The sequence below is a fragment of the Microlunatus parietis genome (genome assembly GCF_013407955.1).
Classification (GTDB): domain Bacteria; phylum Actinomycetota; class Actinomycetes; order Propionibacteriales; family Propionibacteriaceae; genus Microlunatus; species Microlunatus parietis.
Genome location: NZ_JACCBU010000001.1, coordinates 2,542,012 through 2,595,390, shown reverse-complemented (window position 1 = coordinate 2,595,390; position 53,379 = coordinate 2,542,012). Strand labels below are relative to the sequence as shown.

66 protein-coding genes and 2 pseudogenes (2 of these 68 cut by a window edge) are annotated in these 53,379 nt (G+C 69.1%); 45 read left to right on the top strand and 23 right to left on the bottom strand.

Annotation, left to right across the window (positions count from 1 at the left end):
- The 3 genes in view from BKA15_RS12420 to BKA15_RS12410 are tightly spaced (at most 35 nt apart) and all read right to left on the bottom strand, a layout consistent with a single transcriptional unit that may run on beyond the window.
- Positions 1–422: the 5' end (the start) of an ABC transporter substrate-binding protein gene (locus BKA15_RS12420; RefSeq protein ID WP_179751181.1), read on the bottom strand. Its footprint begins 568 nt before the window's first position; 422 of the gene's 990 nt are visible here — the first part of the coding sequence; it begins with the start codon at positions 420–422; its stop codon lies off the left edge, out of view.
- A 35-nt stretch (positions 423–457) separates the two neighbouring features.
- A complete protein-coding gene (locus tag BKA15_RS12415) occupies positions 458–1,477 on the bottom strand; it encodes an ABC transporter permease (RefSeq protein WP_218871254.1) in 1,020 nt (339 codons plus the stop codon).
- Complete coding sequence (locus tag BKA15_RS12410) at positions 1,474–3,039, bottom strand: sugar ABC transporter ATP-binding protein (protein ID WP_179751179.1); 1,566 nt, start codon at positions 3,037–3,039, stop codon at positions 1,474–1,476. The genes BKA15_RS12415 and BKA15_RS12410 overlap by 4 nt, the downstream gene beginning before the upstream one ends.
- Before the next feature lie 84 nt (positions 3,040–3,123).
- On the opposite strand from BKA15_RS12410, the gene BKA15_RS12405 reads away from it, so the two are divergent.
- The 3 genes from BKA15_RS12405 to BKA15_RS12395 all read left to right on the top strand — a co-directional run bounded on the left by BKA15_RS12405 (position 3,124) and on the right by BKA15_RS12395 (position 5,415).
- The gene (locus BKA15_RS12405) at positions 3,124–3,549 is read left to right on the top strand and encodes an RbsD/FucU family protein (protein WP_179751177.1); all 426 of its coding nucleotides are present in this window, start codon (positions 3,124–3,126) and stop codon (positions 3,547–3,549) included.
- A gap of 122 nt (positions 3,550–3,671) precedes the next feature.
- Positions 3,672–4,841: an ROK family transcriptional regulator gene (locus BKA15_RS12400; protein WP_218871253.1), complete on the top strand. Its 1,170-nt coding sequence runs from the start codon at positions 3,672–3,674 to the stop codon at positions 4,839–4,841.
- 124 nt (positions 4,842–4,965) lie between these two features.
- Positions 4,966–5,415 (top strand): carbohydrate-binding protein, encoded by a 450-nt coding sequence (locus BKA15_RS12395; RefSeq protein WP_179751175.1) that lies wholly within the window; start codon positions 4,966–4,968, stop codon positions 5,413–5,415.
- Here BKA15_RS12395 and BKA15_RS12390 read toward each other — a convergent pair.
- Positions 5,412–6,341 carry an SDR family oxidoreductase gene (locus BKA15_RS12390; RefSeq protein WP_179751173.1) on the bottom strand — a complete coding sequence of 310 codons (930 nt, stop codon included), beginning with the start codon at positions 6,339–6,341 and terminating at the stop codon, positions 5,412–5,414. The genes BKA15_RS12395 and BKA15_RS12390 overlap by 4 nt on opposite strands.
- The gene (locus BKA15_RS12385; protein ID WP_179751171.1) at positions 6,338–6,955 is read right to left on the bottom strand and encodes a GNAT family N-acetyltransferase; all 618 of its coding nucleotides are present in this window, start codon (positions 6,953–6,955) and stop codon (positions 6,338–6,340) included. The genes BKA15_RS12390 and BKA15_RS12385 overlap by 4 nt, the downstream gene beginning before the upstream one ends.
- Positions 6,956–6,974: 19 nt before the next feature.
- Between BKA15_RS12385 and BKA15_RS12380 the strand changes: the two genes are divergently transcribed.
- A complete protein-coding gene (locus tag BKA15_RS12380; RefSeq protein ID WP_179751168.1) occupies positions 6,975–7,169 on the top strand; it encodes a hypothetical protein in 195 nt (64 codons plus the stop codon).
- Here BKA15_RS12380 and BKA15_RS12375 read toward each other — a convergent pair.
- Positions 7,154–7,681 carry an alpha-amylase family protein gene (locus BKA15_RS12375; protein ID WP_179751166.1) on the bottom strand — a complete coding sequence of 176 codons (528 nt, stop codon included), beginning with the start codon at positions 7,679–7,681 and terminating at the stop codon, positions 7,154–7,156. The genes BKA15_RS12380 and BKA15_RS12375 overlap by 16 nt on opposite strands.
- 523 nt (positions 7,682–8,204) lie before the next feature.
- On the opposite strand from BKA15_RS12375, the gene BKA15_RS12370 reads away from it, so the two are divergent.
- Entirely contained in the window at positions 8,205–8,549 is a 345-nt protein-coding gene (locus tag BKA15_RS12370) for a cupin domain-containing protein (protein WP_218871251.1), read from the top strand.
- Positions 8,550–8,582: 33 nt separating this feature from the next.
- Here the strand turns inward: BKA15_RS12370 and BKA15_RS12365 are convergent, their stop codons facing one another.
- Complete coding sequence (locus tag BKA15_RS12365) at positions 8,583–9,011, bottom strand: DUF3592 domain-containing protein (protein WP_179751164.1); 429 nt, start codon at positions 9,009–9,011, stop codon at positions 8,583–8,585.
- A 318-nt stretch (positions 9,012–9,329) separates the two neighbouring features.
- Here BKA15_RS12365 and rpsJ point away from each other — a divergent pair, with 318 nt between their 5' ends.
- The 23 genes from rpsJ (at position 9,330) to BKA15_RS12250 (ending at position 21,272) form a co-directional block, all read left to right on the top strand.
- Complete coding sequence (gene rpsJ / locus BKA15_RS12360; protein ID WP_012923688.1) at positions 9,330–9,638, top strand: 30S ribosomal protein S10; 309 nt, start codon at positions 9,330–9,332, stop codon at positions 9,636–9,638.
- A gap of 21 nt (positions 9,639–9,659) precedes the next feature.
- The gene (rplC, locus tag BKA15_RS12355) at positions 9,660–10,331 is read left to right on the top strand and encodes a 50S ribosomal protein L3 (protein ID WP_179758417.1); all 672 of its coding nucleotides are present in this window, start codon (positions 9,660–9,662) and stop codon (positions 10,329–10,331) included.
- Positions 10,328–11,209, top strand: a complete 882-nt coding sequence (gene rplD, locus BKA15_RS12350; protein WP_179751162.1) for a 50S ribosomal protein L4, sunset domain variant — start codon at positions 10,328–10,330, stop codon at positions 11,207–11,209. Before rplC ends, rplD begins: the two co-directional genes overlap by 4 nt.
- Positions 11,206–11,514 carry a 50S ribosomal protein L23 gene (rplW, locus tag BKA15_RS12345; RefSeq protein ID WP_218871249.1) on the top strand — a complete coding sequence of 103 codons (309 nt, stop codon included), beginning with the start codon at positions 11,206–11,208 and terminating at the stop codon, positions 11,512–11,514. The genes rplD and rplW overlap by 4 nt, the downstream gene beginning before the upstream one ends.
- Positions 11,515–11,534: 20 nt before the next feature.
- Entirely contained in the window at positions 11,535–12,371 is an 837-nt protein-coding gene (rplB, locus tag BKA15_RS12340) for a 50S ribosomal protein L2 (RefSeq protein ID WP_179751160.1), read from the top strand.
- Between the two features lie 17 nt (positions 12,372–12,388).
- Positions 12,389–12,670: a 30S ribosomal protein S19 gene (gene rpsS, locus BKA15_RS12335; RefSeq protein WP_179751158.1), complete on the top strand. Its 282-nt coding sequence runs from the start codon at positions 12,389–12,391 to the stop codon at positions 12,668–12,670.
- A gap of 15 nt (positions 12,671–12,685) precedes the next feature.
- Positions 12,686–13,090 carry a 50S ribosomal protein L22 gene (gene rplV, locus BKA15_RS12330; protein ID WP_179751156.1) on the top strand — a complete coding sequence of 135 codons (405 nt, stop codon included), beginning with the start codon at positions 12,686–12,688 and terminating at the stop codon, positions 13,088–13,090.
- A gap of 4 nt (positions 13,091–13,094) precedes the next feature.
- Complete coding sequence (gene rpsC, locus BKA15_RS12325) at positions 13,095–13,937, top strand: 30S ribosomal protein S3 (protein WP_179751154.1); 843 nt, start codon at positions 13,095–13,097, stop codon at positions 13,935–13,937.
- 3 nt (positions 13,938–13,940) lie between these two features.
- Complete coding sequence (gene rplP, locus BKA15_RS12320) at positions 13,941–14,360, top strand: 50S ribosomal protein L16 (RefSeq protein ID WP_179751152.1); 420 nt, start codon at positions 13,941–13,943, stop codon at positions 14,358–14,360.
- On the top strand, positions 14,360–14,629 hold the full coding sequence (gene rpmC, locus BKA15_RS12315; RefSeq protein ID WP_179751149.1) for a 50S ribosomal protein L29: 270 nt from the start codon (positions 14,360–14,362) through the stop codon (positions 14,627–14,629). Before rplP ends, rpmC begins: the two co-directional genes overlap by 1 nt.
- A 1-nt stretch (position 14,630) precedes the next feature.
- On the top strand, positions 14,631–14,924 hold the full coding sequence (gene rpsQ, locus BKA15_RS12310; RefSeq protein ID WP_179751147.1) for a 30S ribosomal protein S17: 294 nt from the start codon (positions 14,631–14,633) through the stop codon (positions 14,922–14,924).
- A gap of 36 nt (positions 14,925–14,960) precedes the next feature.
- Positions 14,961–15,329, top strand: coding sequence for a 50S ribosomal protein L14 (gene rplN / locus BKA15_RS12305; protein WP_152361902.1), 369 nt, complete (start codon positions 14,961–14,963; stop codon positions 15,327–15,329).
- A gap of 2 nt (positions 15,330–15,331) precedes the next feature.
- On the top strand, positions 15,332–15,742 hold the full coding sequence (rplX, locus tag BKA15_RS12300; protein WP_179751145.1) for a 50S ribosomal protein L24: 411 nt from the start codon (positions 15,332–15,334) through the stop codon (positions 15,740–15,742).
- Positions 15,742–16,311, top strand: coding sequence for a 50S ribosomal protein L5 (gene rplE / locus BKA15_RS12295; protein ID WP_179751143.1), 570 nt, complete (start codon positions 15,742–15,744; stop codon positions 16,309–16,311). Before rplX ends, rplE begins: the two co-directional genes overlap by 1 nt.
- A gap of 12 nt (positions 16,312–16,323) precedes the next feature.
- The gene (locus tag BKA15_RS12290) at positions 16,324–16,509 is read left to right on the top strand and encodes a type Z 30S ribosomal protein S14 (RefSeq protein ID WP_179751141.1); all 186 of its coding nucleotides are present in this window, start codon (positions 16,324–16,326) and stop codon (positions 16,507–16,509) included.
- An 81-nt stretch (positions 16,510–16,590) separates the two neighbouring features.
- Complete coding sequence (rpsH, locus tag BKA15_RS12285; RefSeq protein ID WP_179751139.1) at positions 16,591–16,998, top strand: 30S ribosomal protein S8; 408 nt, start codon at positions 16,591–16,593, stop codon at positions 16,996–16,998.
- A gap of 25 nt (positions 16,999–17,023) precedes the next feature.
- On the top strand, positions 17,024–17,566 hold the full coding sequence (gene rplF, locus BKA15_RS12280; protein WP_179751137.1) for a 50S ribosomal protein L6: 543 nt from the start codon (positions 17,024–17,026) through the stop codon (positions 17,564–17,566).
- Between the two features lie 2 nt (positions 17,567–17,568).
- Complete coding sequence (gene rplR, locus BKA15_RS12275; protein ID WP_179751135.1) at positions 17,569–17,952, top strand: 50S ribosomal protein L18; 384 nt, start codon at positions 17,569–17,571, stop codon at positions 17,950–17,952.
- Positions 17,953–17,977: 25 nt separating this feature from the next.
- Positions 17,978–18,571: a 30S ribosomal protein S5 gene (rpsE, locus tag BKA15_RS12270; protein WP_179751133.1), complete on the top strand. Its 594-nt coding sequence runs from the start codon at positions 17,978–17,980 to the stop codon at positions 18,569–18,571.
- Positions 18,571–18,753 carry a 50S ribosomal protein L30 gene (gene rpmD / locus BKA15_RS12265; protein WP_179758415.1) on the top strand — a complete coding sequence of 61 codons (183 nt, stop codon included), beginning with the start codon at positions 18,571–18,573 and terminating at the stop codon, positions 18,751–18,753. Before rpsE ends, rpmD begins: the two co-directional genes overlap by 1 nt.
- 2 nt (positions 18,754–18,755) lie before the next feature.
- Positions 18,756–19,256: a 50S ribosomal protein L15 gene (gene rplO, locus BKA15_RS12260; protein ID WP_179751131.1), complete on the top strand. Its 501-nt coding sequence runs from the start codon at positions 18,756–18,758 to the stop codon at positions 19,254–19,256.
- Between the two features lie 130 nt (positions 19,257–19,386).
- Complete coding sequence (gene secY / locus BKA15_RS12255) at positions 19,387–20,703, top strand: preprotein translocase subunit SecY (RefSeq protein ID WP_179751129.1); 1,317 nt, start codon at positions 19,387–19,389, stop codon at positions 20,701–20,703.
- Positions 20,703–21,272, top strand: a complete 570-nt coding sequence (locus BKA15_RS12250) for an adenylate kinase (protein WP_218871245.1) — start codon at positions 20,703–20,705, stop codon at positions 21,270–21,272. Before secY ends, BKA15_RS12250 begins: the two co-directional genes overlap by 1 nt.
- Positions 21,273–21,579: 307 nt before the next feature.
- Here BKA15_RS12250 and BKA15_RS37260 read toward each other — a convergent pair.
- From BKA15_RS37260 to BKA15_RS12230, 4 genes and pseudogenes are all read right to left on the bottom strand, one after another.
- Positions 21,580–21,873 (bottom strand): annotated as a pseudogene (locus tag BKA15_RS37260) (FAD-dependent oxidoreductase); the annotation flags it as partial.
- Between the two features lie 518 nt (positions 21,874–22,391).
- The gene (locus BKA15_RS12240; protein ID WP_179751127.1) at positions 22,392–23,303 is read right to left on the bottom strand and encodes a carbohydrate ABC transporter permease; all 912 of its coding nucleotides are present in this window, start codon (positions 23,301–23,303) and stop codon (positions 22,392–22,394) included.
- Between the two features lie 2 nt (positions 23,304–23,305).
- On the bottom strand, positions 23,306–24,187 hold the full coding sequence (locus tag BKA15_RS12235) for a carbohydrate ABC transporter permease (RefSeq protein WP_179751125.1): 882 nt from the start codon (positions 24,185–24,187) through the stop codon (positions 23,306–23,308).
- 5 nt (positions 24,188–24,192) lie between these two features.
- Positions 24,193–25,515, bottom strand: a complete 1,323-nt coding sequence (locus tag BKA15_RS12230) for an ABC transporter substrate-binding protein (protein ID WP_179751123.1) — start codon at positions 25,513–25,515, stop codon at positions 24,193–24,195.
- Between the two features lie 210 nt (positions 25,516–25,725).
- Between BKA15_RS12230 and BKA15_RS12225 the strand changes: the two genes are divergently transcribed.
- On the top strand, positions 25,726–26,151 hold the full coding sequence (locus BKA15_RS12225; protein WP_179751121.1) for a MarR family winged helix-turn-helix transcriptional regulator: 426 nt from the start codon (positions 25,726–25,728) through the stop codon (positions 26,149–26,151).
- 25 nt (positions 26,152–26,176) lie between these two features.
- Here the strand turns inward: BKA15_RS12225 and BKA15_RS12220 are convergent, their stop codons facing one another.
- The 4 genes from BKA15_RS12220 to BKA15_RS12205 all read right to left on the bottom strand — a co-directional run bounded on the left by BKA15_RS12220 (position 26,177) and on the right by BKA15_RS12205 (position 30,748).
- The gene (locus tag BKA15_RS12220) at positions 26,177–27,913 is read right to left on the bottom strand and encodes a glycoside hydrolase family 140 protein (RefSeq protein ID WP_179751119.1); all 1,737 of its coding nucleotides are present in this window, start codon (positions 27,911–27,913) and stop codon (positions 26,177–26,179) included.
- Positions 27,914–27,990: 77 nt separating this feature from the next.
- Positions 27,991–29,265 carry an RNA polymerase sigma factor gene (locus tag BKA15_RS12215; RefSeq protein WP_179751117.1) on the bottom strand — a complete coding sequence of 425 codons (1,275 nt, stop codon included), beginning with the start codon at positions 29,263–29,265 and terminating at the stop codon, positions 27,991–27,993.
- 2 nt (positions 29,266–29,267) lie between these two features.
- Positions 29,268–29,657, bottom strand: coding sequence for a YciI family protein (locus BKA15_RS12210; protein ID WP_179751115.1), 390 nt, complete (start codon positions 29,655–29,657; stop codon positions 29,268–29,270).
- Positions 29,654–30,748, bottom strand: coding sequence for an aminoglycoside phosphotransferase family protein (locus BKA15_RS12205; RefSeq protein ID WP_179751113.1), 1,095 nt, complete (start codon positions 30,746–30,748; stop codon positions 29,654–29,656). The genes BKA15_RS12210 and BKA15_RS12205 overlap by 4 nt, the downstream gene beginning before the upstream one ends.
- A 132-nt stretch (positions 30,749–30,880) precedes the next feature.
- On the opposite strand from BKA15_RS12205, the gene BKA15_RS12200 reads away from it, so the two are divergent.
- The 5 genes from BKA15_RS12200 to BKA15_RS12180 all read left to right on the top strand — a co-directional run bounded on the left by BKA15_RS12200 (position 30,881) and on the right by BKA15_RS12180 (position 35,579).
- Positions 30,881–31,537 (top strand): cysteine hydrolase family protein, encoded by a 657-nt coding sequence (locus BKA15_RS12200; RefSeq protein ID WP_179751111.1) that lies wholly within the window; start codon positions 30,881–30,883, stop codon positions 31,535–31,537.
- A 57-nt stretch (positions 31,538–31,594) separates the two neighbouring features.
- Entirely contained in the window at positions 31,595–32,197 is a 603-nt protein-coding gene (locus BKA15_RS12195) for a mycothiol transferase (RefSeq protein WP_179751110.1), read from the top strand.
- A 437-nt stretch (positions 32,198–32,634) separates the two neighbouring features.
- On the top strand, positions 32,635–33,150 hold the full coding sequence (locus tag BKA15_RS12190; RefSeq protein WP_179751108.1) for a GNAT family N-acetyltransferase: 516 nt from the start codon (positions 32,635–32,637) through the stop codon (positions 33,148–33,150).
- A gap of 135 nt (positions 33,151–33,285) precedes the next feature.
- Positions 33,286–34,200, top strand: coding sequence for a hypothetical protein (locus tag BKA15_RS12185; protein WP_179751106.1), 915 nt, complete (start codon positions 33,286–33,288; stop codon positions 34,198–34,200).
- 2 nt (positions 34,201–34,202) lie between these two features.
- Entirely contained in the window at positions 34,203–35,579 is a 1,377-nt protein-coding gene (locus BKA15_RS12180; RefSeq protein WP_179751104.1) for a hypothetical protein, read from the top strand.
- Positions 35,580–35,585: 6 nt separating this feature from the next.
- On the opposite strand, the gene BKA15_RS12175 is transcribed toward BKA15_RS12180, so the two are convergent.
- On the bottom strand, positions 35,586–36,857 hold the full coding sequence (locus BKA15_RS12175) for a YeeE/YedE family protein (RefSeq protein WP_179751102.1): 1,272 nt from the start codon (positions 36,855–36,857) through the stop codon (positions 35,586–35,588).
- A 177-nt stretch (positions 36,858–37,034) separates the two neighbouring features.
- On the opposite strand from BKA15_RS12175, the gene BKA15_RS12170 reads away from it, so the two are divergent.
- Entirely contained in the window at positions 37,035–37,760 is a 726-nt protein-coding gene (locus BKA15_RS12170; RefSeq protein ID WP_179751100.1) for an NYN domain-containing protein, read from the top strand.
- Positions 37,761–37,949: 189 nt separating this feature from the next.
- The gene (locus BKA15_RS36840; protein ID WP_179751098.1) at positions 37,950–40,040 is read left to right on the top strand and encodes a prolyl oligopeptidase family serine peptidase; all 2,091 of its coding nucleotides are present in this window, start codon (positions 37,950–37,952) and stop codon (positions 40,038–40,040) included.
- Here the strand turns inward: BKA15_RS36840 and BKA15_RS12160 are convergent.
- Positions 40,021–40,464: a VOC family protein gene (locus BKA15_RS12160; RefSeq protein ID WP_179751096.1), complete on the bottom strand. Its 444-nt coding sequence runs from the start codon at positions 40,462–40,464 to the stop codon at positions 40,021–40,023. The two genes, BKA15_RS36840 and BKA15_RS12160, sit on opposite strands and share 20 nt — an antisense overlap.
- A gap of 67 nt (positions 40,465–40,531) precedes the next feature.
- On the opposite strand from BKA15_RS12160, the gene BKA15_RS12155 reads away from it, so the two are divergent.
- Positions 40,532–41,389, top strand: a complete 858-nt coding sequence (locus tag BKA15_RS12155) for an aldose epimerase family protein (protein ID WP_179751094.1) — start codon at positions 40,532–40,534, stop codon at positions 41,387–41,389.
- A gap of 6 nt (positions 41,390–41,395) precedes the next feature.
- Here the strand turns inward: BKA15_RS12155 and BKA15_RS12150 are convergent, their stop codons facing one another.
- Positions 41,396–41,815: a VOC family protein gene (locus BKA15_RS12150; protein ID WP_179751092.1), complete on the bottom strand. Its 420-nt coding sequence runs from the start codon at positions 41,813–41,815 to the stop codon at positions 41,396–41,398.
- A gap of 60 nt (positions 41,816–41,875) precedes the next feature.
- Between BKA15_RS12150 and BKA15_RS12145 the strand changes: the two genes are divergently transcribed.
- Both BKA15_RS12145 and BKA15_RS12140 read left to right on the top strand, forming a co-directional pair.
- Positions 41,876–42,883: a sigma-70 family RNA polymerase sigma factor gene (locus BKA15_RS12145; protein ID WP_179751091.1), complete on the top strand. Its 1,008-nt coding sequence runs from the start codon at positions 41,876–41,878 to the stop codon at positions 42,881–42,883.
- A 73-nt stretch (positions 42,884–42,956) separates the two neighbouring features.
- Positions 42,957–43,691, top strand: a complete 735-nt coding sequence (locus tag BKA15_RS12140) for a hypothetical protein (RefSeq protein ID WP_179751089.1) — start codon at positions 42,957–42,959, stop codon at positions 43,689–43,691.
- A 422-nt stretch (positions 43,692–44,113) separates the two neighbouring features.
- On the opposite strand, the gene BKA15_RS12135 is transcribed toward BKA15_RS12140, so the two are convergent.
- Positions 44,114–44,710, bottom strand: a complete 597-nt coding sequence (locus BKA15_RS12135; protein ID WP_312878974.1) for a TetR/AcrR family transcriptional regulator — start codon at positions 44,708–44,710, stop codon at positions 44,114–44,116.
- 175 nt (positions 44,711–44,885) lie between these two features.
- Here BKA15_RS12135 and BKA15_RS12130 point away from each other — a divergent pair, with 175 nt between their 5' ends.
- Positions 44,886–46,367, top strand: coding sequence for an MFS transporter (locus BKA15_RS12130; RefSeq protein WP_179751087.1), 1,482 nt, complete (start codon positions 44,886–44,888; stop codon positions 46,365–46,367).
- Here BKA15_RS12130 and BKA15_RS12125 read toward each other — a convergent pair whose 3' ends face one another.
- Complete coding sequence (locus BKA15_RS12125) at positions 46,368–47,420, bottom strand: LacI family DNA-binding transcriptional regulator (protein ID WP_179751085.1); 1,053 nt, start codon at positions 47,418–47,420, stop codon at positions 46,368–46,370. It lies immediately after the preceding gene.
- Positions 47,421–47,473: 53 nt separating this feature from the next.
- Between BKA15_RS12125 and BKA15_RS12120 the strand changes: the two genes are divergently transcribed.
- On the top strand, positions 47,474–47,845 hold the full coding sequence (locus BKA15_RS12120; protein ID WP_179751083.1) for a DUF1707 SHOCT-like domain-containing protein: 372 nt from the start codon (positions 47,474–47,476) through the stop codon (positions 47,843–47,845).
- A gap of 64 nt (positions 47,846–47,909) precedes the next feature.
- Positions 47,910–48,794: a GTP-binding protein LepA gene (locus tag BKA15_RS12115; RefSeq protein WP_179751081.1), complete on the top strand. Its 885-nt coding sequence runs from the start codon at positions 47,910–47,912 to the stop codon at positions 48,792–48,794.
- On the opposite strand, the gene BKA15_RS12110 is transcribed toward BKA15_RS12115, so the two are convergent.
- Complete coding sequence (locus tag BKA15_RS12110) at positions 48,752–49,414, bottom strand: MFS transporter (RefSeq protein ID WP_179751080.1); 663 nt, start codon at positions 49,412–49,414, stop codon at positions 48,752–48,754. The genes BKA15_RS12115 and BKA15_RS12110 overlap by 43 nt on opposite strands.
- Before the next feature lie 25 nt (positions 49,415–49,439).
- Positions 49,440–49,859 (bottom strand): annotated as a pseudogene (locus BKA15_RS37255) (MFS transporter); the annotation flags it as partial.
- Between the two features lie 110 nt (positions 49,860–49,969).
- Between BKA15_RS37255 and BKA15_RS12100 the strand changes: the two are divergent.
- Positions 49,970–50,953 (top strand): ArsR/SmtB family transcription factor, encoded by a 984-nt coding sequence (locus BKA15_RS12100; protein WP_179751078.1) that lies wholly within the window; start codon positions 49,970–49,972, stop codon positions 50,951–50,953.
- A 96-nt stretch (positions 50,954–51,049) separates the two neighbouring features.
- Here BKA15_RS12100 and BKA15_RS12095 read toward each other — a convergent pair whose 3' ends face one another.
- Positions 51,050–51,910 carry a sugar phosphate isomerase/epimerase family protein gene (locus tag BKA15_RS12095; protein ID WP_179751076.1) on the bottom strand — a complete coding sequence of 287 codons (861 nt, stop codon included), beginning with the start codon at positions 51,908–51,910 and terminating at the stop codon, positions 51,050–51,052.
- Between the two features lie 137 nt (positions 51,911–52,047).
- Here BKA15_RS12095 and BKA15_RS12090 point away from each other — a divergent pair, with 137 nt between their 5' ends.
- A complete protein-coding gene (locus BKA15_RS12090) occupies positions 52,048–52,398 on the top strand; it encodes a YciI family protein (RefSeq protein ID WP_179751074.1) in 351 nt (116 codons plus the stop codon).
- Between the two features lie 139 nt (positions 52,399–52,537).
- A protein-coding gene (locus tag BKA15_RS12085; protein ID WP_246322327.1) for an RNA polymerase sigma factor crosses the window boundary here: on the top strand, positions 52,538–53,379 show its 5' portion. 262 nt of this gene lie beyond the right edge of the window; 842 of the gene's 1,104 nt are visible here — the first part of the coding sequence; it begins with the start codon at positions 52,538–52,540; its stop codon lies off the right edge, out of view.

Below are 53,379 nucleotides of genomic sequence, written 5' to 3'. Positions count from 1 at the left end.
ATGTTCAGCGGCACGTCGGAGTCGCAGCCGGCGTCGAACTCGACGACCGGGATGCCCGCTTGCTTGGCCGCGTCCATCAACGGGATGCACGCCTTCGGGTCCAGCGCGGCGAACCCGATCGCGCCGGGCTTGCGGTCGATCGCCGCCTGGAACATCTGCAGCTGCGCGTCCACCTCGGTCTCGGACGCCGGGCCCTCGAACGTCAACTGGTAGCCGAGCTCGTCCGCCTTCTCCTGGGCGCCCTGCTTCACCGCCTGCCAGAACTGGTGCTGGAAGCCCTTGGAGATCAGGGCGATCGACTTCTTGTCGCCGCCGCCGGCGCCGGGGTCGGCACCCTCGGTCACGGTCGTGCCGCTGGTGCAGCCGGCCACCGACGCCAGCAGTACGGTCAGCCCCGCCACGATGGTTCGTTGCAGATTCATCGCTCAAACTCCTTTGTTTCGTACGTTCTCGTCCGTCACCCCGTGCTGCTGCGCCGGTGCCGGAGCGAGTCGGTGAACACGGCGACCAGGATCACCAGCCCGACCACGACGTTCTGCCACTCCGGCTGGATGGCGAGGATCCGCAGTCCGTTGATCAGCACCGACATGATCAGTGCTCCGATCAGCGTACCGACGATCGACCCGCGGCCGCCGAGCAGTGAGGTCCCACCGATGATCACCGCGGCGATCGCCTGCAGCTCGTAACCCACGCCCAACTGCGGCTGGGCCGAGTTGAGCCGCGCCGCGATCACCACGCCGGCGACGCCGGTGAACAGCCCGGCCAGGCTGTAGATCATGATCTTCCAGGCCCGGGTGTTGATGCCGGACAACCGGGTGGCCTCCTCGTTGCTCCCGATCGCGTACGTGTAGCGGCCGAGGATCGTCTGGCTCAGGATCACCCAGGCCACTGCGGCCATCGCGAACAGGATCACCACCGCCATCGGCAGCGCGACCCCCGGGATAGCCACCGCCAGTGCGATCTCGCGGAAGCCCGGTACGCCGCTGAAGTAGATCGGCCGGACGCCCGACACGACCAGCGCGAGCCCCTGCGCCACCAGCATCATGGCCAGCGTGGCGATGAACGGCGGCAGGCCGAGGATGGTGATGTTGACGCCGTTCAGGAAGCCCATCAGGGCTCCGGTCAGGATGCCGCCGATGACGCCGAGCGGCAGCGGCAGCCCGGCGTTGACGATCAGGATCCCGGTCACCACGGAGCACAGCGTCATCCCGGTGCCGATGGACAGGTCGATCCCGCCGGTGATGATCACGAAGGTGGTGCCGAGGGCGAGGATCCCGATCACGGCGGTGGAGAGCAGGATGCCGACGATGTTGCTGACCGTGAAGAAGTTGCCGCTGGCGACCGAGAAGAAGATCACCAGCACGATCAGCGTGCCGAAGGCCAGCAGTTGCTGCAGGCCGCGCCGCACCAGGGCGGGGAACGTGGCTCGGCGGCCGGCGTCCAGGGCGGCGGCGTCGGCGTCCAGCGGGGTGCTCACCGGTGGTCCTCCTTCTGCTGGGCGGGTTCCGCGGGTTCGGGCTCGACGGCCTCGATGGTCGTCGGCCCGTGGAACTTGGTGGCCAGGGCCATGATCGACTCCGAGTCGGCGTCGGCATTGTCCAGGATTCCGGTGATCCGGCCGCCGGCCATCACCACGATCCGGTGCGAGAGGCGTAGCACCTCGGGCAGTTCGGAGGAGATCACGATGATCGACTTGCCCTGGTCGGCGAGCTCGTTGAGCAGGCCGTAGATCTCCTCCTTGGCGCCGACATCGATGCCTCGGGTCGGCTCGTCGAAGATCAACACGTCGCAGTCGCGGGCCAGCCACTTGGCGATCACGATCTTCTGCTGGTTGCCGCCGGACAGGTTGAGGGCTGCCGTGTCGATCGACGGCGTCTTGATCCGGAGCAGGTCGACGTAACGGCGCGAGGTGCGCCGGCCGCGTCCGGCGGCGACGAAGCCGAGGGCGTTGGTGTAGTCGCGCAGCGAGGCGAGCAGCACGTTGGAGTTCACGGTCCGCTCCAGCATCAGGCCGTAGCGCTTGCGGTCCTCGGACAGGTAGCCGATGCCGTGCCGGACCGCGTCGGCCGGGTGGTTGATCCGGACCGGCCGCCCGCCGACCAGGACCCGGCCGCCGCTGTGCCGGTCGGCGCCGATGATCGCCCGCGCGGTCTCGGTCCGGCCCGCCCCGACCAGCCCGGCGAAGCCGAGGATCTCGCCGCGGCGTACCGCGAAGGACACGTCGCGAAGGAGCCGCGGCGTGGACAGCCCGATCACCTCGAGGCCGTACTCCTCGGCTGCCGGTGCCGAAGCCGGCCGGACGGCCGTCGTGATCGTCCGGCCGACCATCTCCGAGATGATCATGGAATCGTCGACCTCGTCCATCCGGTGGTCGGCGACGTGCCGGCCGTCGCGGAGGATGGTCACCCGGTCGGCGATCCGGCGCAGTTCCTCCATCCGGTGCGAGATGTAGATGATCCCGACGCCGCTGTCGGCCAGGGTCCGGATCAGGCCGAACAGGACGTCGGTCTCCGCCTCGGACAGCGCCGACGTCGGCTCGTCCATGATCAGCACCCGGGTGGCCGGGAACGACATCGCCTTGGCGATCTCCACCATCTGCTGCTGGGCGACGGTGAGCGAGCCGACCGGCGCCCGCGGATCGAGCATGATCCCGGTCCGGTGCAGCAACCGGTCGGTCTCGGTGATCAACCGCCGCTCGCTGGTGAAGATGCCGGCGGTGCGCGGTTCCCGGCCGATGTAGAGGTTCTGCGCCACCGTGAGGTGCGGCATCAGGTTCATCTCCTGATGGATGATGCTGATCCCCAGGTGCTGCGCGGCCCGGGGACTGTTGATCATGACCGGACGGCCGTCGAGCAAGATCGCCCCGGCGTCGGCGGTGTAGCCGCCGGACAGGATCTTCATCAGGGTCGACTTGCCGGCGCCGTTCTCGCCGACCAGGGCCAGCACCTCGCCGGCGTCGAGCCGGAACGACACGTCGGCCAGCGCCTGCACACCGGGGAAACTCTTCGAGATCGACGTGACCTCGAGCAGTCGACTCACGGAATCACTCCCACCTGCGTCCCCGGGGCGGTCTGACGTATGTCAACGTATCAACGAACGTCGGAATCTCGTAGAGGAGTGGACATGCTGAAGAACATCGATCCGTTGCTGACCGGGCGGCTGTTGAAGCACCTCGACCAGTTGGGGCACGGGGACGTGTTCGGCCTGGTGGACCGCAACTTCCCGGCCTATCGGTACGACCGCCCGGTGATCGATCTGCGCGCCGCGACGACCGAGACCGCCGCTGCGGCGCTGCTCAGCGTGTTTCCCCTGGACTCCTACGTCGATCACCCGATCCGCCGGATGGAGATCGATGATCAACCGGACGTGATCAACGAGGCCGCCGCCGCCTTGCAGCGGGCCGCCGACGCAGCCGAGGGGACCACCGTCTCGATCCAGGGCGTGGAGCGGTTCGAGTTCTATCGCCAGGCCGCCGAGGCGCGCTTCCTGGTCCAGACCGGCGAGACGATCCCGTACGCCTGCTATCTGCTCAAGAAGGGCGTCGTCTGAGCGCGGAGCTGCCCGCCGGTCGGTGATCACGGCCCGGAAGCGGCCGAGCAGCCGGTCCATGATCAACACCTCGACCCCCGGGCTGACCGGACTCCTGCTGCGCGGACCGTAGAGTCGGCCGGGTGAGCGCAGCGAGCAGCCCCGAGCCGGTGAGCATCCCGGCCTCGGAACGGGTGTTCTCGCTGATCCTTGCCGAGGGCCCGATCTCCCGGGTCGCCATCGCGCGCCGGACCGGCCTGTCCCAGGCCGCGGTGACGAAGCTGGCCAAGCCGCTGCTGGCGGCCGGCTACCTGGAGGAGACGGCCGACCGGGAGCGAACCGGCCCGGGTGCCGGGCGGCCGGCCAGCCCGCTGCAGATCCGGGCCGAGCGCGAGTTCTTCGTCGGGATCAAGCTGACCGAGTACCACCTGATCGGCGTGCTCGCCGATCTCCGGGCCGATGTCCGGGCTCGGCTGACCCGGGACCTGAGCCGGCGCGACCCGGCCGGCACGGTCACTCAGCTGGCGGCGATGGTGGATTGGCTCCGTCGGGCCGAACCGAGGTTCCACGAACGCAGCAGCAGCCTCGGCGTCGCGGTGTCCGGCGACGTCGACCGGCGCCGCGGCCTGGTCGGCTACTCGCCGTTCCTCGACTGGCACGACGTACCCCTGGCCGCCATGATCGGCGAGGCGACCGGGATGACGGTCACGATCGAGAACGACGTGAAGGCGCTGACGGTCGGCGAGCAGTGGTACGGCGCCGGGGCCGGGGTCGCCGACTTCGCGGTCGTCACGCTCGGCCAGGGGATCGGCAGCGGCCTCGTGCTCGGGAACCGCCTGCACAGCGGTGCGTACGGCGTCGCGGGCGAACTCGGCCATACCCCGGTCGGCGGCGACGAACCGCCCTGCCGCTGCGGCGGGCGCGGCTGCGTCGAGGCGATCGCGTCCTCGGAAGTGATCACCGCCGAGGTGCGGCGAGCGACCGGCAGCACCAGCCTCGGCTTCCCGAACGCGGTCCGGCTGGCCGAGTCCGACGACCCGGTCGTCAAGCCGATCTTCGACCGGGCTGCGGCCGCCGTCGGCCGGGCGATCGCGACGCTGGCCAACCTGACCGGGCCGGAGCGGATCGTCGTCGCCGCCGACAACCGCGACCTGGCCGGCTACCGCGGCTTCCACGATGAGGTACGGCGTTCGTACACCCAGCAGGCGTTCGGCTCCGCCGGCCACAGCGACCTCGTCTTCGTCCACCGCCCCCTCGACGCCTGGGCCCGAGCCGCCGCCGTCATCGCCCTCCAGGCCCGCCTCGCCCGCTGACCCTTCGAGGCCAGAGCTCGTGAGAGCCACAACGCCCCCTGAGCTTGTCGAAGGGCAAGGGCCCCTGTGCCTTGGGTCCTTCGACAGGCTCATCAAGAGCGCCGGCCTGAAGGACACCTATCTGTTGATCAAGGACCTGAAGGCCTGGCAGCACGGACCGGCGACGCCGCCGGTGCAACTGCCGCCGCCGGACACCTCACCCGGGGCCTACGAGGCGGAGCGGGTCGGCAACGTCTACGAGGGCGCCGCCGAGCCGGTCTACTGCAAGCTCTGCTCCGGCGGCAAGAAGATGATCAACATCGGTGGCAATGTCTACGACTTCGCCACCGTCAAGGGGATCCTCTCGACCGAGGCGGCGACCAAGCAGCTGACCGTGCACGCGATCGTCGACGGTACGCAGACGTACCGCATCAGTGTCAACGGCGCCGACTCGATCGAGTTGATCATGACCGGTACCCCGGACCGGGTCAGCACCGCGACCCTGCCGGTGCCGTTGATCAACGGCATCAACACGATCCGGTTCTACCACCACCAGGCCCGGGCGCCGGAGCTGGACAAGATCGTGATCAGCTAGCGAAACGCCTCGACATCGCGTCCGCTCTGCTCCTCGATGCCGTACTTCGCGATGTAGCCCCAGCAGTCCGGCCGGGAGCCGTCGACGTCGGTGACGCCGTATTCGTCGGCCAACTGGCGGGCGGTGAGCACCCGGCCGGCGAACCGCGTCGTGCCGGGGTCGGCGGCCAGGGCCGCGAGGCCCCGCGCGACGTAGCTCGGCGACTCCGAGATCGCGAAGCCGGGGGTCTCCCGGCAGGCGTCCCGCCAGGTCTGCTCGGTGACGCCGAAACCCTCCAGCATCGCCTCGGAGCGCAGCCAGCCCGGCGTCACGCCGAGCGCGGTGACCGGGTGGCCGGCGAGTTCGGCGGTGAGGTTCCTGATGATGCGGTCGACGCCGGCCTTGACGAAGTCGTAGTAGAAGCCGACCCCGGCCCGATAGTTCGCGTTGAACTCCGAAGTGCCGTCGGTCATCTCGATCAGCACCCCGCCGTCGTCGCGGAGCAGCAGCGGCAGCGCGAACCGGCAGGTGATCACGTGGGTGTCCAGGCCCATCCGCAGCATCCGGAGACCGCCGGCGAGATCGTGCTCCCACAACGGCTTGTCCCACTGGGCGTAGCGGTCACCGCCGAACGCGTCGTTGACGAGGACGTCGAGCCGGCCCCGCTCCTGCTCGACCCGCTGCACCAGGGCCGCCACCTGGTCCGGCTCGAGATGGTCGACCCGGGCGCCTTCGCCGGACCCGCCGGCGGCCCGGATCAGGTCGCCGGTCTCCTCGATCGTCTCCGGACGGCCGATCTCCGACGGACCGTGGACCCGACTGCTGCGGCCGGTGGCGTAGACGTAGGCACCGGCGCGGGCCAGTTCGACCGCGATCGCGCGGCCGGCGCCGCGAGTGGCGCCGGCCACCAGCGCGACCCGGCCGGCGAGCGGCTGATCCTGGTTCACGACGTTTCCTTTCCTTTCCTGGTTCTCGGCACGGGGTCGGCCGGGCTGGCGGCGACCTCGCGCACCATGACGCAGTTGCCCAGGCCCTTGGGCCGGTCGTAACTGAATCCCTCGCGCTCGTACATCGTCCGGGTGCCGTTGTAGAGGAACGACGAGTTCTTCTTCCGGACCCCGCGGGTGTCGTGCGGGTAGCCCTCGACGATCCCGCCGCCGGCCCGGGCGATCAGGTCCACCGCTCCGCGGAGGGCGAGCGCGGCCAGGCCCCGTCCGCGCAGGCCCCGCTCGACCAGGATGCAGGTGATCCGGTAGTCGGGGAGCCGGTCGGCGGTGGCGAGATACTCCTTGCGGTGATGGATGCCGGGCAGTTCCTCGGGGGTGCCGTACTCCGCCCAGGCGACGGCCCGATCGCCGTCGTAGACCAGCGCCGCGTGGGCGATCCCGTCGGCCACCAGCCGCTCCTTCCGCGCCCGGGCGTCCACCCCGGAGTCCTCCGCGCAGACGGGATGGAACTTCGTGCACCAGCAACCGGCGAACATCCCCCCGTTCCGCTCGACCAGCGCGGCGAAGTCGCCGAACGTCTCCGGCCCGAGCGCCTTGATCGTGAAGTCGGCCATACCGGCACGGTAGAGCGGATTGCGGACGTTCGGCGTCCGGTTCGAGAAGCCGAGAGGACTTCTATTCCATGGTGAGCAGCCCGCCGAGTGGGACGTCGACGAAGCGGGCGCCGGGGACCAACCGAAGTTGATCTTGGCTCAGCCGCCGGCCCTGGCAGTCCTGGACGGTCGCGACGACGTCGCGCTGGTCCGGGCTGATCAGCGCGACGGATAGACGAGGTCCGGGCGGGACGGCATGAAGCGGCCGTGCTGCGGCACGTCGGCGTGCTCGGTGACGAAGCCCAGCCAGAACCGCACCGCGGCCAGCTGCTCCGGGCTCTGCTCGGTGAGGTCGACCGAGATCTGCGGTACGGCGAACAGCGAGTTGATCAACTGCACCGCGACCTGCTCCGGCCGCTCGGACGGAGGCCACATCATCATGTCGGCGTGGACGGCCAGCGGGCCGGCGATCAGCCGAAGATCGACGGTGCGCTGCCGGTTGTGCGCCGGGCTGAGCGGGCAGTCGCCGGACCTGATCATGGTCGCGTGGCGCCACAGCCCGGGGCTCACGTACGGCTGCCGCAGTTCGATGATCGGCGCCTTGCCGCTGGCCTGCAGTCGATCATGGAGTTCGGCGAGCAGCCGGTCGACGCCCTCGGTGACGGTGGCGCAGTCGGCCTCCGGCCCGGCCGGCGGCGGGTCCTCGACGGCGAACTGGTCGATGAAGTCGATCTTGAGCCCGTCCATGCCTCACTCGGTCACCGCCCGGCCCAGCCGCTCCGTGATCATGGTCCGGATGGCCGGATAGCGGGGATCGACCACGCCGGCGTCCAGGTGCTCCCGGGTGTCGCGGTGTGCTCCACCCAGAACCCGAACTCGCCGGTCTCCTCGATCGCCCCGGACCGGAGCCGGACCGGGGCGACGACCTCGGCGACCGCGACCGTGCAGAGGGCCCGGTCGCCGGTTCCGATCAGTGCCGACCGGCGCGCCCTTCGCCAGCGCCGAGGTCCGCGGACTGCGCCAGTACGGCGGCAGGCCGCGATCGCTACCGTCCGGGCTCCAGTAGGCGACCACGTCGGTGGCCGGCAGCTGCCAGGCCGCCCGGATCGCGGTCTCGTCGTGCGGTTACCAAGGCTGGGCGTCGGTCATCGCCGTCCTCGTGGCCGAATTAGTTTCCAAGGTTACGAAATTCGCTCGCCGTTCGGAAGGCTTAAGGTCGGGGGGAGAGCTCACCGGTAGCGCCCACTCCGACCACGCGAGGTGGATTTCCGTGAACGATCATGCCGCTCAGCACCAGCCCGCCGATCTGGCCGGGCTGGCCACCGACCTGCTGGCCCAGGCCGGTTCGGCTACGGCCCGCCGGGCGTCCCGGACGTTGATCTCCGGCGCGGCCCAGCGGGCGACGCTGACCGTCCTGCTCAAGGACGCCGAACTGGGCGAGCATTTCGCGCCGCCCGCCGCGTCGCTGCAGGTGATCAGCGGCGAGGTGGAACTGTGCGTCGGCGAGCGGCGCCAGCCGATCCGGGCCGGTGAACTGGTCGCCGTACCGCGGCAGCGGCACGGCCTGCGGGCGCTCACCGACGCGGCGATTCTGCTCACCGTCGCCGTCGACTGAGGCCGTGTCGCACGCGTCGGAACCCGGCGCGGCTCAACCGGCGGCGGAGACGGCGATCAGGACGGCTGCGACGACGGCGAACGGTACGGTCACGCAGCCGAGGATGATCGTCCGGGCCCAGCGCGACGAGAACGTGTCGATCCTGGCCCGGCCGGGATCGGCCGGGGGCACCAGCACCGTCACGTCGCCCAGGGCCGGCGGCGAGCTGGTCCGCCAGGTCGAGGTCAGCCGGTGCTCCTGGCCGTCGGGTCCGAGGAAGGTGAAGATCGGGCTGTAGAGTCGCCTCCGGCGGCCCGAGTCGCGGTCGCGGGACAGCCGGGACTCGGCGCCGACGATCCGACCGGGCACCCGGACCGCCACCGACAGGAACTGCCTGGTGCGGACGAACACCACGATCGTCACGACGAGCAGGGCGATGGCGCACAGTGTCATCGCGAGGGTCACGATCATGAGTCCGGGCATGGCTGTCGACACTATCGGCAGGCCGGCGCGGGCGACCCTCCGGTCGTCGTTGCGGCCGGATTTGCCCTCACCGGACGACTCTGCCAAGATTGTCGGGTTGCTCCGACGGGGTCGCCGGGGTGCATTGCGCTGCCAGGGGGAGCGTGAGCACCGAACCGTGAGACCTCAAGGCCCGATCCGATTGGGTCGGCGCGTCGACCATCCCGGCTAGGCAGGGTTTAGCCATGCTGTGCCGGGTGCGGACGACACGCCCGACCTCGGGGGTCGGAGCACGGTGGCAGAACCCAAGCCGGTTAGTACGACAGTAAGGACGATGACGTGGCGGGACAGAAGATCCGCATCAGGCTCAAGGCCTATGACCACGAGGTGATCGACTCCTCGGCGCGCAAGATCGTCGACACGGTGACCCGTACGGGGGCCAAGGTTGCCGGCCCGGTGCCGCTGCCGACCGAGAAGAACGTGTTCTGCGTGATCCGTTCTCCGCACAAGTACAAGGACAGCCGGGAGCACTTCGAGATGCGCACCCACAAGCGGCTGATCGACATCATCGATCCCACCCCGAAGACGGTCGACTCGCTGATGCGGCTCGATCTCCCGGCCGGTGTCGACATCGAGATCAAGCTCTAAGGACTGCAACCGATGACCGCCATGAATGCAGAACGCAAGGTGAAGGGCCTGCTGGGCACCAAGCTCGGCATGACCCAGCTCTGGGACGAGAACAACCGTGTCGTACCGGTGACCGTGATCCAGGCCGGACCCTGTGTCGTCACCCAGGTCCGCACCGCTGAGTCCGACGGCTACTCCGCCGTCCAGCTGGGCTTCGGCGCCGTCAAGGCCAAGCAGGTCACCAAGCCGTCCGCCGGTCACTTCGACCGCGCCGGCGTGACCCCGCGCAAGCACCTGGTCGAGATCCGCACCACCGACGCCGGCGAGTACACCCTCGGTCAAGAACTGACCGCCGAGGTGTTCGCCAGCGGCGAGGTGCTGGACGTGACCGGCGTCAGCAAGGGCAAGGGCACCGCCGGTGTCATGAAGCGGCACGGCTTCGGCGGCCTGCGGGCCAGCCACGGTGTGCACCGCAAGCACCGCGCGCCCGGCTCCATCGGTGGCTGCGCGACCCCCGGTCGCGTGTTCAAGGGCCTGAAGATGGCCGGCCGGATGGGTGCCGAGCGGGTCACCGTGCAGAACCTCACCGTCCATTCGATCGACACCGAGCGCGGCCTGATCCTCATCGAGGGCGCGATTCCGGGCGCGAAGGGCGGCCTCGTCGTCCTGCGCACCGCCACCAAGAAGGCCGGCCAGGAAGGTGGTGCGGCATGACCGCCGTGCAGAACGAGACCAAGACGATCGACGTGCTCGACGCGTCGGGCGCCAAGGCCGGCTCGGCCGAGCTGCCCGCGGAGCTGTTCGACGTCACCGCCAACATCCCGCTGATCCACCAGGTCGTCACCGCGCAGCTGGCGGCGGCCCGGCAGGGCACCCACGCGACCAAGGGTCGCGGCGAGGTTCGCGGCGGCGGTGCGAAGCCGTACCGGCAGAAGGGCACCGGACGCGCCCGGCAGGGTTCGATCCGGGCCCCGCAGTACACGGGTGGCGGCATCGTGCACGGCCCGCAGCCGCGCAACTATGCCCAGCGGACCCCGAAGAAGATGATCGCCGCCGCGCTGCGCGGGGCGCTCTCGGACCGGGCCCGCGGCGGCCGCGTCCACGTGGTCAGCGAGCTGGTCACCGGCGAGACCCCGTCCACCAAGACGGCCCTCGCCGCGCTGGCCAAGGTCGCCGGGGCCGACCGGGTCCTCGTGGTGCTGCACCGCGACGACGACCTGTCCTGGCTGAGCCTGCGCAACGCGCCGGCGGTGCACGCCCTCGCGGTGGATCAGCTGAACGCGTACGACGTGCTGGTCAACGACGCGGTCGTCTTCACCTCGGCCGCGCTGGCCGCCTATGTCGGCCGCACCTCCGGTGCCGCCGAGGCCGCCGACAGCCAGCCGTACGGTGACGGGTCCTACGTCGGCGACAACCCGCCGGCCGGGTACGACATCAAGGGCAACGAGGACTCCAAGAAGTTCCACACGCCCGAGTCGTCGCACTACAAGCGCACGGTCGCCGAGGTGTGGTTCAACAGCGTCGAGGCCGCTGAGGCCGCAGGCTTCGCTCCGACCAAGGGCGACACCGGAGCCAAGGAGGAGTCCGAATGAGCAACCCTGTGAAGTACCGCGATCATCGCGACATCCTGCTCGCTCCTGTGGTGAGCGAGAAGAGCTACGGCCTGCTGGACGAGAACAAATACACGTTCCAGGTCGCGACCGACGCCAACAAGACGGAGATCAAGATCGCCGTCGAGACGGTGTTCAAGGTCAACGTGATCGGCGTGAACACGATCAACCGCAAGGGAAAGCGTCGCCGCACCCGCTTCGGCTGGGGCCGTCGTCCGGACACCAAGCGCGCGATCGTCACCGTCGCCGACGGTGAGCACATCGACATCTTCTCCAGCGCGGTCTGAGCGAGAGGACGAGACGAGACATGGGAATCCGCAAGTACAAGCCGACGACGCCCGGCCGCCGTGGCGGTAGCGTCGCCGACTTCGTCGAACTGACTCGCTCCACCCCGGAGAAGTCGCTGCTCGCGCCGAGCCCGAAGACCGGTGGCCGCAACAACACCGGCCGGATCACCACCCGGCACATCGGCGGCGGCCACAAGCAGTCCTACCGGCTGGTCGACTTCCGGCGGTACGACAAGGACGGTGTCCCGGCCAAGGTCGCTCACATCGAGTACGACCCGAACCGCACCGCCCGGATCGCGCTGCTGCACTATGCCGACGGCGAGAAGCGCTACATCATCGCTCCGCAGGGCCTGAACCAGGGTGCCGCGGTCGAGGCCGGCGAGAGCGCCGACATCAAGCCGGGCAACAACCTGCCGCTGCGCAACATCCCGGTCGGCACCACGGTGCACGCCGTGGAGCTGCGCCCGGGCGGCGGCGCCAAGCTGGGCCGGTCCGCCGGCGCCAGCATCCAGCTGGTCGCCCGCGAGGGCAAGAACGCCACGCTGCGGATGCCGTCCGGCGAGATGCGGATGGTGGACGTCCGCTGCCGCGCCACGGTGGGCGAGGTCGGCAACGCCGAGCAGTCCAACATCAACTGGGGCAAGGCGGGTCGCGCCCGGTGGAAGGGCAAGCGCCCGGTCGTCCGCGGTGTCGCCATGAACCCGGTCGACCACCCGCACGGTGGTGGCGAGGGCAAGACCTCCGGTGGTCGTCACCCGGTGTCCCCCTGGGGCAAGCCGGAAGGCCGGACCCGGAACAAGAACAAGGCGAGCAATCGCCAGATCGTCCGCCGTCGTCGCACCGGCAAGAAGCGCTGATCAGGAGTTTGTGAACAATGCCACGCAGCCTGAAGAAGGGTCCCTTCGTGGACGAGCACTTGGCCAAGAAGGTCGAGGCTCAGAACGCCAAGGGCAGCAAGACCGTGATCAGGACCTGGTCCCGGCGCTCGATGATCGTGCCCGACATGATCGGCCACACCATCGCTGTGCATGACGGACGCAAGCACGTTCCGGTCTTCATCAGCGACTCGATGGTGGGTCACAAGCTGGGCGAGTTCGCGCCGACCCGGACCTTCCGGGGCCACGAGAAGGACGACCGGAAGTCCCGGCGGCGGTAAGAGGAGATTGAATCAATGAGCAACGCAGAGAAGGCCCGGCCGAGCCGCCGCGCCACCCTCCTCGGTGACCGCCCGGGTTCGTACGCGATCGCGAAGCAGGTCCGGATCTCGGCCACCAAGGTGCGCCGGGTCGTCGACCTGGTCCGCGGGCTGCCCGTCGACGAGGCCCTGGCCACGCTGCAGTTCGCGCCGCAGGCCGCGAGCGAGCCGGTGTACAAGGTGGTGGCCAGTGCCGCCGCCAACGCCGAACAGACCGACAACCTGCGCCGCGACGACCTCTACATCTCGCAGGCGTTCGTGGACGAGGGCATGACGATGCGACGCATCCGGGCCCGCGCCAAGGGCAGCGCGAGCAGGATCCTCAAGCGGTCCAGCCACATCACCGTGGTAGTCGAGCCCAAGGAAAGCAAGGAGGCCTGAGGACATGGGTCAGAAGATCAATCCGCACGGCTTCCGGCTGGGCATCTCGACCGACCACAAGAGCCGGTGGTACGCCGACAAGCAGTACGCCGACTACGTGGGCGAGGACGTCAAGATCCGCGAGGCGCTGACCAAGGGCCTGGAGCGGGCCGGCATCTCCTCGGTGGAGATCGAGCGGACCCGTGACCGGGTCCGGGTCGACATCTACACCGCGCGGCCGGGCATCGTCATCGGCCGTAACGGCGCCGAGGCGGAGCGGGTCCGCGGCCAACTGGAGAAGCTGACCGGCAAGCAGGTGCAGCTGAACATCCTCGAGGTGAAGAACACCGAGACCGACGCACAGCTGGTCGCCCAGGGCGTGGCCGAGCAGCTCGCCTCCCGGGTCGCGTTCCGCCGGGCCATGCGCAAGGCGCAGCAGTCCGCGATGCGGGCCGGCGCCAAGGGCATCCGGATCCAGTGCTCGGGTCGTCTCGGCGGCGCCGAGATGAGCCGGTCCGAGTTCTACCGCGAGGGCCAGGTGCCGCTGCACACGCTGCGGGCCGACATCGACTACGGCTTCTTCGAGGCCCGGACGACCTTCGGCCGGATCGGCGTGAAGGTCTGGATCTACAAGGGCGACGTGGCCGGCACCCGTGCCGAGCGCGCCGCGCAGAAGGCCGCCCGTTCCGCCGCCGGTGGCAACCGCCGCCCGGGCCGCGGTCGCGGTGACCGTCCGTCGCGCGCCGATCGCGTGGAGCGGGGCGGCGGCCGTCGCCGCGCCGACGCCGCTACCGAGTCCGCTCCGAGCTCCGCACCGGCCGAGGCTGCCGCGGAGCCCGCGACGACCACCGCAGGACAGGAGGCGTGAGCCATGCTGGTGCCCCGTAAGACGAAGTTCCGCAAGCAGCACCACCCGAAGCGTGGCGGCCAGGCCAAGGGCGGCACGTCCCTGGCCTTCGGCGAGTACGGCATCCAGGCGCTGGAAGGCCACTACGTCACCAACCGGCAGATCGAGTCGGCGCGTATCGCGATGACCCGGCACATCAAGCGTGGCGGCAAGGTGTGGATCAACATCTTCCCGGACCGCCCGCTGACCAAGAAGCCGGCCGAGACCCGGATGGGTTCCGGCAAGGGTTCCCCGGAGTGGTGGATCGCGAACGTCAAGGCCGGCCGGGTCATGTTCGAACTGTCGGGCGTGACCGAGGAAGTGGCCCGCGAGGCCATGCGGCTGGCGATCCACAAGCTGCCGATGAAGGCGCGTTTCATCAAGCGTGAGGGTGGTGACAACTGATGGCGAAGACCACCACCGCAGCGGAGCTGCGCGGCCTGAGCCGCGGTGACCTCGATCAGAAGGTCAAGGAGCTGAAGGAGGAGCTGTTCACGCTCCGCTTCCAGGCCGCGACCGGACAGCTGGAGTCGCACGGCCGGCTGCGTGCGGTCCGCAAGGACATCGCACGGATCTACACCGTGCTGCAGGAGCGGGTGCTCGGCATCGTCGATGACCCGGACCTGGTGAACGAGGACGAGTCGGCCGAGGCCGAGGAGACGGTGAAGGCCTGAGATGAGTGACGTGAACACCGAGAACACCACGGCCGAGGCTCCGACGCGCGGCACGCGCAAGGTCCGCGACGGCTACGTCGTCAGCGACAAGATGGACAAGACCGTCGTCGTCGCCGTCGAGGATCGGGTGAAGCACCGGCTGTACGGCAAGGTGCTCCGCCAGACCGCCCGACTGAAGGCTCATGACGAGGAGAACAGCGCCACCGTCGGCGACCGCGTGCGGATCATGGAGACCCGCCCGCTGTCCGCCACGAAGCGCTGGCGGCTGGTCGCCATCCTCGAAAAGGCCAAGTAACTCCCCGCGTCCGCGGATGTCTGAAAGAAGGAACGGATGATTCAGCAGGAGTCGCGACTGAAGGTCGCCGACAACACCGGTGCCAAGGAGATCTTGTGCATCCGGGTTCTCGGTGGATCCGGTCGCCGCTACGCCGGGATCGGGGACACCATCGTCGCCACGGTGAAGGACGCGATCCCGGGTGGCAACGTGAAGAAGGGCGAGGTCGTCAAGGCGGTCATCGTCCGTACCGTCAAGCAGCGGCGGCGGGCCGACGGCTCCTACATCCGGTTCGACGAGAACGCCGCCGTGATCTTGAAGGCCGACGGAGACCCGCGGGGCACCCGCATCTTCGGTCCGGTCGGCCGCGAACTCCGCGAGAAGCGCTTCATGCGCATCATCTCGCTCGCGCCTGAGGTGATCTGAGAATGGCTGAGAAGAAGACGACGAACCGCGCACAGACCAAGCTGCACGTCATCAAGGGCGACCGGGTGAAGGTCATCGCGGGCAAGGACAAGGGTGCCGTCGGCGAGATCATCGCCGTCGACCCGAACCGGCAGCGGGTGACCGTCTCCGGCGTGAACATCGTCAAGCGGCACCTGCGCGACACGTCCGCGCAGCCGCAGGGCCGGCAGACCACGAAGGGCGGGATCGTCTCCTCGGAGGCTCCGATCCACGCGTCCAACGTGCAGCTGCTGGTCAAGAACGCCGATGGCGACGAGGTCGTCACCCGGGTCGCGTACGAGCGCCAAGAGGTGACCAAGCGTCGCCCGAACGGCGAGGAATACAAGGGCTACCGCAGCGTACGGATCGCGCGGAAGACCGGGGAGGAAATCTGATGAGCGCGACCGCGACCGAGGCCGTCCAGCCGCGGCTGAAGCTGCGCTACCGCGAGGAGATCACCAAGGCGCTGCAGGAGGAGTTCAGCTACGCGAACCCGATGCAGCTGCCCCGGTTGCTCAAGATCGTCGTCAACATGGGCGTCGGCGAGGCGGCCCGGGATTCCAAGCTGATCGACGGCGCGACCCGCGACCTGGCCACGATCACCGGTCAGAAGCCGCAGGTGACCCGGGCCCGGAAGTCGATCGCGCAGTTCAAGCTCCGCGAGGGCATGCCGATCGGCGTCCACGTGACGCTGCGCGGCGACCGGATGTGGGAGTTCGCCGACCGGCTGCTCACCCTGGCGCTGCCGCGGATCCGTGACTTCCGCGGCCTGTCGCCGAAGCAGTTCGACGGCAACGGGAACTACACCTTCGGCCTCACGGAACAGGTCATGTTCCACGAGATCGACCAGGACAAGATCGACCGGGTCCGCGGCATGGACATCACCTTCGTGACCTCGGCCAAGACCGACGACGAGGGGCGGGCGCTGCTGCGGCAGCTCGGGTTCCCGTTCCGGCAGAACTGAAGGAGATAGGCGATGGCGAAGACCGCGCTGCGCGTCAAGCAGGCCCGGAAGCCGAAGTTCGGCGTCCGTGCGTACACCCGCTGCCAGAAGTGCGGCCGGCCCAAGGCCGTGCTCCGCAAGTTCGGGCTGTGCCGGGTGTGCCTGCGTTCGATGGCGCACAAGGGCGAGCTGCCGGGCATCACGAAGTCGTCCTGGTAAGCCGTACCCCTCAACTGACCAACAGCACAGGTCCCCGGCAGTCGCCGCGGGAAACCACGCTGAGAAAGAAAAGATGACGTTATGACGATGACAGATCCGATCGCGGACATGTTGACCCGGTTGCGCAACGCCAACCAGGCCTACTTGGACGCGGCGACGATGCCGCACAGCAAGATCAAGGTGGGGATCGCGGAGATCCTGGTCAGTGAGGGCTACATCGCCTCGTACTCGGTGGAGGACGCCCCGGAGGGCCAGGTCGGCAAGACGCTGACCCTGACCCTGAAGTACGGGCAGAACCGGGAGCGGTCCATCGCCGGCGTGCGGCGGATCTCCAAGCCGGGTCTTCGGGTGTACGCCAAGTCGACCGGGCTGCCCAAGGTGCTCGGCGGTCTGGGCATCGCCATCATCTCGACCTCCGGCGGTCTGATGACCGACCGGCAGGCACACAGCGCGAGCGTGGGTGGGGAAGTCCTCGCCTACGTCTGGTGACGGAACGAGACAGGAAGGAATCGCCATGTCACGCATTGGCAAGCTGCCGATCACCGTTCCGTCCGGCGTCGAGGTGAGCATCGACGGCCAGCAGGTTCAGGTGAAGGGGCCGAAGGGCACCCTGCAGCACAAGGTGGCCGAACCGATCAAGGTCGGCCGGAACGACGAGGGCCAGCTCGAGGTCTCCCGGCCGAACGACGAGCGAGTGAGCAAGTCGCTGCACGGCCTGACCCGGACGCTGGTCAACAACATGGTCACCGGGGTGACCGAAGGCTACGAGAAGAAGCTCGAGATCGTCGGTGTCGGTTACCGGGTGATCTCCAAGGGCCCGGCCGAGCTCGAGTTCGCGCTCGGGTTCAGCCACCCGGTGCACGTGAAGGCGCCGGAGGGCATCACCTTCACCGTCGAGTCGGCGACCAAGTTTGCGGTGCAGGGCATCGACAAGCAGCGGGTCGGCGAGGTCGCAGCCAACATTCGTAAGATCCGCAAGCCGGAGCCCTACAAGGGCAAGGGCGTGCGGTACGCGGGCGAGCACGTCCGCCGCAAGGCTGGAAAGGCTGGTAAGTGATCATGGCTGTTTCGCTGACTCACCGGAAGCACACGGCGAGCAAGACCGCCTCCCGGTTGCGGCGCCAGCTGCGCGTGCGGAAGAAGATCTTCGGCGACCCGGCCCGGCCGCGGCTCGTCGTGACGAAGTCCGCCCGGCACATCTCGGCTCAGGTGATCGACGACACGGTGGGCCGTACGCTCGCGTCGGCGTCGACCATGGAGGCGACCCTGCGGGCCGCCGACGGCGACAAGTCCGAGAAGGCCAAGGAGGTCGGCAAGGCCATCGCCGACCGGGCCAAGGCCGCCGGCGTGACCCAGGTCGTCTTCGACCGGGCCGGCCACAAGTACCACGGTCGCATCGCGGCATTGGCCGACGGTGCCCGCGACGGTGGCCTCGGATTCTGAGACACGACGAGAGTAAGGAAGAGCGATGAGTGCACAGCAGCGCCGCGGTGGCGGCGGCGGTGAGCGTCGCGGTCGGGACGATCGTCGTGGCCAGGCGCAGGACAAGAGCAATTACATCGAGAAGGTCGTAGCGATCAACCGGGTCGCCAAGGTCGTCCAGGGCGGCCGGCGGTTCAGCTTCACCGCGCTGGTCGTCGTCGGTGACGGCGACGGCACCGTCGGTGTCGGCTACGGCAAGGCGAAGGAGGTGCCCGCCGCGATCGCGAAGGGTGTCGAGAACGCCAAGAAGCACTTCTTCAAGGTGCCGCGGATCCAGGGCACCATCCCGCACCCGGTGCAGGGCGAGAAGGCGGCCGGCGTGGTCATGCTGCGCCCGGCGTCGCCCGGTACCGGCGTCATCGCGGGCGGTTCGGCCCGCGCGGTGCTGGAGTGCGCCGGCGTCCACGACGTGCTGGCCAAGTCGCTCGGCTCGGCCAACGCGATCAACGTGGTGCACGCCACCGTCGAGGCCCTCCAGTCGCTGGAGGAGCCGGAGCAGGTGGCGAAGCGGCGCGGCAAGTCGGTCGAGGACGTCACCCCGGCCGCCATCCTGCGGGCCCGGGCGGAGGTGCACGCGTGATGCCGCGCCTCAAGGTGACGCAGGAGAAGTCCGGCATCGGACGTGCCAAGAATCAGCGCGACACGCTCCGTTCGCTGGGGCTGAAGCGCATCGGTGACATCGCCGTCAAGGAAGATCGCCCGGAGATCCGGGGGATGCTCGCCACGGTGACGCATCTGATCAAGGTCGAGGAGGTCGACTGACCATGGCCGAGAAGACTGCAGACAACAAGGCTGCGGCCGAGGAGGCCCAGGTGCAGGGTGGTACGGGTCTGCGGATCCACCACCTGCGCCCAGCCCCCGGGGCCAAGACGCCCAAGACGCGGGTCGGCCGCGGTGAGGGCTCCAAGGGCAAGACCGCGGGGCGCGGCACCAAGGGCACCAAGGCTCGCAACAACATCCGGCCGGGCTTCGAGGGCGGCAACCTGCCGCTGCATCGCAAGATGCCGAAGCTGCGCGGGTTCGTGAACCCGTTCCGGACCGAGTACCAGGTGGTCAACCTGGACCGGCTCAGCGCGCTGTTCCCCGAGGGCGGCACGATCGGCGTCGACGAGCTCGTCGCCGCCGGCGCGGTCCGTCCGGGACGTCCGGTCAAGGTGCTCGGCACCGGCGAGATCTCGGTCGCCGTGCAGGTGAGTGCGCACGCGTTCTCCGGCTCCGCGAAGGACAAGATCGCGGCGGCCGGAGGCTCGGTCACCGAACTGTAGTAGGCGCTCGTACACGTGACTTCGGTGCCGGCCGACCCCTTGATAGGGTCGTCCGGTGCCGTTGTCGGTGTGTTGGCAACGAAGTCGACGCTGAACTGGCGGCGGTGGACAGAGATTGGGAGGGCGAGGGGTGCTCAAAGCGTTCGCGAACGCATTCCGGAGTCCGGATCTGCGGAAGAAGATCCTCTTCACGCTGGGCATCCTGGCGTTGTTCCGGTTGGGTTCGATCATTCCGGTGCCGAACGTCAACGTCGGCCGGGTCGAGTTCTGCAACAACCAGGCGCAGAGCGGTGACCAGGCGGGCATCTACTCGCTGATCAACCTGTTCTCCGGCGGAGCCCTGCTCCAGCTGGCGATCTTCGCCCTCGGCATCATGCCGTACATCACGGCCAGCATCATTCTGCAGCTGCTCACGGTGGTCATTCCCCGGCTCGAGGCGCTGAAGAAGGAAGGCCAGTCGGGCCAGACGAAGATCACCCAGTACACCCGGTACCTGACCCTGGTGCTGGCGCTGCTGAACTCCACCGCCTTCGTCACGCTGGCGGCGAACGACCAACTGTTCCCGGGCTGTAGCGGCATCCTCTACGCGACGCCGACCAGCGACCCGGACGGCTACATCTTCCCGATCGTCGTGATGATCCTGACCATGACGGCGGGCACCTCGATCATCATGTGGATGGGCGAGCTGATCACCGAGCGGGGTGTCGGCAACGGCATGTCGGTGATGATCTTCACCCAGGTCGCCGCCGTGATCCCGACCGCGCTCTGGGGCCTGCGGCTCACCAAGGGCTGGGTCACCTTCCTGGTCGTCATCGCGGTCGGCCTGGTGATCATGGCCGCGGTCGTGTTCGTCGAGCAGTCGCAGCGCCGGATCCCGGTGCAGTACGCCAAGCGGATGGTCGGCACTCGGGTGTTCGGCGGTACGTCGACGTACATCCCGATCAAGGTGAACCAGGCCGGCATCATCCCGGTCATCTTCGCGTCGTCGCTGCTCTACCTGCCGACGCTGTACGCCCAGTTCCGGCCGAACTCGCCGGAGTCGGAGTGGATCACCGCCAACTTCGTCCGCGGCGACCATCCGGTCTACCTGATCACGTTCTTCCTGCTGATCATCTTCTTCGCCTACTTCTACGTGTCGATCACCTTCAATCCCGAAGAAGTGTCGGACAACATGAAGAAGTACGGCGGGTTCATCCCGGGCATCCGGGCCGGCAAGCCGACGGAGAACTATCTCCGGCACGTGTTGTCCCGGCTGATGTTCCCCGGATCCCTCTATCTGGGCCTGATCGCCCTCATCCCTTCTGCGGCGTTTATCCTTTTCGAGGCCAACCAGAACTTCCCGTTCGGTGGAACCTCGCTTCTGATCATCGTCGGCGTTGGACTGGACACGGTGAAGCAGATCGAGAGCCAGCTCCAGCAGCGCAATTATGAAGGGTTCCTACGCTGATGCGTTTGTTGATCATGGGCCCGCCCGGGGCGGGCAAGGGGACTCAGTCGAAGCGGATCGCCGAGCACTACGGGATCCCCGCGATCTCCACCGGCGACGCCTTCCGGGCCGAGGTCCAGGCCGAGACGTCGCTCGGTCGCCAGGTGAAGCCGATCCTGGATGCGGGCGGCTACGTCGACGACGAGCTGACCAACCAGATCGTGGCGCACCGGCTGGAACAGCCCGACGTCGATCCCGGCTTCCTGCTGGACGGCTACCCGCGCACGATGCCGCAGGTGGCGGCGCTGGACCAGATGCTGAACGACCACGGCCGAGCCCTGGACGCCGTCCTGGCGCTCGAGGCCGACCTCGACGAGCTCGTCGCCCGGCTGACCAAGCGGGCCGAGATCGAGGGCCGCTCGGACGATTCCGAGGAAGCCATCCGGATTCGGCAGCAGAAATACATCGACGAGACCGCCCCCCTCCTCGAGGGTTACGCCGAACGGGGCCTGCTGGTCACCGTGAACGGCCTGGGCACCATGGACGAGGTCTCCGAGCGCATCTTCAAGGCCCTCGCCGACCGCGGCTGACACACTCTGCCCCAACCGCACTCGCCTCCCTCCTCATCCGCGACCGTTGTTCGCGTCCGCGACTGTTGCACCGGTCGCGGCTCGGAGGAACGGTCGCGGATCTGGCGGTGCCGGTCAGCGTCCGGACGTCGAAGCCGGCGGGGTCGAGCTGGTGTTTCATGGCATCCGCTCGCCTCGATCCCACGGACACAGCATCGCGGCCGTGGCCCTCGACCCCGACAAATCACCGCCGAGTGGACCATTTGACCGGCAAATCAAGAGCCGAAAACGGGGTCAAGGGGTCCGCTCGATGACCTAACCTCCTGACTCAGGGCCGAGAGCGTTCGGCCAGGGACCAGACTTGGGTGCTGCAACCCCAGGACAGTGTGACGCCGCTGCCACCGTGGCCGTAGTTGTGGATGATCACCGCCCCGTCGCGTCCCTCGGGCCCGAGCCGGAGTTGGGGCCGGGTCGGGCGGAGGCCGACTCGGTGCTCCCGGATCACTGCGCCCCTCAGCCGTGGCTCGACCGCCACGCAACGGTCCAGGATTGCCGTCGCGATACGGTCGTCGGGCTCCCGCGATGCGCTTCCGGGGAGGGCCGTGCCGCCGAGAACGACGTGGTCCCGCTGCGGATGTGCGGCAGGTCGGGCGACGCCCCGGTCTCCTCACTGAAGAACTCCTCGATCCGCGGCGTCGGCTGGACGACGACGAGGTCTCCCCGCATCGCTGTGATCGTCGGATCCTCGGCGAGTCGATCATCGGGGCGGTGAACCGCCAGCCCGTCACGAACCCCGTCGGGCGATTCCGACCCGGCACAAAGCTCGAAGTTCGGCAGCAGGTTGGCCCAATCCGGCGGCTCGAGCAGCTCCCGTCCCGCCTCGACGCCACCGGCCAGGGAGACTCCGGTGCTCGGCGAGAGCGGTGAAGGCGCTGAGCGAGGTCTGGCTGAACCGCCGGATCAGGTCGCGCGGCTCGGTCGGATACGGGGCCCACAGCGCACCGGCCGCGGCCGAGGTGGCGCGGTCGGGCGGTTTGGTGGCCCAGACCGTGACCCGAGGGTGTCGCGAAAGCTCCACAACTCGACCGGTTCAACGCTGTAACGGGCTCCAGCGGTCGAGCTGTGGAGCTTCTGCGACAGTCAGCCCTTGAGCGCTCCGCTGGTCAGGCCCTTCATGATCTGGCGGTTCAGGATCACGAACAGGACGAGCAGGCCGAAGACATTGATGCAGATGCCGGCGAAGAGCGGGCCGTAGTTGACCTGGCCGTACTCGCCGCTGAAGTTGAGCAGGCCGGCCTGGATCGGGCGCAGGTCGGGGTTGGTGGTGAAGGTCAGGGCGATCAGCAGGTCGTTCCAGATCCGGAGGAACTGCACCAGGCCGATGGTGAACAGGGAGTTGCGGACCATCGGCAGGCCGATCGCGAAGAACGAGCGGAGCATGCTGGCGCCGTCGATGGTGGCTGCCTCGAACACCTCGCGCGGGATGGCCCGGAAGTAGGCGGCCATCAGGAACACGGTGAGCGGCATGCCGAGCCCGGTGTAGGTGATGATCATCGGCCAGTAGGTGCCGCTGATGCCGAGTTTGAAGTACGCCATGAAGAGCGGGATCAAGATCATCTGGCCGGGGATCATGATGCCGGAGACGAACAGCAGCAGGGTCAGGTTGCGGCCGCGCCAGCGCATGATCTCGATCGCGAACGCGGCGCCGACGCCGAACAGCAGGGTCAGCGTCAGCGAGGGCGCGGTGACGATCGCCGAGTTGAGGAAGTTGCGGGCGATGTTGCCGGTGGTCCAGGCCTGGACGTAGTTGTCGACGTTGAGCGACTCCGGCAGCGCGAACGTCGACTCCTGGATGAACTCGCGCTGGGTCTTGAACGAGCTGAGGAACAGCCAGAGCACCGGATAGATGCCGATGATCATCAGGACGGCGATGCCGAGCCAGGCCGGGATCGCGGTCTTGAGCCGGCGGGCGGTGATCGTTCGGCGGCGCCGGGCCGGCGGGCGCCGGGCCGCCGCCGGTACGGCCGGCCGGTCGAGATCGAGAGCGGTCATGATCAGGCCTCCGTCCGGTCTTTGCGGGCCGGGCCGAAGATCACCAGCGTGACCACCAGACACATCACCGTGAGCACCACGGCCAGCGTCGATCCGTACCCGTAGTCCTGGAAGGTGAATGTCGTCTTGTACATGTAGAGCGTCAGCGGCTGGGTCGACGTCCCGGGACCGCCGTTGGTCAGGGCGAACACCGAGTCGAACACCTTCAGCGTGCCGTTGAAGCTGAAGATCACCGCCGACAGCAGCACCGGCGCCGACAGCGGCAGGATGATCCGGCGGACCAGCTGCCAGCCGTTCGCGCCGTCGAGCCGGGCCGACTCGAGCAACTCCTCCGGGATGTCCAGCAGGCCGGCGTAGAGCAGCACCGCGAAGAAGCCCATCGAGCCCCAGAGTTCCATGATCACGATCACCAGGAACGAGGTGTCCGGCTGGCTGAGCCAGTCGATCGAGGAGATCCCGAACAAATTGAGGGCGGCGTTGACCGGCCCGGTCTGCGGCGCCACCTCAAACAGCCGGGTGAACAACAGTGCGACCGCGACCGTCGGCAGCACGGTGGGGAAGAAGATGATCGCGCGGACGAAGGCGGATGATCTTCTGAGAACGAAGACATAGAACAGCGCCAGCAGATAGCCGAGCAGCACCTGGCCGACCGTCATCACCACCGAGTACTTCAGACTGAACAAGATCGCATTGCCGAGCTCGACGTCACTGAACAGGGCGACGAAGTTGCCCAGGCCGATGAAGTCGAAGCCGCGCATGTTGCCCTCGAAGAAGGACAACCCGAACGACCAGATCACCGGCACCAGCTTGACCAGGGTGTAGCAGAGCAGCGCCGGTCCGAGCAGGATCAGCACGGTCTTCTTGTCGGCGAGGACGGAGTTCATCTGCCTCAGCGCTTCTTCGCCAGGTCCTCGTCCACGGCAGCCTGTACGGTCTCGGCGAACTGGGCCGCCGTCATCCCGCCGGTCACCAGCGGCACCGCGCTCTCGCCGGCCGCGGCACCGGCGCGCTGCCCGAGCGGCTGCTCGAACCAGGTCAGGGTGTCGGAGGTGCTGTTGATGATCTTCTGGATGTCCGCGGTCAGCGGCGGTACGTCCTCGACCGGCTGGTTGGTCTTGAAACCGGAGATCACGCCCTGGTTGTTCATCGCGCTGGAGCCGAAGTGCTCCGCGATGCAGGTCAGCCAGCCGCCGACCTTCTCGTTGTAGAGCTTGGTCGACAGCGCGGTCGGTGCGCCGGTGTTGGCCGGGTACTGATCGATGCTGCCCGCGCCGCCCTCGACCGCCGGGAACGGCATGAAGCCGATCGCCTCGGGACCGAGCTTGTTCAGCTCCGGATCGTTGATGCTGGCCAGCATCCAGCTGCCGTTGTACATCATCCCGGCCTCGCCGGTGAGCAGCTGGTTGGTCGCGGTCTGGATGTCCATCGTCGCGGTGCCCGGGCCGAGATACTTCTCCAACTGGGCGACCTGCTCGATGCCCGCCACGTACTGCGGGTCGGTGAGCTTCGCCTTGCCCTCGCCGACGTCCTTCATCGCGTTCGGGCCGATCGAGCGGAACAGGTAGTTGCCGACCCAGCGCAGGATCGTCCAGGCCTGATCACCGGACACCACGACGGCCTGCTTGCCGGAGTTCTTGATCTTGTCGGAGGCGGCGATCAGGTCGCCCCACGTCTTGGGCTCCTCGATGCCGAGATCGGCGAACATCTTTCGGTTGTAGAAGATCCCCTCGATGTTGAACTGGTACGGCAGCGACGCGAACCGGCCGCCGTAGATGTTCTTCACCGTGGACGCCGCGGCCGGCAGCACGTCGTCGATCACGCCGAGTTCGGTGAGCTTCTGCTCCAGGTTGAGCGTCACCTCGTCGTCGCCGATGGTGCCACCCGGCTTGAGTTCGGAGGTGGACCCGATGAACATCTCCGGCAGCGCGTCCTGGCTCGCCAGCAACGTGATCCGCTGGTTTACGTCGCCCTGCGGCAGGGATTCGATCTTGAGCGGCATCGCCTCCTGCTGGGCGGCACACTCCTTCTCCGAGAGCCGGGTGATCTCGTCGCGGATCTGCGAACCCTCGTTGGCCGCCAGATAGTCGAACGTCTCGCCGCCGCTCGCCGTACCTCCTCCACCGCCACAGGCGACCAGCGAGAAGATCGCCGCCCCCGAGGCGAGCGCGAGGCCGATCCTCCGCGGGCGCGTCGCCATCAACGTTGAAGACACTGTTCCTCCTTGAATGGTGTGCGTCGTCGTTAGTGAATATATACGCGGCGACGCATTTTCATGCCTTCTCACGGTATGGCGCGTGCGCGCACCGTGTCAAGGAGGGTTCCGGGCCTTCGGCGGTTAGCTGGGCTAAGTGATCGGCGGCCGAGGGCGACGGACTGCGCGGGTTGGGATTCCGGCACCCCGTGGCGGCACTATGCTCCCCGGATGAGCGCGTCGATCGCGAGGCAGGGGACCGAACTCCGGCTGGCGGTGTTCCGGCTGGCCAGGCGGCTGCGATTGGAGAAGTCGGACGGGGAGCTGAGCGACACCCAGTTCGGTGTCCTTGCCGTGCTCAATCGGCACGGGCCGCACACCCTGTCGGCGCTGGCCGAGCGGGAACGGGTCACCGCCCCCTCGATGAACCGGACCGTCAACTACCTGCAGGAGCGAGGCTATCTGCGCCGCGATGCCGACGCCGAGGACCGCCGCCGCTCGAACATCATGATCACCGACGCCGGCGCCGCGGTGGTCCGGGAGACCATTGCCAAGCGCGACGCCTGGCTCACCTCCCGGATCCGCAAGCTCCCCGCCGACCAGCGCGCCGTCCTCGTCCAGGCGGCCGAGATCCTTGATCGATTGGCGACCGAATAGGATCATCCGCACCCTTCCGCCTTGCTCAGGGAGCGTTGTGGCTCAGGAGGTGCAGGACCCAGTCCTCCTCATCGGGTGCGCTGAACTCCTGGCGGCCGGCGGGGAGTTCGAACGTGCCGTGGCTCTCGCCGGTGCGCGGGTTGAACCATTCGGCGCGGCCGGCTGGGGTGGCCAGCGAGGCCGTACCGCCGCAGGGGAAGTAGAGCAGGTATTCCTCGTCCTCGGCGGCCAGGCAGTAGACAAGATCATCGGCGGTGTCGAGCAGTCGGTCGTTCGGCCGCATCCGCCAGAACCGGACGCCGCGGGACTCGACGAACTCGACCTGCCGCCGGATGTCGGCGTAGATCGGCGGCACCCCGGCCAGGCCGAACTTGACGGTCTCGCCCAGCTGGCCGTCGACGACGGTCGGGTAGTGCCGGTCGCAGCGTCCCATCGCGTAGCCGGCGGTGAGCGCGATCCAGTAGAGCCGCCGCTCCGCGTCGTAGCGGCCGTTGTTGCCGGCGGTCATCTCGCCGATCACCACCGGCCGGCCGAACTTCCACATCAGTTCGCCGAACGCGTTCATCGCGCGATACCAGTCCCGTTGATCATCCTTCGGGTAGTTGCGCGGGTCCTGGGTGACGATGAAGTTGTTGTACGCCGACGTCACCATCAGCTCCTGCCGGCCGGCGTCGCCGAACGACTTGAGCCGGCCGTACGGATCCCGCCGGTTCAGGTAGTCCGCCCAGTAGGAGTACCAAGCGGCGGGGATGGCCGGGTCGATGAAGGCCTGCGGCAGTCGCTCGTCGTTGATCTTGGCCAGGTTGCCGTTCTCCGAGCCGAGCGACCAGATCACGTTCCAGAAGGCGCCGTAGCGGGCCCAGGTGTAGCGGACGTAGCGCCGGGTGTGTTCGACGTGGGTCGCGTTGGCCAGGTCGAACATCGCGTTCCAGCCGACGCCGGCCTCGTTGCCCTCCAGCCAGCCGCCGTTGGCCACGTTGACCGGGTGGTGGTCCCACTCCCGCGGCCGGACCACCGAGTTGTCGTAGAGCAGTTCCAGGGCGAAGAATATCCCCTTCTCCTTCGCGTACCGCAGTTGTCGATCATGGCGCTGGTAGAAGTCGAGGTTGAACCGGTCCTTGTCGATCTTGTTCGTGGCCGGATCGATCACCTTCCACGGCCAGCGGAACGACGTGTCGGTGATCGTCGACTGGCGGGCGTACAGCTGGCCGATGTCGATGATCAGATTGATCTTGTGCTCGGCCAGGATGTCCAGGTACGTGAGCCAGTCGGACTCGCTGGGCTGCTGGAAGTCGACGTCCTCGAAGGCCAGTTCGCCGTCCCGCTTCCCGGGCGGCGGCTGGTAGGTCGTGGCGGCCGCGACGTTCGCCTTGCGGGAGCGGTTGGCGACGTGCGGATACCAGCCGTCGTTGGCGATGAACGGGTAGCTGCCGTCCTGCCGCTGGAACCAGTTGCCGAACGTCCGGCTCACCTGGATGGCGCCGGCTGAGATCGCCGGGGTGCAGGTGAACTCGCCGGTCGTGATCAACTCCGGGTCACCTGCCTCGGTACGGTACGTCCACGCACCCTCCTCGGTCGGCGCGAACCGCACCCGCCAAACGTGCCGGCCGCCCTCGACGCCGTCGTAGAAGCCGTCCACCCGGTGGTCCTCGCTCGGACCGGAGAAGACGGCCCGGGCGTCCACGTCGAGGAACGGGTTCTGATACTCGGCCGAGGTCGACAGCGTCGCCTCGAACACCTCCCACTTGGCGATCTTCGACATCGGAGTCCTCTCCGGGAATCAGTTAGCAGTGCTAATGAACGAGTCTAGCCGACTATCCATGCAGGTGTGCATAGATCCTAGGGAGTGGAAGGGCCCTCGCTCGCCTGGAGGAAACGCCGGTTGAGGTAGCGCTGCTCGGGGAGGCTGGTGGTCAGCTGGGCGGCCCTGCGGTACGCCTCGGCGGAGGCGGGCAGGTCGCCGGCGCGCTCCAGCAGATGGGCCCGGACGGCGTGGGCCCGGTGATGGCGCTGCATGGCCTTGTCCCGCAACAGTTCGTCGATGATCATCAGGCCCTGTTCCGGACCCAGGGCCTCGCCGACCGCGACGGCCCGGTTCAGCGTCACGGCCGGGCTGGGCGCGACCCGGTCCAGCATCCCGTACAGCAGGCTGATCTCCAGCCAGTCGACGTCGGCGGCGGTCGGCGCCTCGGCCTGCACGGCGGCGATCGCGGCGGACAGCTGGTAGCGGCCGACCGGGCCGCGCGGCAGCACGCTCTCCAGGATCGCCACGCCCTCGGCGATCAAGGCCCGGTCCCACAGCCGGCGGTCCTGCTCGGCCAGCGGGACCAGGTCACCCGCCGCGTCCGTCCGGGCGCCGGCGCGGGCCTGGGTGAGCAGCATCAGCGCCAGAGCACCGGCCACCTCGTCATGATCGGGAAGGGCCGCCCGGAGCTGCCGGGTCAGCCGGATCGCCTCGCTGGTCAGCGTGATGTCCTGCAACGCGTCGCCGCCGCTGCGGGTGTAGCCCTCGTTGAACATCAGGTGGCAGACGTCGAGCACGGCGGCGATCCGGTCCGGCCACTCGTCCGGCCCGGGCAGCTCGAACCGGGCGCCGGCCTCGCGCAGCGTCGCCCGGGCCCGGGTCAGCCGCTGCGCCATGGTCCGGGCCGGCACCAGGTAGGCCGCGGCGATCTGCTCGGTGGACAGGCCGGCCATCGACTGCAGCGTGAGCGCGACCTGGGACGGCCGGCTCAGGCTCGGGTGGCAGCAGAGCAGGATCAGCCGGAGCGTGTCGTCGGCGTCGGAGCCGCGCGGCGCGTCGGCCGCCGGGGCCAGGTCCGCATCACTCGGCCGGGCGGTGCCGACGCTGGTCTCCCGGCCGGCCCGGGCCTGGTCGGACCGGAACCGGTCGATCAGCCGGCGGGACGCGACCCGGATCAGCCAGGCCCGCGGATTGTCCGGTACGCCCTCGGCGGGCCACTGGGCGGCCGCGGCCTCGGCGGCCTCCTGAGCCGCGTCCTCGCAGTCGCCCAGATCCCCGTACCGGCGAAGCAGGGCGGCCAGGACGTGCGGCGACTCCTGCCGCCACACGTCCCCGATCGGCCCTTCGACAGGATCAGGGCGCGGGGACATGCTCAGGCGTCCCCGCCGGGCCACATCAGCGGCCGCAGCTCGACCGTCTCGCCCGGCCCGGAGAACCGCGTGGTGATCTCCTCGGCCCGCTCCTGGCTCTCCACGTCGATCAGGAAGAATCCGGCCAGGTGCTCCTTCGCCTCCGAGTACGGACCGTCGGTGACCAGCGGCTTGCCGTCGGCCCAGCGGAACAGCCGGGAGGTGGCCGGATCACCGAGCGCCTCGCCGGTGACCAGCTCGCCGTTCGTGTTCAGCTCGGTGAGCAGTTGGTCGAAGTCGGCGTTCATGGTGTCCCGCTGCTCGGCGGTCAGCTCCTCGTACTCGGGCAGAAAGTTGGGCGTCGGGTGCCCCCACGGCTGCGGGTTGGAGTGGATCAGGATGACGTACTTCATGGCTTCTCCTCGATGATCGCGGCGCCGGCTGGCGGCCTCTTCGTCTGCGACGTCGGTGCCGGTTCGCCGTCGTCGACATCCTCGACGAGATTCAACAGAAGATTTCCGGCGGCGGCCCAGTTCCGGGCCCCCTCCGCCAGCGGCGCGCCGTTCAGGGTGGCCCGGTTCTCGGCGACGGCCTCCAGCAGTGCGGGTACGGTCCAGCCGAGCTTCACCGCGACCCCGATGATCATGGCCTGCCGGACGGCCGCCGCGTCGAGGATGCCGCCGGCCTGCCGGTAGCCGGTGGCATAACCGTCCACCACCAGGTCGAACAGCTCCGGCAGCACCTCCGGCGCAAGGTGGTGGTCGTAGACCGCCTCGAGCGCCAGGCAGGCGGGATCCAGACCGACCGGGCCGACGCCCGCGTACGCCCAGTCGATCACCACGGTCTCGCCGTCGGCGTCGAACAGGTTGCCGGGATGGAAGTCGAAATGGGTGAGCGTCCGCGGCAGCGCCTCGACCCGGTCCAGCCAGGCCGGCAGCTTCGCCCACAGCGCGTTCATCCGGTCCGGAGCGTCCGGCGCGAACAGCCCAGCGGCCAGGGCCGGCTCCCAGATCCCGGGCCGGGCCAGCGGGTCCCCGTCGGCCCGGTGCAGGGCGACGTGTTCCCGGAGCCAGGTCCGGGACAGTTCTGGTGCCGCGAGCAGGGCGGACTCGGTGAGCGCCCCCTGGGTCCGGCCGAGCTGGGCCGCGACGATCCCGTACCGGTCCGGGTCCCACCGGGCGCCGTACACCCCGGTGAGGTGTTCCAGCCAGAGCGCCACCGTGTCGTCCGGCCGGTCGAAGACGCCGTGGCAGCGGACCGGCCGGATCCCGCCGGGCACGCCGTCCAGCGCCGCCCGGAGCGCGCTGTCGGGGGCGAGCAGGTCGGCCTCGCGCCGCCAGTAGTAGTTGCTCGCCGGGTCCGCACTGGTCGGCCAGCGGGGGTCGCCGGAGGAGCCGCAGTGGATCTGCTTGAGCACCATCGAACCGCCGGGCAGGTCGACCCGCCAGACCCCGACGGTCGCGCCGGTGATCGGTTCGTAGAGCACTTCGGAGGGGTACGCCACGCCGACCATCCTGCAGCCTCGCCCGGCGCACGGATTAACCAGCCTGAAATGACGCCCTAACCGTCACGACACCACGCCCGCTGACGATGGCAGTGACGACGGCAGCGGGCTCGTCGGAGAGGAGGACGGACCATGATGTCCGATTGGACGACCGACCTGGACTGGTCGAAGAGCGCCCTCATCGTGGTGGACCTGCAGAACGACTACTGCCACTGGCAGGGCGCGGAGGTCCTGAACGGTGGCGATGTCACCCGGCGGACGGCGATCCTGCCGGCCGTGCAGCGGCTGATCGACGCCGCGCACCGGGCGTCCACCACGGTGATCTTCATCCGGACCGAGCACGATCACACCACCACCTCGCCGGCCTGGGCGTACCGGCGGAAGGACTACCAGAAGCCGTTCTGCGTCACCGGGACCTGGGGCGCCGAATACTTCGGCGTGGAGCCGGGGCCGGAGGACCTCGAGGTCACCAAGCACCGGTTCAGCGCCTTCGTCGGCACGGATCTGGAGCTGCGGCTCCGGGCGCTCGGCCGGGAGACGTTGATCATCGCCGGAGTGGACACGAACGTCTGCGTCGAGTCGACCATGCGCGACGGCTACATGCACGACTTCTCCTGCGTGCTGGTCACCGACGCCACGGCCGCCGGCACGATGGAGGAGCACGAGGCGTCCTGTGCGACGCTCGGTCGCTACTTCGGCTGGACGGCCAAGACCGCGACCGTGGTGGCGATGCTGGACACCGTCGCTCCCTGGAAGCCCGGTCTGGCGGAGGCTCTGGCCGCCTGCTGAGGTTGCGGATCCGATTCCGGAAGCGGTTCGTCCGGTTGCGGTTCTAGCCTGCCGGGCATGGACACGCATTCGACTCCGACTGCACCACGGACGAGCGCGCCCGGCTTCGTGGCCGGCCGCCCGCCCGAGTGGGACATCGAGATCTTCAAGGCCGGCGACGAGGTCGAGACCGCGCTGGTCACTCTGGAGCGCAATCGTCGTACGTTCGCGTGGAAGTGCTGGGGCGTGGCTGCGGACGGGCTGCAGTTGCGGCTCGGCCGGTCCGCGGTCACGCTCGGCGGACTCCTCAAACACCTGGCGCTCTGCGAGGAACAGAAGTTCCAAGTCGGGCTGGCCGGCGCGGCCCTGCTACCCGAGTTCCGCGGCCTCGACCACGGAGCGACCTGGGAGACCTGGGCCTGGGAGTCAGCGGCGGACGATGAGCCCGAGGCGCTCCGCGACCTCTGGCAGCGAGCGGTGCATCGCTCGCGCGACACGGTCGCCGGTGCCCTCGCGGCGTCGGGCCTGGACGCCGTCGACGGCAACGGGATGAGCCTTCGGCGGCTGATCAGCGACCTGATCGAGGAGTACGCCCGCCACACGGGCCATGCCGACCTGCTGCGCGAAGCCGTCGACGGTGCCACCGGCGAGGACCCGCCGGGCGAGTTCCCCGTTCCCTAGGCAAGGTCATCGCCGGTGGATTTCCGCCGCAACGGCGCCCGCACCTTGATGGCGCCGACCTGAGCCCTCAACGCGAGCGGCTTCCAAACCCTGCGCGTCTCGTCCGGTTCGCATCCGTCCAGGCAGGGTGTCACAAATCTGCAACGCAACTACTGCCCGAAGGTTGTGAAATCGATTGCAAGACCTGTTCCATTGCGGATTTGTGTCACCTGGGCCACTGACCGGCGGAAACTCAAAGGACATCGCGCCCATCCGATCGCGCAGACACGAAAGCAAAGGGTGTGGAGGATCTCGGCGCGCTGCGGGTCACGCCGGATCAACTCCACACCCCTTGCAGCTTCAACTGTACGTGCTCTCGGCAGGGCCGTCAGGCGATACGAGAAATTCGTCGAGGAATTTTCGGGGCCCGTCCCGCAGGGAGGTGCGAGGATCGCCGCATGGCCGAGCCCGCCGCCGCCGAGGCCCCGCAGTTCCTGCCGATCGGGCCGGGACTGCGGCTGCGGCGGTTCGACCCGGACCGGGCGGCGCCCGACCTGCTGGCCGAGCTGCTCACCTGGTATCAGGACCTCGAGACGGTCCGACTGGTCGACGGGCCGGTCGCCGAACCGTACGACGAGGAGCGGCTGCTGCGGATGTTCCGGCATCTTCGTGATCATGGTGAGCTCTATCTGGTCGAGCTGCGGGACGGTATGGAGTGGCGGCCGGTCGGCGACGTGACGCTGCAGACCTGGGCGGTGCCGATCGTGCTGGCTCCCGCGGTGCGCGGCCAGGGGATCGGTCGGACGGTGATCGCGGCCATGATCGAACGGGCTCGGGTGCTGGGCCAGCACGCGGTCGACGTGAGCGACATCTACGACACCAACGTGGCGTCCCGGCGGCTCTTCGAGTCGCTCGGGTTCGTCGCCGGGGAACGGACCGAGCTCGGGCGACGCTACACATTGTTGATCACCTGACCTCGGCGGATTGCCGTACGCAATGGGGGCATTGGCATTTGCCGCCGTCGAACGGTGGGCGAGTCGAACGACCGGTTCCTAGGGTGCTGCCAGGACCACATCCGCGGGCGCGAAGCTGATCAAGGAAGCGGTGGCATGCCAAGGACGTTCGACACGACTGCGCTGCGGCGGCCGGTCGGCGACCCCGAGGTTCGGGCCTATCGCCGGCAGCTGGCGGGGCGCGGAACTGCCACCTGGGGTTCTCCGGTCCCGACGCGCCGGATCCTGGCCTGGGTCGCAGTGGTCGTGGGCCTGCCGGTGGCCGGCGGGCAGGTGGCGGTGAACAGGTTCGGAGCGCCGTTCGAGGGTGCAGCCGCCGTCAGCGTGCTGATCTTCCTGGTGGGGTTGGTCGGCGGATTGGTCGTGCTCCACGCCTCCGGCACGGTCGGCCTCGAGCCGTGGCGGGAGCAGTTGCGGTGTCGGGAGTTCGCCGCGGCGAACGAACTCGAGTGCGCGGCCCGGACCGATGCCGCGAACTATCCCGGCATCGTCTTCAAGGCCGGCTACCGTCGGCTGACGGAGCAGCGGATCTGGTCCACGTCCGGTCCGTACTTCGAAGTGGGACTTCATCGCTATGAGTCCGGGCATGATCAGCAGGAACAGCAGTACGAGTGGCGCTATCTCGCGTTCCCGCTGCCCGGCGTGCTGCCGTACCTGATGTTGAATGCGCGGCTCGACGAGACGCTCCCCGGAGATCTCGGCGAGTTCGGCGCGGCGGACCGCATCCAGACCCTCGACGGGGTGATGGACGAGCACTTCACGCTCTACTGCCGGCCGGAGGACCGGTTCGACGCGTTCTACGTCTTCACGCCGGACGTGATGGCACTGCTGATCGATCATGCGCGCGACCTCGACGTCGAGGTGGCGGCCGACTGGCTGTTCTTCTACTCCAGGTTCCGCCTGCAGGTCTCGGATCCCGACACGTGGGCCCGGGTCGCCGTCCTGGAGGAGAAGGTCGTGCCGTTGATCAGCGCCCGCTCCCGCAGCCACCGGAGTCGGGACGTGAAGTGATCATGGTGATGCGTCCGATGATCATGGCGCTCGCTGCGATCCTGGCGCTGACCGGCTGCGTCGCGGCGCGACCGTCCACCCCCGGATCGAAGACGCCTGCTGTGACAGCGGAGACGCCGGCTCCAGTCCACTACCAGGGGCCGGGGCAGCCGTGGCTCGAATTGACCGAGGCCTGGCAGACCGACGCCCAGCCCTTGATCAACATCGGTCGCGCCGAGCTGGTTGCGGACTCGTTGGTGATCACCGGCTGGGGCAGCGGTCCGGCCGAGCAGGACTCGGTCGTGCTCGACGCCGGCCGGGGCTCGGTCCGCTGGCAGGCCAGCCAGCTGCCCCGGGAGTTCGCGCTCGGGCCGAAGGCCCGGTCCAAGGCCCGGCTGAGCAACCTCGCGGGCTGGGCGGTCGAGCGCGGGGACGACGGCATGCTGATCCTCCCGTACCACCTCGGGCCGTGCCGGGACGGCGGCTTCGAGTGCCCGACGACGGAGTTGAAGCCGTACCGCGAACACGGTCTGGTCGGGTTCTCGCTGGCCGACCGGCGGCAGGTCTGGCACACCGCACCGGTCCGCAGCGCCAAGCCGCGCGCCGACCGGCCGCAGACCTCGGGATTCCAGACGTACGAGGTCGTCGGCGCCACCTCGTCCGCCGTACTGGCCACCCTCGGTGCGGCCGGGAACTACTTCACCGACCTGGAGTGGGATGCGGCCGAACGGCAGCCGAAGACGATCGCGTACGACCCGACGACGGGCCGGGAACTGTGGCGCCGCAAGGGATTCGTGGCCGAGGAGATTCTCGTCGACGACGTTGCGCTCGGTCTGGAACGGTCGCTGCGCCCGGGCGCGACCGGCGGAGTTCCGGCCCGGATCGACGCCGTGGCCGGGACCAGGCTCTGGTCGATGCCGGCCGAGACCAGCGTCAACTGGTCCAGCGTCAGCCGGCACGGAGCGATCGTCACCGAAACCGCCTCGGCCGCGGCAGGACAATTCCTGGTCCGGGCTCACGGCGAAGCGCAGCCGTTGCCGACGGTCTCCTCGGACGGACCCGGCTGGATCATGCCGGGCCGCCGGGGCCCGCTGGCCTGGCGGGTGGTGCCGCGGTCGAGTCCCGGCGGCTCGTCGGAGGGCCCCTTACTGCACGCGATCGGCCAGGACGGCAGGCTCACCCTCGGCGCCACGACGCTGCCGCACGATGCCGTCTCGGCCACACTGGGCTGGTCCGGCTACGTGTGGGTGCGGCTGGCCTCCGGCCGGGTGCAGGCCTTCGACCGGACCGGACGGCCGCGGTCTCCCGAGTTCAGCGGCGACATCCGGCTCGTGGATTCCGACCGGCTGCTGGTCACCCGGCCGGACTCGAGCCGGCTCCGGCTGCTCGAGCTGGACTGAGGCTGCTCAGCAGATGCTGTCGTTCGGCTTCGGATTGCCCAGGCCGAACAGGGGGCGGAGCTTCAGGCCGACCCAGGTGCCGCCGAGCGCGAAGGCGGCCCAGAGCCAGCCGTGCAGGCTACCCCGGCTGATCCCGCCGAGATAGGCGCCGATGTTACAGCCGCCGGCCAGCCGGGCGCCGATGCCCATCAGAATGCCACCGAGCAGGGCGGCGACGGCGGTCCGCCAGGGGATCCTGGTGTGCAGCTTCCAGGCACCGGCCGCGGCGGCGGCGATCCCGGCGCCGATCATGATCCCGACATCGGTCAGCGTGGTCTTGTCCTGCCACGCCGACGCGGCGAGCGCCTTCGCGTTGGCCGGCAGCTGCCAGAAGGCCCACAGTTCCGGCTGGAAACCCAACAGTTGCAGGAACTTCGCGCCCCAGAGCCCGAACGCGTACGTGACACCCCAGGTGCCGCCGGAGACCAGGAAGACCGCACCGGCCAACACACCGAGGACCACGGCACCGACCAGGATCGGCCAGGAGCCGCGGACGATCCGGCTCAGCCCCCGCGCCGTCGGGACCACATCGGTCGGCGGCGGGTTCCGGCGGCGCTGAACGACCCGGGTCACCCCGACGATGATCACCAGGGCCGCGATGGTGATCGCCCAGGCGCCGAACCAGCCGACATGATCAGCAAGGGCGACGCCGGGCACCTGCGGCCAGCCGGTGAACGCCGGGTAGCCGGCGGTGTAGATCACCGAACCGGCGATGAAGCCGAGCAGCGTGATCACGATCGAGGTCTGCCCGGACCCGACCGCGAACAGGGTGCCGGAGGCGCAGGCGCCGCCGAGCTGCATGCCGATCGCGAACACCGCCGCACCGAGGAACAACGGCAGGCCGATCTGGCCCGGGTTGGTGTTCGGCGTGCTGCCGAACAGCGTCGAGCCGGTCGCGGCGATCAACATCACCAGGGTCGCCGCGGTGCCGAGCAGCAGGGCGTGCGCCCGCAGCCCCTGCCCGTTGCCGACTGCGATCAGCTGCCGCCAGGCCGAAGTGAAGCCGAACCGGGAGTGGAACAGGGCGAAGCCGAGCCCGACCCCGATGATCAACAGCAGCCCCTGCGGCAGCCCGTGCACCGCCGTCACGTACGAGGACAGGGCGACCGCGAGGACGCCGAAGATCACCAGCGGCAGCCGGCGGACCGGTTGTTGCGGTTCGGGTACGGGAGCAGCGCAGGAGGTGGCCGCCGGCGTGATCACCGAGCGCAGCCGGGGCAGTTCGAGGGACGAGGTCATCGGGATCGCATTTCCTAGCACTGTGAGGGGAATTGCCGGTATGACAGTAGGCGAAACGATGCCGGTGAATCCGGTCTCTCGGAGGGTGAGACGTGCCGGGGGTTGACCGGATGACACCCGGCAGAACGACGACGTGAGCGACCGGATCGCGGGCGACCCCTGAGTTACCGTTACGCGGTGAGAGTCGGGTTCTATGTCGACGGGTTCAACCTCTACTACGGAGCGGCGGCCCAGCTCGGCAGTGTCTCCGGGTGGAAATGGCTCGATCTTCGTGCCCTGGCCACGCGATACGCATCCTGGCACGGGGCAGTCGTGCATCGGGTCGTCTATTGCACCGCCCGGGTGAACGACCCGAGCGATCCGGGCCAGACTCAGCGGCAGGATTTCTACCTGGAAGCTCTTCGTCGTAGCGGGTCTGTCGACATCATCGAAGAGGGCTACTACTCGTCGTGGGCCAAGGAATCGGTGATGACCATCGAGCCCGCCGGCACGAGGGGCCCGACGGTGATGCTGGATCCACAGGGTCTGTTCTCCTGGTCGCCCGGACTCCCTATTCGCCGCAACGGCCGTGGTGTCCTGTTCGCCACCGTCCGGAAGCGCGAGGAGAAGGGCTCCGACGTCAATGTGGCGACCCATCTCCTCTCCGACGTGCTGCAGGGCCACGTGGATGCCGCGATCATTGTGTCCAACGACTCGGATCTCGGCCTGCCGATTCGGATTGCCCGCGAGCACGTCCCGACCGGCGTCATCAACCCCGGCGTGAAGCCCTTGGCCGGAGCGCTGAAGGGCCAGGCGACCGATGGCGTCGGCAGGCACTGGTGGAGGCGACTGGACCCCCTTGACCTTCACCAGAGCCAGCTCCCCGATCCGATCTCTGGGATCTCGAAGCCGTCAACCTGGTAATGGTCAATCCGCCACGATGGACGTGCTAGTCTTTGGATCATCAACCCGCCTCTCCACGTGAGGGCGGGTCTTTCTTTTGCGGTGACTTCCTCATCGGATCCATCCCACCTCACCACGCTCGGTGAGGTGCGTCGACCAGGGCCCGGAACGGGCTTCGCACGGCTGGAGACAGCAAGTTAGCCTTCCGGGGTGGACTACCCGGAGACGCGCCGCGACGACCTGATCGAAACCCTGCACGGACGGCCGATCGCCGACCCGTACCGCTGGCTGGAGGACCCTGATTCGGCCGAGACGGTCGACTGGGTGGCCCGGCAGAACGAGGTCACCGAGGCGTTCCTGAGCGGGCTGCCCGGCCGGGACTGGTTCCGCACCACGATGAGCCGGATCCTGGAGCGGCCGCGGGCCGGAACGCCGGCGAAGCGCGCCGGCCACTACCTGGTCGGCCGCAACGACGGCACCCAGAACCAGGACGTGATCTTCGTCGCCGACTCGCTGCCCGAGTTGCTCGAGGGCGGCCGGGTGATCATGGACCCGAACCTGCTGGCGGCCGACGGCACCACCGCGGTGACCGGCTACACGGTGTCACCGGACGGCTCCATGATCGGTTTCGCGATCAGCGAGGGCGGCAGCGACTGGCGGACCTTCCTGCTCCGCGACCTGGCCACCGGAGAGAACGTCGCGGACGACGTACGGCAGGCGAAGTTCAGCGTGCCGGAGTGGCTGCCGGACAGCCGTTCCTATCTGTACGTGCACTTCCCGGCCGGCGGCAAGTCCGAGGGCACCGAGACCGCGGCCCAGGGCGGCGGACAGCTGAAGCTGCACCGGGTCGGCACCCCGCAGGACCAAGATCAACTGATGCTGGAGTTCCCGGACAATGATCAACTGCTGTTCTGGGTGGAGACCTCCCACGACGACCGCTATCTGATCATGCACCTGGTGCAGGGGACCGAGAACCGGAACCGGCTCTGGGTCTATCCGATCACCGACACCGACGGCGTCAGCGGACTCGGCGAGCCGATCAAGCTGATCGACCGGCCGGACGCGATGTTCGCCTTCGTCCGGGTCGACGGCGACGCGATCGTCCTGCACACCGACCTGGACGCGCCCCGCGGGCGGGTGGTCCGCTGCCCGATCGCCTCCCCGGAGACCGAGGCGCTGCCGGAGTTCACCGAGGTGGTGCCGGAGCGCGACACGACCCTGTCCACGGTCGTCGCGGCCGGGGACGGGCTGCTGGTCGAGGTGCTCGAGGATGCCCAGCCGGTGGTGCTCCGGTTCGGCCTCGACGGCACCGAGCTCGGTGCGCTGGACCTGGCCGGCGGTGCGCTGAACGCGCTGAACGGCAAGGCCGGCGAACGCGAGGCGTTCGCCGGGCTGTCCACGGTCGTCTCGCCGAACCGGGCGTACACGATCGACACCGAGACCGGCGCCACCGAACCGCTGGACGGCCTGGTGATCAACACCGGCGAGACCTGGACACCGCCCGAGTTCACGGTCAGCCGGTATCGTGCGGTCAGCGCGGACGGCACCGAGGTGCCGTACTTCCTGATCACTTCCGATCATGAGACCGACGGCCCGCGGCCTACCCTGCTCTACGGCTACGGCGGCTTCAAGATCCCGATCTTCGCCTCCTACCGGGCGATCTGGCCGGCCTGGCTGGCCGCCGGCGGCGTGCTGGCCATCGCCAACCTGCGCGGCGGCGGCGAGTTCGGCACCGACTGGTACGACGCCGGCCGGCTGGACGCGAAGCAGAACGTGTTCGACGACTTCATCGCGGTCGGCGAGGACTTGATCAAGACCGGAGTGACCGCCAGTGATCGGCTGGCGCTGCACGGCGGCAGCAACGGCGGCCTGCTGGTCGGCGCCGTGCTGACCCAGCGGCCGGACCTGGCCGCCGCCGCGCTGCCGGCCGTCGGCGTGTTGGACCTACTCCGCTTCCACAAGTTCACTGTCGGGGCCGCCTGGGTCTCCGACTACGGCAACCCGGACGACCCGGACGACTTCGCCACCGCGCTGGCGTACTCGCCGCTGCACAACGTGCGGCCCGGCACCAGCTATCCGGCGACGCTGGTGATCACCGGTGATCATGACGACCGGGTGGTGCCGCTGCACAGCCACAAGTTCACCGCGACGCTGCAGCGGGCCCAGGCCGGCGAGGCCCCGATCCTCACCCGGATCGAGACCAACGCCGGCCACGGCATGGGCAAGCCGACCGCCAAGATCGCGGAGGAGAGCGCCGACCTGCTGGCCTTCGCCGCTCACTTCACCGGGCTGACTCCTTGATCTTGGCCATCAGCTCGACGTAGTGCGGGTTGTACATGACACCGAGCACGTTGCCGAACGGATCGACGACGGACGCGGTGTTGAAGCCCGACTCCCGCTTGGTCAGCGGGTCGTGCAGGGTGGCGCCGTGATCGAGCAGCCGCTGCAGGGTGCCCTCGAGATCGTCGACGTGCCAGAAGACGACGGCGCCGCCCGGGTGCTGCTGCGGCACGCGCGGGGCGTAGCGGCGGTCGATCAGGCCCAGCTCGTCCTCATGATCACCGAGCCGGAACTCGATGTAGGCGGCCTGCTGGGGCGGGTGCGGGAAGCGGTAGTAGGGCTCGACGCCGGTCAGCTCGGCGTACCAGCGGGCGGCCTCCTCGATGTCGTCGGCATAGAAGGAGACGGTGGCGAAGCCACGGAGGGTGACGGTGTTCTGGTTCATGACTCCAGTCCAGCGGTCAAAGTGCTCACCAACCGAGCACTTTCCAAGGAGTATCTAGAGTGGTTCCGTGACGACGTGGTACGAGGAGCCGGCGATCATGATCAACGGAGGCGGGCTGACCATGATCATCGTGCCCGGGCGCGGCGGCAAGATCGTGTCGCTCCGCGACCGGGACGGCGTGGAGTGGCTGCTCGGCCCGCCGGACCCGCTGCCGCCGCCGGCCCGGCCGGGAGACAGCTTCGAGGCCGCCGAGATGTGCGGCTGGGACGAGTGCGCGCCGACGATCGACGCCGGCCGGCTGGCCGACGGCACCGAGCTTCCCGATCATGGTGACCTCTGGACCGCGACCTGGTCGGTGAGTGGCGACGGGAGGACGATGGAGGCCGCGGGATCCGTGCTGCCGTACGGATTCCGCCGGGAGGTGCGGTCTACCGCGACCGGACTGGAGCTGCGCTACCGGGTCACCGCCGAACGCGAGCTGCCGTTCCTCTGGGCCGCCCATCCGCAGTTCCTGGCACCGCCCGGGACCATGATCGAACTGCCGGCCGGGATCGACCGGGTGATCGACGTCTATCCGGAAGCCGGGCCGGAGCGTCCCTGGACCTCAGCGGCGGCCATGATCGACTCCGTGCCGCCGGGCACCGGGCGCAAGGTCTACCTGCCGCCGGACCAGACGGTCGGCGCCGTGAGCCTGCGCCGGCCGGACGGGCGGGTGCTCCGGCTGTCCTGGGATCCGGCCGTGCTGCCGTACCTCGGGCTCTGGTACGACCGGCACGCCGTGGCGCGCGCCGACGTGATCGCGCCGGAGCCCTGCACCGGCTTCTACGACTCGCTCGCCGCCGCGGTCGAGCGCGGCCGGGTGGCCACGGTGGCCCCGGACCGGCCGCTGGTGTGGAGCCTTGCCGTCGAGGTCGAGCAGGGCTGAGCCGAATCAGTCGCAGGAGAGGTGCAGCAGCTCCCAGACGTGACCGTCCGGGTCGGCGAAGCTGCGGCCGTACACCCCGTCGGAGTCGACCTTGTCCCGCCACGGCCGGCCGCCGCCGGTGACGGCCCGGACCGCGATCCGGTCCACCTCGTCACGGCTGGTCGCGGACAGGCAGTTCAGCACCTGGGTGGTCCGTCGCGGATCGGCGACCTCGCCGACGACGAACTCGGCGAACCGGTCCCGGACCAGCAGCATCACGCAGATCCTCGGCGAGACCACGACACAGGCGCTGCGGTCGTCGCTGAACCGCGGATCGATGCCGAAGCCGAGTCCCGTGTAGAAGGCGCGGGAGCGCGCCAGGTCGGCCACGGGAAGGTTGATGAAGATCAACCGGTCGGTCGGCGGGCCCTCCGCAACGGATGTCATACCAGGACTGACTTCCGCTCGGCCGGGAATTCGTCGGTGCCAGCAGGTACGTTTTGCGCCATGACCACGACTGCCTCCGAAACGTTCGACGAGACCTTCCGGGAACAGGTCGAGCCGCTGCGCCGGGAGATCATGGCGCACTGCTACCGGATGATGGGCTCGGTGCACGATGCCGAGGACCTGGTGCAGGAGGCTTACATCCGCGCCTGGCGGGCGTTCCGGGGCTTCGAAGGGCGCTCGTCGGTGCGCACCTGGATGTATCAGATCGCCACCAACGTCTGCCTGACCGCGCTGGAGAGCAAGAAGCGCCGGCCGCTGCCGACCGGGCTCGGCCAGCCCAACGCCGACCCGAACGCGGCGCTGGACCAGCGGACCGAGGTGCCCTGGCTGGAGCCGATGCCGGACGACCTGGTCTGGGGCGGTGCCGGCGTCGACCCGTCCGACGACGTCATCTCGCGCGACTCGGTCCGGCTCGCCTTCGTCGCCGCACTGCAGCACCTGAACCCGCAGCAGCGGGCGGTGCTGATCCTGCGCGACGTGCTCGCCTGGCAGGCCAGCGAGGTCGCCGAGCTGCTCGAGCTGACCACGGCCGGCGTCAATTCCACCCTGCAGCGGGCTCGCGCCAATATGGCCAAGCTCGACCCGGAGGCCAAGCCCGAGCTGCCGGACGACGAGCGGCGCCGCACCCTGCTGAAGGACTACGTCGCGGCGTTCGAGAACTACGACGTGGCCAAGATCGTGTCCCTGCTCAGCCAGGACGCGGTGTGGGAGATGCCGCCGTTCCTCGGTTGGTACCAGGGCGCCGCCGACATCGGCACCTTGATCAAGAACTACTGCCCGGCCGACGGGCCGGAGTCGCAGCGGCTGCTCGCCACCTGGGCCAACGGGCAGCCGGCCTTCGGCCTCTACATGCGCGACGACGAGGGCGTCCACCGGCCGTTCCAGATGCACCAGCTGACGATCACCGAGGAGGGCGTCAGCCACGTCGTCTGCTACTTCGACACCGACCTGTTCGCGACGTTCGGCCTGCCCGAGGTGTGGACACCGGAGGCGGCGGCCGCCTCCTGACCAGGGCTTGCGCCGGCGCGGGCCGGGCCCCATCATGATCAACGTGCTGACCCCCACGACGAATCTGAGGAGGGTGATCACTGCTGGTCTCGGGGGAGATCGCTCCGGCCTGCCACGGGCGCGCCGGTCCGTGCTGATCGGCTCGATCGGTGCCGCCCTGCTGATGGCCGGCTGTGCCGCCCGGCCGGCCGGACCGCGACCGCTGACCATGGCCGAGGCGGAACGCTTCGCCGTGGTCCGATTCAACAACTACGACCGGCGCTACGTCCCGTTCACGCTGCGGTTGACGGTGCGCGGCCAACCGTTCTTCCTCACCGGCCGGGTCGATTTCCGTGATCAGCTCGGCTACGCCAACTTCCTCTCCGACGGCAGGCCGCCGCGGAACTTCCTGCTGCAGTGGACCATGCGGCAGAAGGCGTCCCTGCAGGTGACCGGCGGCGCGCTGCCGATGCGGCCGCCGGCCGGGCCGTGGCGGGTCGAGCCGACGGATCCGGAGCGGTCCGGCCTCGACGCCGCCCTGGCGCTACTGCTCAGCCTGGCGGACGACCGCCCGGAGAACGCGTTGCTGCTGCGCCAGAACGGTGCCCAGTGGGTCGGCGAGGACAACGTCGACGGCGTCCGGGTGGACCGCATCACCGGGCCCGGCACCGACAACCGGCCGAGCGATCGGCTGACGTACCTGGTCGACGACCTGGGCCGGCTGCACCGGCTGGTCGCCAAGGTCGCCACCGACCCGGACCCGGTGGTGATCAACGTGTCGCCCGACCCGGCGACGAGGATCTCCGTGATCTCGCAGTTGACCGACTGACGGTGGGTGCCGGGGCCGGCAACCGACCGGACCCTGAGCCCCACGAGCCATTCCGCGAACCGGCTCTGACGCCGTAGACTGGCAGCGAAGCTACGGGCAGTAGCTCGTGGAAGTGGGCCCCGCAACCGGCCGGAACGACCGGTAGGCGGGGCCTTGCGCTACTCAGAACCGGATCGTGGTCGGGTACTCCGTGATCCGCTCGCCCCACGTTCCGCCCTTCGCCCGCGCTCGCAGGTCGATGCTGTCGAACGCGTCAGGATCTTGCTTCGGCGGGAGTTGCTCTCGTCCTTGAAGTGCAGGCGCCGCTGCCGTCTGTCGAGTAGTCCCTTGACGGTGCGCCGCGCCGAAGCGACATCCGTCGTCGGCAGGACGGTTGCGGCGACCAGGTAATCGCCGGCGAATGACTCGTCGACATAGAGCCGTCAGGTACGGGGGCGGATGCCGGACAGGACGATGTCGAGCTGGGCCTCGACGTCGACGCCGCCGGGGACCTGCTCGTCGACCATGCCGATGCCGCTGAGCAGCTGGGACACCATCCGGAAGCTGATCTCGGGCCGGACCAGGCCGGCTTCCTTGGCCCGGTCGAGGACCCCCTCGGCGGCCTCGCCGAGCACCGTCTTGCAGGAGAACAGCACCGACTTGTCGTCGTCGTCCGCGTCGGCCAGCAAGCGGGCGTGCAGGCCGCGGAAGAACGACTTGTGCCGGTAGTGGTTGCGGGCCCACTCGTGCAGCGCCCGCTCCGGGTCCTCGTCGGCCAGCCGAACCAGCCGCTCGCCATCGGCCCGGACGTCTTCCTGCCAGTCCTCGAGCACCGCCCGGTACAGGTGGTCCCGGGTCGGGAAGTGCCGGTACAGGGTGCCGGGGCCGACGCCGGCGCGCTTGGCGATGTCGTCCAGGGAGGCCTCCGCGCCACGCTCGCCGAACGCCTGCCGGGCCACGGCGACCAGCGCGTCGTAGTTGCGCTGCGCGTCGGCGCGCAGCTTGCGCGGCTTCGTGGCGGCGGCGGTCTGGTCGGTCACGTCAGCAATCCCTCTTGCAAACCGGAGGCTCCCTCCGTAATATAACCGGAGGCAGTCTCCGGAACTAGCCCGTACGAGCCCGATCGGAAATCGGAGCCCGTCTCCAGATCAGTGTAGTCCTCTCTCAGCGGTCGCCGCCGACCGCGGTTCAGCCATCTCAACGGGCAAGGTACTCATGTCTTCTGTCTCCACCTCGGCTCCGCCGACGCCACCCGGCTCGGCGCCGGGCACCCCGGGCCGGCCGCGGCCCGGCCTCACCCTCGCCGTCATCCTCACCGTCCAGCTGATGCTGGTGCTGGACGCCACCATCGTCAACGTCGCGCTGCCGATCATCCACACCACGTTCGGCTTCACCGCCGCCGACCTGTCCTGGGTCCTGAACGCGTACACGCTGGCGTTCGGCGGCCTGCTGCTGCTCGGCGGCCGGCTCGGCGACGTGCTCGGTTACCGCCGTACGTTCGTCGCCGGCCTGGTGATCTTCATCGCCGGTTCGATCCTCGGCGGGGCCGCGCTGTCCGGCGCCTGGCTGATCGGCGCCCGGGCCGTGCAGGGGATCGGTGCCGCGGTCGCTGCCCCGGCCGCGCTGGCCCTGCTCACCCGGTCCCAGCCGGAGGGCCCGGCCCGCAACCGGGCACTCGGCCTGTTCACCGCGGTCAGTTCCGGCGGCGGCTCGGTCGGTCTGCTGCTCGGCGGACTGCTCACCTCCTGGGCATCCTGGCGCTGGTCGTTCCTGATCAACGTCCCGATCGGCGTCGCGGCGCTCGTTCTCGGGCTGCGGCTGCTGCCGACCACGCAACGGCGGCGGGAGCCGTTCGACGTGCCGGGCGCGCTGGCGGCCAGCGTCGGCATGATCGCCCTGGTGGCCGGCTTCGTCTGGCTGCCCGAGGAGGGCCTCTCGCTGCGGGTGATCACGGCGTTCGCGCTCGCCGTCCTCGGTCTGGCCTCGCTCGGCCTGATCGAACGCCGGGCCAGTCACCCGCTGTTCGCCTTCCGGCTGTTGAAGAACCCGCAGCGGGTCACCGCCTTGATCAGCTTCATGCTCATCGTCGGTCCGCAGATGGCGGCCTTCTTCTTCCTGGTGCAATACCTCCAGGTCGCGCACGGGTACGGGGCGTTCGCCTCCGGGCTGGCCTTCCTGCCGCTCACCCTGGGTATCTTCGGGATGTCCCGGCTGACCCCGCGGCTGGTCAACCGCTTCGGCCCGGCCGCGGTCTCGATCGCCGGGGCGGTGCTGTTGATCATCGGCCATCTGAGCTTCAGCCGGCTGGGCACCGACACCGGCTACTGGCCCTGGATCCTGCTGCCGATGATCTTGCTCGGCGTCGGCGGCGGGCTGTCCTTCATGCCGTTCTCGGCACGGATCCTGGCCGGCGTGCCGGTCGGCGACTCGGGCGCGGCGGCGGGCCTGATGCAGACCGCACAGCAGGCCGGCGGGGTGGCGCTCGGACTGGCCGGCCTGATCGCGATCTCCGGGATCAGTTCCGGATCCGGCGCGGCCGTGCCGGTGCCCGAGTTGATCATGGGGATGGACCGGGCGTTCACCGCCGGGGCGGTCTTCGTCGGGTTGAGCCTGGTGATCACGATCGTCTCGATGATCATGACCCGTCCGGTACGGACTCCGGCCGAACCCGCCGTCGAGGTCGTACCGGAACCTTGATCATGAGCGCCGGGACCGGATGCTGTCCCGGCGCACGATCGAGTACGGCACCGTGACGCTCTGGATCGGGCGCGCGGTGTCGTCGATCCGGGCCGACAGGAGCTCCAGCGCCAGCCGGGCCAGCCGGCGCTTGTCGAAGTCGACCGTGGTCAGCGGCGGGTGCGCGAAGCGGGCCTCCCACACGTTGTCGTACCCGGCGATCGAGACGTCGTCCGGCACCCGCAGCCCGGCGGCGGCCAGGGCGCTGATCGCGCCGATCGCCATCGCGTCGGTCATGCAGAAGATCGCGTCCGGCGGCTCGTGCTCGGCGAGGAACCCGGCGACGGCCCGATAGCCGCCGCCACCGTCCCAGTTGACGCAGGGGATCTCCAGTTCCGGCCGGACCGACAGCCCGGCCGCCGCGTGCGCCTCCCGGAACCCCTGCAGTCGCTGTCGGGCGCTCTCCGCCTTGGTGGCGCCGACGGCTGCGATCCGCCGGTGGCCCTCGTTGATCAACAGCGCGACGATGTCGCGGCTGGCCCCGACGTTGTCGATCCAGACGTGGTCGGCGATCGGCTGGTGCACCTCGCCGATCAGGACCACCGGCGGCAGCACGATGCCGCGCTGCACGGCCGAGGTCTCCAGCCGGACCGGGTTCAGGATCAGCCCGTCGACGAGATGCGCCTTGGCCCGGGACAGCAACTGGATCTCCCGGTCCGCCTTGCCGTACGTCTCCTCGAGCTGGACCCCGAGGCCGTCCTCGCCGGCCAGGGTGATGAAGTGGTGCGCGATCTCGGCCGAGTACGCCGACGCCAGGTCGGGCAGCGCGACCGCGATCAGGTCGCTGCGGCCGTTCCGCAGGCCGCGGGCGGAGAGATTCGGTACGTAATCGAGCTCGACCAGCGCCCGGTCCACCCGCAGCCGGGTCTCCTCGCTGACCGGCGCGGTCCGGTTGATCACGTTGGAGACGGTCTTGGCCGAGACGCCCGCCCGTAAGGCGACGTCGCGCAATGTCGGACGCGGCCGGGAGCTTCCCGCAACCCCCTGCCCGTTCGTCCCGGGCCCCTTCCGCATGGACGGAGTCTAAGCCTCAGTTGCACGGGACCCGGCGCGAGTAGGCTGGCCGGGTGAGCGAACTCCCCATCTCGTCTCCGTACCGGAGCAAACCGGCCGAGCCGGTCTCCGACGACGAACGGGACCGACTGAGCCGCCGGCTCAACGCGGCGTTCACCGACGGTGCGCTGAGCCAGGAGGAGTACCAGTCCCGGCTGGACCGGCTGTTCGCGGCCCAGAGGCTGGGCGAACTGGTCCCGGTCGTCGAGGGGCTCCCGCCGCTGCAGACGTACGACAGCCCGGCGATCGTCGACACCGGGACGGGCCGGCCGGGCGAATTGACCGAGGCGCGGTCCGGCAACCGGGTCGCCGTGATCGCGGTCGGTGCGGTGATCGGCGTCGTGGCCCTGATCGCGATCCTGCTGGTCCTGATCATCGCCGTCTGAGCGTGTGTCCGAGGACACAGACCGGACTTTGGTTGCCCTAATTTCTGAGAGTTAGACTCCAACCGTGCCTCGCCAGAAAGTCACCCAGCAGAAGATCGCTGAACACGTTCAGCGACTGGGCGAGCTCTACCCACCGATCTCCCTCGATTCGGTCGACCGGACCGTGAAGCGGCCCGACCTCGTGACGTCCAAGTACGGCCACGTGATCGACTACCTGGCCCGGGTCGAGCTCGAGGTCGACCGCAACGTCCTGGAGCTGCTGGTGCTGCTGCCGGACGTCGACGACACCAACCGGACCTTCTACGCAGATGTCTGGCAACCGCAGGAAATCCAGCACGGCTTGATTCTCGACCGGCTGCAGCAGGACCTCGGCCGGCAGCCGGCGGAGCCGCACCTGGACGTCTCGTTCAAGATCAAGATCCTCGGCGCGCTGGCCAACCTGAAGCCGATCCAGGAAGTGGCGAAGCTGCTCTACTTCCTGACCGGTGCGAGCACCGAGCGGCAGGCCGTGCTGGCGTACAACCAGATCAACTCGGGCATGCGGGAGCTCGGCGAGGACGCCATCGCCGAAACGATCATCACCCCGATCAAGCAGCAGGAACCGGGCCACTTCGCGTTCTACCGGATGTCGGCCGAGAAAATGGTGCAGAACAACGAGCTGAAGCCTTGGCAAATGTTCCTGACCCGGGTGCTGCGTGAGAAGTCGTACAACCTGGTCGGCACCAACGCGATGGACCGCTACAAGGCGGACATGGGCGGCGTCGTCGTCGACCTCGGCCTGGATGATGATCTTGCCGGGTACGCCCGCGAGGTCGGCCGGGTCGAGCAGCGCCTGCTCTGGGCCCACCGGCAGGGGATGGACTTCCCGCCGTACATCCTGAAGGCCCTCAAGGAGAGCGTCGAGCTCTACCTCGAGCGCGGCGGCCTGACCGCCCCCGCGCCCGCCTGAACCACCGCGACCAGCACGCACAGCAGGACGACCGCCGCGAGCACCGGGTAGGCGCCGCCGAGCCCCAGCCCGGCCGCCAGCGGACCGACGGCGAGTTCTCCGACCGGGATGCCGCCGACCGACGCGACGGTGAGGTACGAGGACACTCGGCCCAACCGGTCGTCCGGCACTCCGCGCTGCACCGCCAGCCCGCGGAACGTGCCCGACAGGCTCATCAGCACCCCGGCCGCGAGCATCGCGAACGCGGCCGCGACCAGCAGCGCCGTTCCGGTGATCAGACCGACCGCGCCGGCGCCGAGCACCAGCAGCGGCAGGACCAGCGACGCCGACCAGGCGATCGCGAGTCGGAGCGGGATCCGGTCCTTGATCAACACAGCCAGCCCGGTGCCGGCCAGGGCGCCGACCAACTGGGCGGTGCCCAGCAGGCCGTAGCCGGTCCGGCCGAACGTCCGGTCTGCGACCAGCGGCGCGAGCACCTGGAGCCCGCCGGCGAATCCGGCCATCGTGACGAAGTTGATCATCGTACAGGCGAGCAGCCAGCGGGTCCCGACCACATAGCCGAATCCGTCCCGGAGATCGCCGAGCAGCCAGTCCGACGGCCGGACCGGCGGTCGCGACAAGTACACCGCCGGCCGCGGTTCCCGTCAGCAGCGCGACCTGCATGCCCAGTTGGCTGACCGCGTTCGCGTCCCGGAGCTGGCCGTCGGCGACGAGCTGCTTCGTCAGCACGGCGCCGGCCGGGCCGGCCAGGGCCGCCGCCGCGCCGTTGATCACGCCGAGCAGCATCAGTGCCGGTATCGGCGCGGATCCGCCGGCCACCAGACCTGCGGTCGCCCCTTGGCTGGCTGCAGCAATGAACGCCGACCCGACCAGGATCCGATTCCGAGCCGCTCGGTCGGCGAGTGCACCGCCGATCAGGACCAGCACGGCATGGGTGATCGACCGGGCGCCGACCACCAGGCCGAGCGTGGCCGCCGAACCACCGAGATCGAGCACGGCGAACGCGAGGGCGATGGGGGCGATCGCGTTGCCGAGCCAGGAGACCGTGCGGCCGGTCCAGAGCATCCCGAAGCCGCGATTGCGCAGCAGGAGGGTCCATCGTGCGTTCACCGGACGAGCCTCGGTCGAGAGCCGCAGCTTCGCCATGCTTTCGTGTACGGGCGTAATGTCGGCACATGCTCCGTCTGCGCCTCGGGTCGACAGACCTCGCCGGCGCGCGGTTCGCGATCGCTCCGCTGTTCGAGCTGAACTCGCTGCTCCGCAAGCTCGCGGCGGGCCGGCGGAGCGGTCTGCCGCGCGGCTGGGCGGAGCGGCTGGTGCCGGCCTTCCGGGACCTCCGCCGCGACACCGATCTCGACGCGATTCTCTCCCTGCAGACCGCCGGCAGCGGACCGTCGGCGCTGGCGCCGGCGCCCCGGCGCGGACTTGATCAAGGTGTCGAAGATGATCTTGCGACGATCCGGGCCATGGATCCTGATCAGATCCGGCAGGAGGTGCGCCGCGTCACCGGCCGCGCGCTGCCGCTGGACGCCGAACGCCTGCTGGCCGACGACGGGCTCAGCGGCCGGATCGCCGCGACCCTCGAGATCGCCTGGGATCGGCTGCTGGCGGCGGACTGGCCCGCTCTCCGCGCGGTCTGCGAGCGTGACGTCTTCCATCGGGCGGACCAGATCACCCGGGCCGGCTGGCGAACGGCGACCCGAGACCTGCATCCCGGACTGACCTGGGTCGATGACGGAGCCGAACTCGCCGCCTTCGCCGTCGACCAGGTCGTCGACGGGGCGGGCGACGGCGTGCTGCTGGTTCCGTCGGTGTTCGTCTGGCCGAGTGCGGCGGCTCACATCGGGCCGGGCTGGCCGAAGACGATCATCTATCCGGCGCGCGGCATCCGGGTGCTCTGGTCGGAACCCGCCGAGGCGGTCCCGGGGTCACTGGGCCGGCTGATCGGCCGCAGCCGGGCGGCCATTCTGGCGGCGCTCGCCGAGCCGTCGTCGACCAGCCAGCTCGCCCGCACCCTCGGACTGGCCACCGGCGCCGTCGGTGATCATCTGGCCACGCTGCGCGACGCCGGCCTGGTCGACCGGACCAGGGTCGGCCGCAGCGTGCACTATCGCCGGACGCCGATCGGTGACGCCCTGGTGGCGAGCGCCGAGCCCTGAGCTCGGCCGGGTGCTGTCGTTATTCCGCCTCGGTTGAGGTGATCAAGCGCTTCAGAGCCGGGCAGCGCTCGAACCGTGGAGCTTTCGCGACACCGGTCAGAGCAGGGACTCGTAGCCGATCTTGACCAGGTGGGCGCGGGAGTCGGCCAGGCAGTCGAAGATGTCGCGGCCGTACTGTTGATCTTGCTCGATCAGCAGGTGAGCGGCACCGGCGGCCTTGGCGGCCTCGATGATGCCGGGGAAGTCGAGGTTGCCGGAGCCGACCTCGGCGAACTGGACGATGTTGTTGGCGTATTCCGTCCAGGCTTCCCGGTTGCCCGAGGCCAGGCCCTCGATCGCCTCGGCGGGCGGCAGGCCGATCCGGTAGTCCTTGAGGTGGATCAGGTCGGCGACGCCGGCGTAGTTGTTGATCACCCGGACCGGGTCCATGCCGCCCCGGTGCACCCAGTGCACGTCGATCTCGAACAGCAGCCGCGGCGCCTCGGCCCGGATCAGATCGAGGATGTGCCGCTCGCCGATCCGGGCGAATTCGTAATGGTGGTTGTGATAGCTGAGCCGGATCCCCTCGTCGGCCAGCCGGCCGGCGAAGTCGTCCATGGTGTGCGCGGCCTCGACCAGGGTCTGCTCGGAGGCGAACGCCGGCAGTGGCATCATGCCGATCCGCACCCGTTCCGTACCCAGGGCCTTGCAGTCGGCGACGATCTTGTCGAACGACTCGACCAGCGAGTCGTTGCCGCCGCCGCCGGTCGGCCCGATCCCACCGGAGATCGCGGCGACGCCCATCCCGAACTCGCTGTTGGCGCGGACGATCTCGTCCCGGGTCTCGGGAGTCAGTGCGATCTGGGACACCTCGACCGAGGAGAAACCGGACTCGGCTAGCCGCTTCCAGATCTGATACGCACCGTGGTCGGCCGCGTGCTGTTTGAGCATCATCGCTTGGACGCCGATCTTCACCATGGATCCGAACCTATGCGGCTTGGCAAAGACTTGGGAAGCGGTTGCCAGGATTTTGCCGCGCGCCGGATGTCGATTCCGTCGACACCCGTTCGTCCCAGGGGCGAAAGTGGGTTCATCGACGAAGGGAGCGGCGCGAGATGCCGAGTTACATGTTGCTGTTGTACGGAGACCCGACCGGCTGGGAGGACAAGGACCAGTCCGAGATCGAGGCGGCGATGGCGCTGCACGGCCAGTTCACCGAACAGATCCTGGCCTCCGGGGCCAAGATCATCTCCAGCGAGGCGCTCGAGCTGGGGAGCACGGCGACGACGGTCCGGAACCGCGACGGCGGGGAGCAGTTGATCACCGACGGGCCGTTCGCCGAGACCAAGGAAGAACTCGGCGGCTACTACCTGATCGACGCGCGCGATCTCGATCATGCGCTGAGCCTGGCCAAGCTGTGCCCGGAACCCAATGTCGAAGTACGGCCGGTGATGCCGACTGACTGACCACGAGGACGTCGTCGGCGCGGCCGTCGCCGAGGCGCACCGGGCCGGCTGGTCGACCGTCGTCGCGGCGGTCGCCCGGTCGGCGGCGGGCGACCTCGGCCTAGCCGAACAGGCCGCCGCGGACGCCTACCTGCGCGCATTGGAGACCTGGCCGGCGGACGGGGTGCCGGAGCAGCCGGTCCGCTGGCTGGTCGCGACCGCGCGGCGGAAGCTGATCGACACGATCCGGCGGGACCAGAACCTGCGGCGCAAGTTACCGCTGCTCGCCGTCGCCGACGAACAGAAGGTACGCCGGCCGGCCGGCCTGCTCGACTACGACGACCGACTGCGGCTGATCTTCACCTGCTGCCATCCCGCGCTCGCGATGCCGGCCCGGGTGGCGCTGACGCTGCGGATGGTCGGCGGGCTGACCACGGCCGAGATCGCGAACGCGTTCCTGGTGCCGGAGGCGACGATGGCGGCCCGGCTGACCCGGGCCAAGAAGAAGATCACGGCCGCGTCGATCGCCTACCGGGTGCCGGCCGACGGCGAACTGCCGGAACGCCTGACCGGCGTGCTGACCGTGCTGTATCTGATCTTCAACGAGGGTTACGCGCCGACGGGCGGGACGGCGGCGCTCCGACCGGAACTGATCGATTCCGCGATCGACCTGGGCCGGGTACTGGTCGCCCTGCTGCCGGACGAGGCCGAGGTCGCCGGGCTGCTGGCCCTGATGCTGCTCACCGACGCCCGCCGCGACGCCCGGCTCGACGAGCACGGCCGGATCGTGCTGCTGCCGGACCAGGACCGGCGGCGCTGGGACCGGACCAAGATCACCGAGGGGCTCGCGCTGCTGGACCGGATCGCCGCGCTGCCCGCGGCGCAGGATCCCGGCCGGTACGTCCTGCAGGCCGCGATCGCCGGCGCGCACGCCTCGGCCCCGTCGGCCGAGCAGACGGACTGGGCGGCCGTGGTGGCCGGCTACGACCGGCTGCACCGGCG

What these genes read in the sequence shown, in the direction of transcription:
- BKA15_RS12405 (WP_179751177.1), top strand. Translation starts at nt 3,124, where the DNA reads ATGCTGAAGAACATCGATCCGTTGCTGACCGGGCGGCTGTTGAAGCAC.
- BKA15_RS12385 (WP_179751171.1), bottom strand. Translation starts at nt 6,955, where the DNA reads ATGGCCGACTTCACGATCAAGGCGCTCGGGCCGGAGACGTTCGGCGAC.
- BKA15_RS12375 (WP_179751166.1), bottom strand. Translation starts at nt 7,681, where the DNA reads ATGGACGGGCTCAAGATCGACTTCATCGACCAGTTCGCCGTCGAGGAC.
- BKA15_RS12365 (WP_179751164.1), bottom strand. Translation starts at nt 9,011, where the DNA reads ATGCCCGGACTCATGATCGTGACCCTCGCGATGACACTGTGCGCCATC.
- rplC (WP_179758417.1), top strand. Translation starts at nt 9,660, where the DNA reads ATGAATGCAGAACGCAAGGTGAAGGGCCTGCTGGGCACCAAGCTCGGC.
- rplD (WP_179751162.1), top strand. Translation starts at nt 10,328, where the DNA reads ATGACCGCCGTGCAGAACGAGACCAAGACGATCGACGTGCTCGACGCG.
- rplW (WP_218871249.1), top strand. Translation starts at nt 11,206, where the DNA reads ATGAGCAACCCTGTGAAGTACCGCGATCATCGCGACATCCTGCTCGCT.
- rplB (WP_179751160.1), top strand. Translation starts at nt 11,535, where the DNA reads ATGGGAATCCGCAAGTACAAGCCGACGACGCCCGGCCGCCGTGGCGGT.
- rpsS (WP_179751158.1), top strand. Translation starts at nt 12,389, where the DNA reads ATGCCACGCAGCCTGAAGAAGGGTCCCTTCGTGGACGAGCACTTGGCC.
- rplV (WP_179751156.1), top strand. Translation starts at nt 12,686, where the DNA reads ATGAGCAACGCAGAGAAGGCCCGGCCGAGCCGCCGCGCCACCCTCCTC.
- rpsC (WP_179751154.1), top strand. Translation starts at nt 13,095, where the DNA reads ATGGGTCAGAAGATCAATCCGCACGGCTTCCGGCTGGGCATCTCGACC.
- rplP (WP_179751152.1), top strand. Translation starts at nt 13,941, where the DNA reads ATGCTGGTGCCCCGTAAGACGAAGTTCCGCAAGCAGCACCACCCGAAG.
- rpmC (WP_179751149.1), top strand. Translation starts at nt 14,360, where the DNA reads ATGGCGAAGACCACCACCGCAGCGGAGCTGCGCGGCCTGAGCCGCGGT.
- rpsQ (WP_179751147.1), top strand. Translation starts at nt 14,631, where the DNA reads ATGAGTGACGTGAACACCGAGAACACCACGGCCGAGGCTCCGACGCGC.
- rplN (WP_152361902.1), top strand. Translation starts at nt 14,961, where the DNA reads ATGATTCAGCAGGAGTCGCGACTGAAGGTCGCCGACAACACCGGTGCC.
- rplX (WP_179751145.1), top strand. Translation starts at nt 15,332, where the DNA reads ATGGCTGAGAAGAAGACGACGAACCGCGCACAGACCAAGCTGCACGTC.
- rplE (WP_179751143.1), top strand. Translation starts at nt 15,742, where the DNA reads ATGAGCGCGACCGCGACCGAGGCCGTCCAGCCGCGGCTGAAGCTGCGC.
- BKA15_RS12290 (WP_179751141.1), top strand. Translation starts at nt 16,324, where the DNA reads ATGGCGAAGACCGCGCTGCGCGTCAAGCAGGCCCGGAAGCCGAAGTTC.
- rpsH (WP_179751139.1), top strand. Translation starts at nt 16,591, where the DNA reads ATGACGATGACAGATCCGATCGCGGACATGTTGACCCGGTTGCGCAAC.
- rplF (WP_179751137.1), top strand. Translation starts at nt 17,024, where the DNA reads ATGTCACGCATTGGCAAGCTGCCGATCACCGTTCCGTCCGGCGTCGAG.
- rplR (WP_179751135.1), top strand. Translation starts at nt 17,569, where the DNA reads ATGGCTGTTTCGCTGACTCACCGGAAGCACACGGCGAGCAAGACCGCC.
- rpsE (WP_179751133.1), top strand. Translation starts at nt 17,978, where the DNA reads ATGAGTGCACAGCAGCGCCGCGGTGGCGGCGGCGGTGAGCGTCGCGGT.
- rpmD (WP_179758415.1), top strand. Translation starts at nt 18,571, where the DNA reads ATGCCGCGCCTCAAGGTGACGCAGGAGAAGTCCGGCATCGGACGTGCC.
- rplO (WP_179751131.1), top strand. Translation starts at nt 18,756, where the DNA reads ATGGCCGAGAAGACTGCAGACAACAAGGCTGCGGCCGAGGAGGCCCAG.
- BKA15_RS12250 (WP_218871245.1), top strand. Translation starts at nt 20,703, where the DNA reads ATGCGTTTGTTGATCATGGGCCCGCCCGGGGCGGGCAAGGGGACTCAG.
- BKA15_RS12240 (WP_179751127.1), bottom strand. Translation starts at nt 23,303, where the DNA reads ATGACCGCTCTCGATCTCGACCGGCCGGCCGTACCGGCGGCGGCCCGG.
- BKA15_RS12235 (WP_179751125.1), bottom strand. Translation starts at nt 24,187, where the DNA reads ATGAACTCCGTCCTCGCCGACAAGAAGACCGTGCTGATCCTGCTCGGA.
- BKA15_RS12225 (WP_179751121.1), top strand. Translation starts at nt 25,726, where the DNA reads ATGAGCGCGTCGATCGCGAGGCAGGGGACCGAACTCCGGCTGGCGGTG.
- BKA15_RS12220 (WP_179751119.1), bottom strand. Translation starts at nt 27,913, where the DNA reads ATGTCGAAGATCGCCAAGTGGGAGGTGTTCGAGGCGACGCTGTCGACC.
- BKA15_RS12215 (WP_179751117.1), bottom strand. Translation starts at nt 29,265, where the DNA reads ATGTCCCCGCGCCCTGATCCTGTCGAAGGGCCGATCGGGGACGTGTGG.
- BKA15_RS12210 (WP_179751115.1), bottom strand. Translation starts at nt 29,657, where the DNA reads ATGAAGTACGTCATCCTGATCCACTCCAACCCGCAGCCGTGGGGGCAC.
- BKA15_RS12200 (WP_179751111.1), top strand. Translation starts at nt 30,881, where the DNA reads ATGATGTCCGATTGGACGACCGACCTGGACTGGTCGAAGAGCGCCCTC.
- BKA15_RS12195 (WP_179751110.1), top strand. Translation starts at nt 31,595, where the DNA reads ATGGACACGCATTCGACTCCGACTGCACCACGGACGAGCGCGCCCGGC.
- BKA15_RS12190 (WP_179751108.1), top strand. Translation starts at nt 32,635, where the DNA reads ATGGCCGAGCCCGCCGCCGCCGAGGCCCCGCAGTTCCTGCCGATCGGG.
- BKA15_RS12185 (WP_179751106.1), top strand. Translation starts at nt 33,286, where the DNA reads ATGCCAAGGACGTTCGACACGACTGCGCTGCGGCGGCCGGTCGGCGAC.
- BKA15_RS12180 (WP_179751104.1), top strand. Translation starts at nt 34,203, where the DNA reads ATGGTGATGCGTCCGATGATCATGGCGCTCGCTGCGATCCTGGCGCTG.
- BKA15_RS12175 (WP_179751102.1), bottom strand. Translation starts at nt 36,857, where the DNA reads ATGACCTCGTCCCTCGAACTGCCCCGGCTGCGCTCGGTGATCACGCCG.
- BKA15_RS12160 (WP_179751096.1), bottom strand. Translation starts at nt 40,464, where the DNA reads ATGAACCAGAACACCGTCACCCTCCGTGGCTTCGCCACCGTCTCCTTC.
- BKA15_RS12150 (WP_179751092.1), bottom strand. Translation starts at nt 41,815, where the DNA reads ATGACATCCGTTGCGGAGGGCCCGCCGACCGACCGGTTGATCTTCATC.
- BKA15_RS12145 (WP_179751091.1), top strand. Translation starts at nt 41,876, where the DNA reads ATGACCACGACTGCCTCCGAAACGTTCGACGAGACCTTCCGGGAACAG.
- BKA15_RS12130 (WP_179751087.1), top strand. Translation starts at nt 44,886, where the DNA reads ATGTCTTCTGTCTCCACCTCGGCTCCGCCGACGCCACCCGGCTCGGCG.
- BKA15_RS12125 (WP_179751085.1), bottom strand. Translation starts at nt 47,420, where the DNA reads ATGCGGAAGGGGCCCGGGACGAACGGGCAGGGGGTTGCGGGAAGCTCC.
- BKA15_RS12100 (WP_179751078.1), top strand. Translation starts at nt 49,970, where the DNA reads ATGCTCCGTCTGCGCCTCGGGTCGACAGACCTCGCCGGCGCGCGGTTC.
- BKA15_RS12095 (WP_179751076.1), bottom strand. Translation starts at nt 51,910, where the DNA reads ATGGTGAAGATCGGCGTCCAAGCGATGATGCTCAAACAGCACGCGGCC.
- BKA15_RS12090 (WP_179751074.1), top strand. Translation starts at nt 52,048, where the DNA reads ATGCCGAGTTACATGTTGCTGTTGTACGGAGACCCGACCGGCTGGGAG.